Genomic DNA, 56672 nt, shown 5'->3' with positions numbered 1-56672 from the left:
TGGTTGCCGCGGTGGCTCCGATTTCGGTCCGTACCAGATGCAGGCAGGCATCGATTCCTGCGGCCGTTCCGGCGCTGGTGATGATGTGCCCGTCCTGCACGTAGAGGACGTTCTCGTCCACGGTGACCTCGGGGTACTGTTCGGCCAGGCGGTGGGAGTGCAGCCAGTGGGTGGTGGCCCGCCGGCCGTTGAGGAGTCCTGCTTCGGCAAGGGCGAAGGCGCCGCTGCAGACGGAAAGGATCCAGGCACCGCGCTGGTGGGCGGACCGAAGTGCACGATGCACCTCCTCCTGGCCGGGAGCGTCATCGCCGAAAGGCGGCATGATGATCAGGTCGGCCGTCTCGGTCACGCCGAGGTCCTCTTCCACGGAAATCGAGAAGCCGAGACTGCTGGGAACGAGCCCGGGGGACGGCGAACAAATCGAGAACTCGAAGGCCGGGATGCCTACTCCGCGGGCGGAACGATCCAGCCCGAAAATCTCACAGGCCACTCCGAACTCGAACGGAGTGACCCCCGGCAGGACGACGACGGCGACTTTCCTGAGCATGCAGACAGTATGGCAGTTTTGAGGCAGGAAGATAAGATCCCGCCACCCTAGAGTTGGAGCTTCTTCCGCGCGATGAACTGACGAATCCAGTCGAGGGTCTCCGGACGGTCGAGATGAAACCCGTGCCTGCCCTTGGGAACCCGAGCGAGCATGGAACCCGGAATGTATTGCTTCAGCGCGAGTGCGTTCCCGAGTGGAGTGACGACGTCGGCCGTGCCATGGAGGATGAGCGTCGGTGCCCGCACCGAGGAGAGGAGGTTCCGCGCGTCGTGCTCGCTGCTGGCGCGGAAGTGAAGGCGCTTGGCACGGCGTGGAGCGCGTGCGGTGAAGAAGGTGTGCACCGCCTCGCGATGCTGGGATGCCCAGTCTGGGTCGAAGAAGAGGGGCTCGAGCCGCGAAGGATCACCGCTGGTGAGCGCGGCTGTCGCTTCGCGATCGCGATTGGTGCCAAGGTAGCCGCCGGCCGAGGTGGCGGCGAGGATGAGCGCGCCCGTACGCTCCGGATAATCAATCGCCAGCCACTGGGCCACGCGGCCGCCCATCGAGTGCCCGTACACGTGCGCGCGCTTCGTGCCGGCCGCGTCGAGGACCGCCCGCGCATCGGCCGCGAAGCCCCTTGTGCTGTAGCTTTCGGCGGACCCTTCCTCGCTGCCGCCGATTCCGCGGTGGTCGAAACGGATCACCCGGAAGGTGGAGGCGAGATTCGGAACTATCGGATCCCAGCCGGCCAACCCGGTCACCTGGCCGGAAATCAGCAGGAGCGGATCTCCGGTGCCGTCCTCCCGCCAGGCCAGCCGGGCGCCGTCGTCGGCCTCGGCAAACTGCACGGCAACCTCAATCCGTGATGGTGGAGGGCGGGGTGCCGAGGTTTTCCAGCTCGTCCCAGAACGACGACGGCACTTCCGTTGCGCGCATGCACTCCAGTTGGGCTATCCGCTTGGTGGAAGAAATGCCGACGATGGTGGAATCGATCATCGGAGACCGCAGGGAGAAGTGGAGTGCGGCCGTTGGAAGGTCGATGCCGTGTTGGGCGCACAGCTTTTCGACGCGGGCCACCCAGGCGAGCAGTTCGGGCGAGGCATCCGTGTAGGCGTAGGTCGCCCCGCTTGCCGAACCCCGTGACAGTAGCCCTCCGCCGAAGGGCGCAGCGTTGAAGACGCCCATCCCACGATCCACTGCATCCTCGATCAACGGAACGGCGCTCCGGTCAACCAGGGTGAAGCGGTTGTGGGTCAGGAGGACGTCGAAGGCCCCGGTTGCAACGTACTTGCGCATCAGGCTCACGGTTCCGGCTGCGATCCCGATCGAGCCGACCAGTCCCTCATCCTTGAGTTGGAGCATTCCTTCAATCGCCCCGCCCTGTGCTGCCGCCTCTTCGAAGGTGACCGAGTAGGGATCGTGAAGGTGCAGCAGCTCGAGCCGGTCCACGCCGAGCCGGGCGCAGCTTTCCTCGAAGGACCGCCGCACGCGGTCCCGGTCGAATGCGTGGGTGTTCGGGTCCTCGTCGACCTTGGTGACGACGGTTCGGCCCGCCCCCACACCCCCGTCCGCGAGCGCCAGCCCCAGGACGGCCTCGCTCCTGCCCTTGGCGTAGTTATTCGACGTGTCGATGAGCGCATACGGTCCGTGCAGCATCACCTTTGCAAGTTCGACGGCGGCTGCCTCCCCCGCGTCACCGGGCCTGGTGCCTGCGCCCAGGAACGACGTGCCTAGCGTGATCGGGCTGGTGGACAGGCCGGTGGCCCCGAGCGTCCTGGTGTCGGTGAGCTCGTTGATGGGATTGGGCATTGATGGGCTCCCGCTCAGTTCGTTGGAGGTTTGCGGCTGCAGCGCTGATCTAACTGCAATGTACCGCCGGGCGTGCGCCAATGCGTGCCAGTCAACTACCTTCGGTTGGTGTTTCGGAGCTGATAGATGAGCGCTGCAGCGACGTCGATCAGGCGCACGTTGGTGTCCTGGGACAGCTGCCGGAGCAAACTGAAAGCTTCGTCCGCGCTGCACCCCCTGCTGAGCATCAGCATTCCCTTTGCCTGCTCGATCGTGGCACGGGACGAGAGCGCTTCACGGAGTTGGGCTACTTCCTGCGCAAGGTCCTTGTAATCGGCGATACCGTCGGCGAAAAGGTCGACCATCTGCCGGTGCCTTTCGGCCTCCGACGAATCTACCGCAACCTTGTTCATGACATCCCGGTAGTGCTCCATGACCGCCAACGCGTCGGCTCGAAGGACCGTCGCCTCCCGGATGCGCTGCCGGATACCGACTACCCGCCCTTCGTGCAGGATCGGGACGTTGTAGGGCACCCAGTGTCGCTGCTCGAACTTCCCCGACTTCTTGTTCACAAGGTCGTAGCGCTGGATGACCATATTGTGAGCGACGCCGGTCCGAAGAACCCTCTCGAAGGAGGCGCCGAGTCGAACTACTGCGTCGGCCTTGGGATCGTCCGGGTTCTCGGGAAACGCCGACAGTGCATGCACCGACACCAACGAGTCTTCTTCACGGCCGGTCAGGCGGGTGAAGGCGGGATTAACCGCTCGGATGGTCAAATCACGATCGATAAGGACGGTTGGCACCGTATCTGCCCGGAACGCTTCATCCCCGGCAAGCTTCGACGAGTCATCGGCGCCGTACGCAGTGAAACCACTCACTCCGAAACTGTATCGCGCTCCAAGCCATCCCCATCATCCAGGGACTCCGGCCCATCGGGAGTCCATCGCAGGAGGTCACCTGGCTGGCACTGCAGCACCTCACACAGCGCTTCGAGGGTTGTGAATCGTACGGCCTTGGCCCTTCCGTTCTTGAGCACCGCGAGGTTGGCCGGGGTGATTCCCACCCGCTCCGCGAGGACGCCCACGGGCATCTTCCGGCGCGCCAGCATGACGTCGATGTCAACGATGATCGGCATCAAATCACCTCGTCGAGTTCGGTGCGGAGGTGCTTGGCTTCGACGTCGCGGGCTACCGCCTGGGCAAGCAGCATCCGCAGCACCAGCACAATCAGCGCTACCCCGCCGATCATCAACGATGCACCGCAGATCAGCAGGATGATTCCCGGTGCGATCCCGCCCGGCGCCAGCAGTACGGCAAGCCCGAAGACGAGCACCGACGCGGCGGCAATCGCCCCAAAGATGATGTCGACATAGCGGAACGCGCCCTTCGAGAACACGGTGTTGTGCCGAACCATGGTCAGCAGCTTCCAGACGCACAGCGCGCTGACCTGAACCGTCACGATGCCGAAGACCACGATGGCGTTGAACGTAATCCGCAGTCCCGTGGGTGCGCCGGCTTCCTCAAGATCGGTGGAGATCAGCGGAACCATCCACAGTTGAACGAATAGCGACCCGGCAAGAACCATCGCAATTACCACCTGCAACGCGATGATGGTCAGCTTTCCCATCAGGACCCCTTCGATTGAGCAACAAGAGAAAGTTATCGGTATTCGATAGGTGCGTCAAGCGGCGCGGCGGTCGTCAGACGCAGAAGCGCCGGTGCTGTGCAGGAACGTGGGGACGTCTCCACGTTCCTGCACCTTCCCGGCGCTTCTGCGGTTGACGGGCGGGTTGTGACGGTGGGGCCGGGCCCGGCCAGCTCAGCAGGTAACCCATGGATCCGTTGCCTCACCGCAGAGCACGTGGCATTGAGGCAACGTCTTCGGCGCGAAGGCAACGGATCCGTCGCTCCGGGACGCTATCCCACTCGAACAACGAGGTCCGCACGGCTGCGGGTGGCTTCGATCAGGCGCGCGTTGGGCTCATCCACGGTCTCGACCCAGCTCGCCGCTGCTTCCGGTGACTTGCCGAACAGAATGTGCCGCTGGACCAGACGCTCAATGCGCAGGCGCTGCTCTTGCTCGCAGAACCAGGTCTCCGTGCACCGCTGACGCACCTCGCGCCAGCCCGGACGGTCCAGCAGCAGGTAGTTGCCCTCGGTGATCACAACCTGCACCGACGGGTACACCGGAATAACGCCGGCCAGCGGCTGCTCCAGCGTCCGCTCGAAGCCCGGCGCGTAAACCACCGCATTCCGCGGCTCGCTCAAGCGGCTCAGTAGTGCCGCATACCCATATGAGTCGAAGGTCTCGGGAGCACCCTTCCGGTCCAGCAGGCCCAGACGGTCCAGTTCGGCGTCGGCGAGGTGGAAGCCGTCCATCGGAACGTGCGCATACAGCTGCCGCTCCGGGTCCGCTTCATCCCCATTGAGCTCGCTCACGAGGCTCTCGGCGAGCGTGGTCTTGCCCGCTCCCGGCGCGCCCGTGATCCCGATAACGACGACGCTGTCCCCACCCATCGACGTGTGCACGCGGAGGTGCTCGATGCGGTCAGTAAGGTCAGCGAGGATCACCGTGCCATCCTGACACGCACCTGTCCGACGCCGCTCACGAAAAGCGTCCTGCACAAGCCAAGCGGGCGAACCCTCAGGCCCGCTCCAACTCCGCCCCGAAGGCGTATGCGGCGTTGCTCCAGACAATGAACAGCAGCGGTGCGGGCACCAGCGCAACACCGAGCACAGGCTGCACCAGCGCTGCCCCGGCAACGATCCCCAGCAGCACCAGGGCCGCGGCACTCAGATACCAGCGGCGAACCGAAATGAAGAGCGCGGCCTTGGCAAGGTCCCGCAGCCGCGCAGACGGCAACAGCACCGCGCCCGCCACCAGGTGAACCGCGCAGACCACGACCGCAACGATGCCGAGAACCGCGAGAGGGGCAAGCAGCACCCCTGCCGGCTGCCCTGCGACCAGCGCAAGGTCCACCCCCAGGACAAAAAGCACGACGACGGCGGCAAGCCCCGCGAGCGCAGCCCGCCGAAACGCCGCCCGGTAGCCGCGGAAGAACGCCGCGAACGGCCGATCGACGCTTTCCTCGCCCCGCAGGTCGGCGAAGGCTGCGAATGCTCCGCCCAGGGAAGGCAGCACCGTGACCGACAGAGCCAGGAAGAACGGCCAGGACGCCGCGGGCTCAACCACCGCGTAGAGGAAGAACACCAGGGGCGCGTTCGTGACTGCCAACGACACGTTGACGGCCAGGAACGTGTAGACGAAAGCGAAGATGCTGCTGAAGGTTTCGAACCCCAGGCCGGCCCCGCGCCGTCGTGCGGGTTGTCCCGACCGCGCCGGTCGCAGCAGCGAACTCACCCCTTCATTCCGCTCGTCGCAATCCCCTGGATGAAGTACCGCTGCCCCAGCAGGAAGATGATCAGGATCGGGATCACCGAGATGACTGATCCGGTCATGATCATGGCGTATTCGGCGTCGAACTGTCCCACGAAGGACCGCAGGCCCAACTGCACCGTCCAGAGCCGGTTGCTGGTCAGGTAGATGAACGGTCCCATGTAGTCGTTCCACGTGTTGACGAAAGTCAACAGCGCCAGGGACGCCAGTGCCGGTTTGGACAGGGGCAGGATCACCCGCGCCCAGATGCCGTACTCGCTGAGACCGTCGATGCGCGCGGCTTCGCAGAGTTCATCCGGAATGGTCATGTAGTACTGGCGCATCAGGAACACTCCGAAGGCGCCAAACGCCTGCAGCAGAATGAGGGACCAGAACGTATTGGTGAGCCCGAGGTTCTGCATCATGATGTACTGCGGCACCATGTAGGCCTGCCACGGTACGGCGATGGTCGCGATGTAGCCGAGGAACAGCGCGTCCCGACCGGGGAACCGCACCTTGGAGAACCCGTAGGCGGCAAGCGAGCCGGTGAGCACCTGGAGGAACGTGATGATGACAGCCAGGTACAGGGTGTTCTGGATGTAGCCCATCATCGGGATGCGGGACCAGATCTCCGTGTAGTTGCTCCAGATGAATTCCTCCGGGATCCACTGGATGGGAACCGTGAACACCTGGTTGTTCAGCTTCAACGAGGAGGAAACCATCCAGATGAACGGCACCATCAGCCCCGCCACCAGCACGGCCAGCAGCCCGTAGCAGAGCAGGTTCACCCGCCGGGAGGTGATCTCCTTCCGGGAACGGGAACGACGGCGGCCGCTCCCCTGCCGCTCCAGCGGCAAGGCTGGTGCCAGTGATGCTTCGGTCTTGAGGTCTTCTGTCACGTTGGTCATCAGCGTTCCTTCCGCTGCTGCAGTTTGAATTGCACCACCGTCACGGTCAGCACAATGAGGAAGAGCACCAGGGAGATCGCCGAGGAGTAGCCGAAGTTACCCTCCGTAATGCCCTCCTGGTAGATGAGCTGGGACAGCACCGTCGTTGACCGTCCGGGCCCGCCGTCCGTCATCACGACAATGAGGTCGAACACCTTGAAGCTCGAGACCGTGAGCATGACGAGTACAAAGAAGGTGGTTGGACGCAGACCCGGAACCGTGACGTTCCAGAACCGCTGCCAGGCGTTGGCGCCGTCCACCTCAGCGGCTTCGTACAGCTCGTTGGGGATGGCCTGCAGTCCGGCGAGGAACAGGATCATGTAATAACCCATGTCCCGCCAGACGCTGGTGATGATCACCGCGGGCATGGCCCAGTCGGAGCTGGACGTCCAGCCGGGCGGGTTGGCGATGCCGATGGCCTCCAGCAGCTGGTTGATGGGCCCCGTTGTCGGGTTGAAGAGCATGTTCCAGACAACGGCGACCGCCACCAACGAAGTGATGTACGGGAAGAAGATGGCCACCCGGAAGAAGCCGATGCCTTTGAGCTTCCGGTTCAGCAGCATTGCCAGCAGGAGGGCCAGCCCCAGGGTCAGCGGTACGTGCCCGATCGTGTACCCGACGGTGTTCATCAGCGCGATCCAGAACGTCTCGCTGCCGAACATCTCCTGGAAGTTCCGAAGGCCGATCCACTCGGGCGTGGAGAAGGAGTTCCACTCCATGAAGGCCAGCGCGAACGCGGCGAACACCGGGATCAGCGTGAAGGCGAGGAACCCGAGGAAGTTGGGAAGGATGAAGGTCCACCCGATCAGGGTGGTGCGCCGGGCCTGCTTACGGTTGCCCTGCGATCGCGGGCTCGTGCCCGTCCGGGAGGCCTTGGGCCGCTTGAGTGTCTGCGTAGTCATAGTGTGCCTTTTCCCGTAGGGGCGCCGCCGTGCCGACGGCGCCCCGAGCGGATCAGTTCAGTACTTCGCCCTGTACGCGCTTGGTCATGTCGGCGATGCCCTGCTCGATCGTCTTTTCGCCGACCATGATGAGCTCGTGCTCCTCGGCCAGGATCGCGTCGATGTCGCTGGTCACGTCGCTGATGGGCATCTCGAGCTTGGTTTCCTCGGGTGTGAAGGCTTCCTTCGAGAGGTCGTCAGCGGGCAGGCCCTCGAGCTGGAAGTAGGCCTCAGTGACGGTGTCGGTCTGCAGTGCGGGTACGACGCCGATCTCGGCGATCGCTGCTGCCCCGCCATCACCTGCCGCCCAGGCGAGGAACGCTTTCGCTTCCTCGCTGTGCTCGGCGTTCTTGTTGACGGCGAAGCCGGTGGGCGATCCGAACGTGGTGATGTCCTCGCCGTCGGAAATCTGCGGCATGGGCGCAAGTCCCCAGTTGAAGTCGACTTCCCCGGCCTCCTGCGCCGCGACCAGCGGAGCGATGTACCAGGTGCCCATGGGGACCATCGCGGCCTGCTGGGTCTCGAACATGGTGCGGTAGCCGGTCTGCTGGCTCATCGCGGTTGCCCAGTCCAGCGCCGCGCCTTCCTTCTGCAGGTCCACCACGGTCTGGTACTGGTCTGCGAGGAAGTCGTACTCGCCGCCGATCAGGTCGCCGCCGGTCTGGGCCGAGGCGATGGCCTGAACCACCGAGCGCCAGTAGTGGTGGTAGGCGCCGTAGACCTTGTTGCCGCCCTCGCCGCTGGCGAGGCTCTTTGCGGCCTCGGCGTATTCGTCCCAGGTCAGGTTCTCCGGGTACTCCACTCCGGCGGCGTCGAACAAATCCTTGTTGTAGTACAGCAGCCAGAAGTCCTGGCGGTAGGGAGCAGCGAAGTACTTGCCGTCCACCTCGTAGGCGTCGAGGTTCGCGGTGTTCTCGGTGTCGAGCTGGCCGACGACATCGCTGACGTCCTGCAGCTGCCCGCGGCTGGCGTAGCGCGCGTACTCCATGGGGCTCTTCATGGTCAGGACGTCAGTGGTGTCACCGCCGGCCAGCATGGTGGTGACCTTCTCGGCGTAGTCGTCGGCGAGGATGTCGATGTGCTGGATGTCGATGTCCGGATTCTCTTCCTCATACGCGTCGAAGAGAGCCTTGAACTCGGGAGTTCCCTCGTAGTTCCAGACCGAGACGGTGAGCGGCGTCTTGCCGTCCTCTCCGCCGCCTCCCTCCGCAGGACCGGCGGCGCCGCCGCATCCGGTGAGCGCCAGGACGGCGGTGGCAGCCACGGCAGCGGCTGCGAGTACATTTCGCTTCATTGCGGATCTCCTTGGTTGTACTCCCGGCCGCTGTCGGCGGGAGTGGTCGGTACTGGTTGAGTAACTGAGTTTGAAGATGGAGCTAGAGCTATTCGGGCAGAACGACAGTGGTTGTGTGGTGGCCCGGCCAGCAGACGGTAGCCGTGCCGGCGCCGAGCTCGACGTCGGGGCGGCGGTTCAGGGAGGCGGAATCACCAAGGCTGACGGCGGCGCCGTACCAGCTGCCCACCTCCGGCCTTTCGGTGGCCGCAGCAGGAATGACGGTCCGGTCGCCTAGCGGGGTGGCATCGAGGAGGACGCGGGGTTCGGCCCGCTCGAGTCCCACGAGGGGCTCGACGACGGAGGCCAGCTCACTGGAGTCCGGCAACGGCCAGCCGCCGATAGTGAGAGCGCCCAGCTGAACCTCTCCGGCCGCCGGCTCCCGGTCGACCCGGACAAGCCGCACTTCCCACGGCCCCGAGACAATGGACACGGTGGTGAGCGGGGCGCCCCGGCTGACGATCCCGCTGGCGCCGTAGCCGTGGTCGAATCCGTGGGGATCCGGTTCCACCCAGTGGGCTTGCGCCCGGGATGCCCCGGCGAGCGCACCGGCGTCGTCGGCTGTCACCTCCACGGCGAGGGTCTCGAAACCGGACCGGTGGCTGGGCCGGCCCTGGGCGTCGGCGAGCGTGACGGCCATGTCGCGCGGGTCGGTCTCCCCGTCGGAGCCCAGGATGGGCGAGGTGGCGGTGGAGTAGCCCAGCCGCGCATACAGCGGCGAGTCCGCCACTTCCGCGCCGGGCGAGGCATGGTCGGTGCCGTGGTTGATCACGCGCACGACGCCGTCGGCCCGAGTGCCGCTGGCCAGCCAACCGGGTGCCGCGGCAGTGAAGGTGAAGTCGTCTTCCTCGACGGGCAGCGGCTTTTCGACGGCGGTCCAGACCTCGTGATCGGCGGGCAACGCGAGGCCCAGCAGGCCCTTCGATGCCCAGTAGGGCGAGCCCGGACCGGAGTAGGACTGAGCCATCTGCCGCCACTCGTGGTGCCAGCCCAGGGTGAGCAGACCGTCGGCGTCGGGAGCGCCGCGGTCGGCGAAGTGGCGCACGATTCCGCTGGCGGCGCGACGCAGCAGGCCGGGGTCGACGGCGGTGCAGCCGGCGAGCGCGCCGCCCCAGAACGGTGCCGCGGCGGCGAAGCGGTAGATGAGGCTGCGGCCCTGAATGAGCGGTGAGCCGTCGGCTCCGACCAGGCGGACGGCGTCGAGCAGGAAGCGGTTCAGGTGGGCAGTGTCCCTTTCCTTGCGCGCGGGGCCGGGGCCGTCGTCGTGCCCGGCCATCCGCTGCCAGAGCACCGGGTAGAGGTGGAGGGCCCACCCGCAGTAGTGGTCGTAGGAGCGCTTGTCGCCGTCGCTGTACCAGCCGCCGTCGCGCTCGAAGGTGTCGTGGAGGGCGAGGTCCTCGTCAATGTTGGCCTGGCTGTAGTCGGCACCGACGGACTTCAGGAACTGCTGCACAACGATGCGGAACCACACCCAGTTGATGGGCGGGTAGTCGGCGTCGGTGGTGCGCGAGAACCAGTCGACAACCTGTTCCTGGACGGTGGCGTCCAACCGGTCCCAGATCCACGACCGGGTCATGTCAAGCACGAGCGCCAGCGCCGCGGCCTCGACCTTCGCCTGGCCGTGTTCGTCCGGTCGGATCCAGCGTTCCGGTGACTGCGGGTCCGAGCCGGAGCGCAGGCCCTCGGCGTACCACTCGGCGAGGTTCAGGGGGTCCCTGCCATGCTCGCCGGCCAGGCGGAATCCCGCGGTCATGAAGGTTCGCGCGAAGCCCTCGAGGCCGTCGATCGCACGCCCGTAGCCACCTTCCCGTCCGGGAGGGGTGATCCGCCCGTGATGAGGGCTTGCCCACTGGCGGACGCCGAGCAGCATCGAGTCGGCAAGGGCTGCGTGGTGCTCGCGGGTCCAGCCGGTGAAGGGCGAGAGCTCGCTGTCCAATGCCGGGAAGGAGCGGAGGGTCTGCTGGGTGTGCGGGCTCATGCGCTCAGCCCCAGGTCTTCAAGGAGGACGCGGGCAACCAGCGCTTCGCCGGACAGGTAGCGTTCGAGTTCGTCGAGGGCGGCGTCGGACATGCGGCGGGTTTCGGTTCCCAGTGATCCCGCGATGTGCGGGGTGATCACGACGTTCGGCAGGTCGTACAGCACGGAGTCGGCGGGCAATGGTTCCGGATCGGTCACATCGAGGATGGCCTGGATCCGGCCGGACCGGCATGCTTCCTCAAGAGCGCTCGTGTCCACCAGGGAGCCGCGGGCGGTGTTGATGAGGGTGGCGTGGTCTTTCATGGCTGCCAGCTGCGGTGCTCCGATCATGTGGCGCGTCGCGGGAAGTTCGGGGGCGTGGATGGTGACGACGTCGGCCACCGGCAGCATCTCGTCAAGGGGCACCAGGCGCCCGCCCGCTGCTGCGACATCCCGAGGATCGGCGTAGGGATCGACCACCAGGCACGTTGCGTCCTGGATACGTTCCATCAGCTTCACCACCCGCCGCCCTACCCGCGAGAAACCGATGACGCCGATGGTGCGGCCGATGTTCCCGAGGTCCCCGTGGTTGCCGATGTAGGACCAATCGGCGCGGAAGTTGCGGGCGTCGTTCGCGAGGAATTGGGCGCGTTTCCCAGCCAGGAGGATCGAGGCGAAGGTGAACTCCGCAACCGGCACAGCATTCACGTCCGCACAGTTGGTGACCAGGATGTTTCGGGCCCACAGTTCGTCACTGACAAAGTCGCGGATGGTGCCGGCGCAGTGGAAGACCGCCCGGAGCTTCGGCATCGCCGCCAGCCGCTCGGCGTTGAGCCGGGGAACGCCCCAGCTGGTGACGAGGACCTCGACGTTTGCGAGCCTTGTCGACAACTCAGGTGCGTCAAGCGAGTTCGTCCAGACCGGGTCGCCGAGGTTTACCAGCTGTCCGAGCCGCTCCAACCGCGAGGAGTCGAACTGGTCGGCGAAGGTCGTTGAGCCCATCACCACCAGTGCCTCGGGTTTGTTCGTCATGAGTTGTCCTCTCGGGAGCTCCCGGATATGCAGCGGATGCTTGTAACCGTGTGCCTTGCGTCACACCGGAAACCAGTACATACTCAGGTTCGATGTGAAGCAATCATTCTTCTCTCACTCGATCCGAAACGAACATGACTGAACAATTCGTCGCCGCTCCTCCGACCGGACCGCTTACCGCCGCCTGGCAGGACGGCGCGTCGCTGCCCTCGCTGCGCTGCAATCTCGACGGCGCCCGGAGCCGCCTTCAGAGCTTCTGGAAAGGTCTCCTCAAGCCGGGAAACACCGGTCCGCTACGGCTCCCGACAGCAGTGATCGAACGCGCTCACGCGGAACGCGGCACCCCGTGGCCCCAGCCGCTGGTCTCGCACTACGCGCGGTTCTTCCGCGACGGCAACCGGACGTCCTATGAAGGCCTCATCGGCGAGCGCCAGCGGAGGCTGACCCGGGCGGTCCTCCTGGCACTGCAGCAACCCGGGGACCAGGTGTGGCTCGATGAGGTGATCGACGGGACCTACCTGCTCTGCGAACAGAGTTCCTGGTGCTGGGCCGCCCATGACGACGTCTTCTTCCGCAAGGGACACGTGGTTCCGGACCCGTCGAATCCGTACCTGGATCTCGGTGCGGGTGAGGTGGTTGCCCAGCTTGCGTGGATCGACCTGCTCCTCGGAGCGCGCATCGATACACGCGCTCCCGGACTCCGATCGCGAATCCGTTCAGAAACGAACACACGCGCCTTCGTACCGTTCCTTACCCGGTTGGACTGGCACTGGCTGGGCCTGGACGGCGATGTCCACAACTGGAACCCCTGGATCCACTCCAACGTGCTGACGGCTGCTCTCCTCCTGGAAGACGAACCCGGCCGTCGGGCGGAGCTGACACTTCGGGTCATCGAGGGCCTGGACCGGTTCCTGTCCTCCCTCCCCTCCGACGGTGCGATCGATGAAGGGTTCGCGTACTGGTGGAACGGCGCGGGTAGGGCTCTCGAAGCCCTCGAACTGTTGGAGGTGGCGACTGCCGGTGAGCTGAACGGCGACCTTCCGCTGATCCGGGAACTGGTTGCGTTCCCACACCGGATGCACGTCGGCGGCTCCTTCTTCCTCAACGTTGCGGACGGCCCCGGCAGGGCCTCGGATACCCTGCCGTGGGAACTGGTCCACCGGTGGGCCCGGCGCGTGAACGACGACGACGCCACCCGGCACGCGCGGTGCATGATCGGATCCGAACCGGTGGTGGACGCCAGCCTGCTGCGTGCCCTGCACGCGGTCTCCTTCGATGACAGCACCGCCTTTGGTGCCCGCTCCACCGTTGAAGACGAAACACCCGTCTCGCCACCGCTCGTCCCGTTCACCTACCTCGAGTCCGTCCAGATTCTGGTTGCCCGCGAAACCGGCGGCAGCGCTTCCGGTCTGGTGCTCACTGCCAAGGGCGGCCACAACGCGGAGCACCACAACCACCTTGACGTCGGATCGGTGACCGTCGCAGTGGACGGCGTACCGCTGCTGGTAGACGCCGGCCAGCCCACCTACACGGCGCAAACCTTCGGGCCCGACCGGTACTCCATCCGCGCCATGCAGAGCGAGTGGCACTCTGTTCCCGCCCCGTGGGGGCTGGGACAGGGCGTCGGCAGGGAGTTTTCCGCCGTCGTCGTACAGCCGCCCACGCCGCAGCAATTGGTGATGGCGATGCAACTGGAGAAGGCCTACGGACTCCCGGACGGAGCGGAATGGCGCAGGGCCGCCGGTCTGCAGCCGGCATCCGGCGAGCGCGGAGCCGTCATCACGGTGAGAGACGAATGGCACCTTCCGGATGCCTCGGAAGACAACGACGACGGCGTGTACGTGCGTTATCTCCTCGCCGGAGGTGTCACGGTTCAGCGCGGAATGGCGACGGTGGCACCGGAGGGGATTCCCGGCGTCGTCAGTGGTCGCAGCGCACTGTTGAGCTGGGATCCGGCGGCAGCCGAAGCCGGGGTTGAGCACTGGGAACTCGACGATCCGCTGCTAGCGGAGGTGTGGGGCGGCCGGCTGACCCGCTTGACCTTCCGGACGGCGCCCGGGATGCGCCGCAAAGGCAGTTTCACCCTCGAAATAAAGGCGAATCATGTCCATCAATGATGCCCAGGGCGGGCGGTCCATGTTCTCCCTTCAGCGGCGCGAACGCCTCATGGACGAGTTGCGGGCGCACGGGTCGATCACCGTCCGCACCGTCGCCGCTGAACTCGGCGTGAGCGAGCTGACAATCCGGCGGGACGTGAACGTTCTAGCCGAACAGGGGCTTGTTTCCCGCGTCCACGGTGGTGCGGTGCTGCCCAGCTCACTGGAGCGAACCGCGTCCGACCAACTGAAGGGCACCCGTCCGCTCATCGGCATGGTGGTTCCCTCGCTGGACTACTACTGGCCGCAGGTGATCAGCGGCGCCCGGGCCGAAGCTGAAGCGCAGGGAAGCCGGCTGGTGGTGCGCGGTTCCAGCTACGACGCGGAAGACAACCGGCGCCAGGTCCAGGCGCTGCTGAAGATGGACGGACTCGGGGGCATCGTCATCGCGCCCGAAACAGGCGGCGAACCGGGACACGACCTGCTGCGCTGGCTCAACTCGCTGCCCCTGCCCGTGGTGCTGGCGGAGCGCCGCTCCCCCACGATGATCCCGGCGCACCGGCTTGAGTGGGTGGCCACCGACCATGCGTTTGGCGCCGGAATGGCCGTTAGGCACCTGTGGCAGGAGGGGCACCGGGTGATTGGCTGCCTGACCGATCCCGCCAGCCCCACCAGCCGGCACGTGCTGCGCGGCTGGCGGCAGGCCGTTGCGGCCCTCGGCATCCCTGCCGACGCCGTCCACGATGACACCGTCGGCCGCTTCGGAAACCCGCGCAGCGACCAGTTCGACAACATCATCGCCCGCTGCAGGGAAACGGGCACAACCGCGCTGCTGGTGCACGCGGACACCCAGGCCGTCGCGCTGGTGCAGCACTGCCTCGACCGGGGAATCTCGGTGCCCGGCGAACTGTCGGTGGTGGCATACGACGACGAGGTGGCCTACCTCGCCGAGCCCGCCATCTCCGCGGTGCGGCCGCCCAAACACTATGTGGGGCGGCTGGCGGTCCAGCTGCTGACCGGCCGGATTGCGGAGGGACGGCGGCGCCCGGTGCACCGGGTGGAACTCAACCCCGACCTGATCGTGCGGGAATCCTCACTCGGTGCACCGCAGCCGCTGCAGTCAGCCGCTTCTGACCAGACTCCGGTCCCCGCTCCCGCAGAGGTGAACCTTCCATGACAACCGCGCTGCTCCTGTCCGGCACCGGCCGGTACGCCGACCCATGGCATCCCTTCGAGGAGACTTCCGATGCAGTCGCAGGGCTCTTGAAGGCCCGAGGCCTTCAGGTCACCACCGCTGACGACGTCGACACCGCCCTTGCCGGGCTTCGGGACCCGGGCGCGTGGCCGGATCTCCTGGTCGTCAACGTCGGACTCCCCCGCGACGGCGGCACCTCGCCGGGAACCGCTGAAGCGAGCGCAGGTCTCGACGCCTGGCTCACGGGCGGGCGGCCCCTGCTCGGCCTGCACTCCAGCTCCACCAGCTTCGTGGAGTCCGAAGCGTGGGAAGCGGCGCTCGGCGGACGCTGGGTCCGTGGCGTCTCGATGCATCCGGAGTACGGGAAGGCCAACATCCTGCTGGAAGGCTCCTTTCCGGTGGGAGTTCCGGACTTCACGGTCGACGACGAACGGTACAGCTGGCTGCGAACTTCGCCCGACGTCGTCGTGCATGCACGCCACGAGCATGAGGGGCACCTGCATCCCCTCATGTGGTCGCTTCAGCGGCCGGTGAGGGCCGACGCCGGCTCCGGAGCCGGCGTCGCACGAAGTTTCTACGACGCGCTCGGCCACGACGCGGCGTCGTACTCATCACCGGAACACCGCGAACTCCTAGTGCGCGCAGTGGACTGGTTGCTAGCCTGAGGCCCCGCTCACCGTGCTCAGTTTGGGCTTTCCGCGAGCTCATCCGGGACCATAACAATTCGCCCGTCACTGCTCGACACGTGATCTGCTTCACACTACCGTTTGAGCATTAGTGGCGATGTGGACCTTCCACTTCTCCAACCTCGACGAGAATCGTCCACCGTCAGGTGGCTCCGTGTAGGAATGGCTCCATCGAGACTCCCGCCCCGGTGGAGCGCATTGATCGCGTTCCCCAGGTACAGCGAGAAGGAGTTTCGAATGAAGATCGGCATCCCCCAGCGCAGGCTCGCAGCATCGACAATGCTCGCAGCAATATCCGTGGCCACCCTGGCCGCTTGCTCCGGCGGAGGCGGTGAAGCGGACACTGAGGGACAGTCCATCACCGTTCAGACCAGCGATACCCTCCCCGACCGCCTGGCGGCATTCGAGGAGATCGTAGCGGCCTTCGAGAGCGAATCCGGCATCCAGGTCGAGGTTGTCGGCGTAGAGGAAGATCAGTTCAACCAGGTGCTTACGTCGGGAGCCGCCGCCGGCGAGCTGCCCGACGTCATCGGATCGATCGGGCTGACGCAGGTCCGCACACTCGGCGCCAATGACCTGGCTAACACCCAGGCTGTGCAGGAAGTGGTCGATGCACTCGGTGAAGACACCTTCTCTCCCCGGGCCCTTGAACTGAACCGCGATGGCGACGAACTCCTGGCCGTACCGAGCGAATCCTGGGCACAGCTCCTCTACTACCGTACGGATCTGTTCGAAGAGGCCGGGCTCGCAGCGCCGGAAACCTACGAGGACATGCTCGCGGCGGCGGAAGCACTCGATTCTCCGGACATTGCAGGCTTCGTAGGGGCCACCGCCCCCGGTGACGCCTTCACGCAGCAGACTATTGAGCACGTGGCCCTCGGAAACGGCTGTGAAATGGTCAGCGAGGAGGGCGAGATCCTCTTCGACAGCCCCGAGTGTGTCGCCGCCCTGGAGTTCTACGGCAACCTGATCGGAAACTACTCGGTATCAGGGGCCCAGGACGTGGACACGGTACGCGCGAACTACTTCGCCGGAGAAGCCGCCATGTTCATCTGGTCCACCTTCGTACTCGATGAGATGGCTGGGCTTCGCGACGACGCACTGCCCACCTGCCCGGAATGCGCCGACAACCCCGCGTTCCTCGCCGAGAACACCGGGGTTGTGCCCGCCATCCTCGGTCCCGACGGCGGTGAACCGGCGCAATTCGGCCAGATCACCAACTGGACCATCACAGCGGAAGCCAATGCCGAAGCATCCAAGCAGTTCGTCGAGTACATGATGAGCGACGGCTACGTCGACTACCTGGCTATTGCACCCGAAGGGAAGGTTCCTGTCCGCTTCGGCACCGCAGACAGCCCAACCGAATACTCCGACGCCTGGCAGACCCTCCCCGCGGGCGTTGACCGCAAGGAGCCGCTCGAGAACTTCTACTCCGGGGAGGTGCTCGAAGCCCTGCAGACCGGAGTGGACGACCTGCGCCTCTGGGGAATTCCACAGGGCCAGGGAGACCTCGCGGGTGCGGCGCTGGGCGAACTGCCCATCGCCGACGCCGTCGCCGAGGTAACCAGCGGCGGCGCAGACCCGGAGGCAGCAGCACGGCAGGCAGCCGAGACCCTGCAGTCCATCCAGGACTCGCTGCAGTGACAACCAGCATCCGCAGGGCCAACGGGGCTCCGACGCCTGGCGCGTCGGAGCCCCGCGCCACGAGGAAGCTCTCACCGATGGCCCGGGCCGAGCAACGTGCCGGCCTCTTCCTGATTTCGCCCACGCTGGTCATCGTCGTGGTTATGGTTGTCCTGCCGATCGTCTGGACGATCCTGCTCGCCTTCCAGCGGATTCGCCTGCTGAACCTTCGAACGGCCGGGATTTTCGGCAATTACACGATCTCCAACTTCGTCGAAGTGTTTTCATCCCCGGGCTTCCTCGAAGCGTTGATGACAACACTGGTCTACTCAGTCGCGGGCACAGGTCTGGCAATCCTGTTCGGACTGGTTGCGGCGCTGGCCCTGCGAAAGCCCTTCCGCGGACGGACGTTTGTCCGCGCCGCGACCTTGATCCCCTACGTCGCGCCGATCGTGGCCGTCACGTTTGTGTGGACCACAATGCTCAACCCCCAGTTCGGCATCATCAATGTTTGGGGAACACAATTCCTCGGTTGGGATGACGCCGTTCCGTTCCTGAGCGAGCGACAACGGGAAGTTTCGTTCCTCGGCCTGACCTTTCCAGTGCCCACCGCACTGCTGACCGTCATTGCCTTCGAAGCGTGGCGGTCCTTTCCTTTCGCATTCCTGTTCCTGACCGCCCGCTTGCAGGCGGTTCCGGCCAGCCTGGATGAAGCCGCCCGCGTTGATGGTGCTACTCCCACCCAACGGTTCCGGCACATCCTCCTGCCCCAACTGCTGCCGACCATTGCCGTACTGTCCGTCCTGCGCTTCATCTGGACGTTCAATAGCTTCGACGACATCTACCTCCTCACCGGAGGCGGGGCCGGTACCGAGGTGGTGGCCGTCCGCGTCTACAACTTTCTTACCGCGCGCGGGGACATCGGCGCTGCTTCCGCGCAGGCCCTCGTCCTGGCCGCGATTCTCGCCGTCCTAGTGGGGATCTACCTGAAGTTTTTCGCGAGGAAAGAGGAGGTGGGGTGATGGCAACCGAGGTTGAAGCGCAGCGCAGGGGCGCTCCGGCGTCGAGCAAGCGGCCGTGGTCGCGGGACAGGATCGAAACGCTGGTCCTCACGTGGCTGCGGTGGATCGTCATTGCGGTGATCCTGCTTGTGACCCTCTTTCCCTTCTACTACATGCTCATCCTGTCGGTCCGCCCGCTGTCGAGCCTCCTGCAGGATCCGGGCGTCATCTGGATTACCGCGGCGGAATTCAGCGCCGACACCTACACGTCAGTCCTGCGCTCGACCTCCGAAGGTGGGCAGGGCTTCCTGGTCTTCATGCGGAATAGTGCGCTGGTTGCCCTCGGGACGGTGCTCGTCACGCTGCTTCTGGCCATCCCCGGGTCCTACGCCATCAGCCGGTTGCAGTTCTTCGGACGACGAAAGATCGGCGCCCTCTTCCTGGCCGTCTACCTGTTTCCGAGCATCCTTCTGGCCATTCCGCTGTTCGTCTTCTTCACGCGGATCGGCCTCCGGGGTGAACTGGCCGGACTCCTTCTGGTCTATGTGGCGCAAGTGGTTCCCGTCAGCATCTACATGCTGCGCAACTACTTCGAAACCATACCCACAAGCCTGGAAGAAGCAGCAGCGATCGACGGCGCCGGCAGGCTCGCCATCATGCGCCGGGTCAGCCTGCCGCTGGCGATGCCCGCCATCATCTCGAACGCTCTCTACATCTTCATGATCGCCTGGAACGAGTTCCTGTTCGCCCTGCTCTTCCTCGTCGAGGCCCGTGAGAACTGGACGGTGTCGCTGGGGCTCTCCCAGCTGGCCGGAAGCATTGAGATTCCGACGACGGTGCTCATGGCCGGTTCCGTCATTCTGACCCTGCCGATCATCATCATTTTCTTTGCGGCTGAGCGGCTGCTGACCGAGGGGCTGACTGCGGGAGCCGAGAAGGGTTAGGTTCCCTCACCGCTCAAGCCACATGGAAGCTCATCGAGGTCCCACACCACCGGTCCCACCCCGTCACGCAGAAGCAGCGGGCCCTCGGGCCGGGCGAAGGACACCAGCACCACTCCGGGATAGTTCTCGATCAGGCGGCGGAGCATGGCGCGGCCATCGTCGTCGAGCTCGGCGTCGATCCGGTTGAGGGCCAGCAGCGCGGGCTCACCAAGCGCTGCGCGCGCCACCAGGAGCCGCGCCTTGTCCGATACCGACAAAGGCTCCCCGCCCCGCCGCAGCTCGGTGCGCTCGGCCTTCGGCAGGGATCCGATCGCGGCACCAAGACCGGCCTGGGCCAAGGCATGCTCCCCCTCAGCGGGGTCAAGGTCCGGCCGGCGATAGCGCACCGCACGCTCGATCGTCCCCCGTTCCAAGGCCATGCCCGCCACGGCATAGCCCACGCGCTCCCGCTGCGCCCGGAACGATGCTGACCCAAGCTCCACCCCGTCGACGAACACCTGCAGGGCACCCGGATCGCTCAGGCCGACAATCCGGCTGAAGAGCGCATCGACTCTGGCCGGGTCCGTTGAGCGGACCTCCACCACTTCGCCTGGCCGCGCCGTCAGCGGAAGCCCGACGACGACGTCGTCCCCACTTCCGGACGCGATCGAGACGACACCCGTCCCTTTGGGGGGCGCGCTCACGGGCGGCTGCCTCCGCACCGCACCCGCCGCCGTCGTTCCGGTTTCTGCGAGCGCCGGAGCCAGGATGCGGCGGGCCGCCCTGAAGTTCTGGCGGTACTCGACCGCGCGCCCCATGTCCGCTACCGGCGTGGCCAGCAGTCCGACGATCGTGAGCGCTCCCGCCACTGTTGCCGCGGGAAGCTGCTGCCAGAGACCTACAAGGCCGACAGCGGCGACCGTCAGCGCTCCGGCTGCCGCGGCGGCACCCCGGATCCAGCCGGCGACTTCCGCCCGGTGAACGGAAGCATCGACGACGGCGGACCCCGCCTTTTCGATGCGCCGCACCTCGCGCCGGCGCCCGCCTGCCACACGGACGGAGGGGGCGGCGGCGATCGTGTCGGCCAGGAGCGATGCCAGCCGGCCCCGCTTCCTGCGCACCACCCGCGCCCGGGCAAACGCAGTCCGGGCCATCAGCATCAGGGCACCGGTCAGGAGTAGGAGCGGAACCGCAGCGGCCGCCCCCAGGACCGGGTGCAGCACCATGAGCGCGCACACCGAACCGAGGATCAGCGGAATGCCGGACATCATCGGTGCAATGCCGAGCGCGATCCAGTTGCGCACACTCGTCAGGTCGTTCGTTGCGCGCGCGATGGTGATGCCGGGCGCCGGCGGGCGATCGGAGGCCAGCGCGGAGTCGAGCAGTCCCAAGCGGATCTGCTGGATGTAGCTCTGGCCAAGACGCTCGGCCAGCACCCGCTCGGCGGAGCGAAGGAAGCCGACGCCGGCCGCCGCGGCCACCAGCCCACCTCCAGCAAGTGCCACCCCCACCGGATGAACATCACCACCCAGCAGTACGGTCATCAGGACGGCAGTTCCACCGGCAAGGCAGGCAAGCCCCAGGCCCGCTGCAACCAGCAGCACCAGGACGCGCCCGCGGTCGCCGTCGAACAGGCGTGGAAGACCAACCCGTGCAGAACCCACCGAAGGCCCCTAGTCGTCCTGCCCGGCGAAGAGCCCGTGCGCGATGTCGGGCCGGGACAGGTCGCGTGTGTTGATCACCGGCACGTCCAAGACCGCACTGGCCTCGCGGGCAGCCAACGGGGAAGCGGTCACCAGGCCGGACACCGCTGCCACCTTCACGCCGTGCTGCTGCAGCACCTGGATTCCTGCGGTAGCTCCGAGCGCGTCAGCGGCTGAGAAGACCACCTCGTCGACCGAGGCGTGGAACACCGGATCCGAAAGCAGCCGCGCAGTCTCGGGCTGGAGGACGCCGTCGGCGATTTCGACCACCACCACATCGACGTCGGGACGGCTGAGCCTGCCGATCAGCCGGGTCAGGAGCGTGCGGATCGCGTCATAGTCCAGGCGGAAGGTTGTGGGGTAGCCGAAGTCGGTGAAGTCCAGAACGTGGGAGGCACCGGCGTCGGTGAAGAGCCGGGGATCGTTGCCCGAGCCCGTACCGGTGGCCTTGCCTGCGGCGACCGTCAGACCGGAACCGGCAAGACCGTTGACCAGGCAGCCGACGGTGGTGGATTTGCCCGAATTCATTGAGGTTCCAGGCACTGCGATCACCTTCGGCGACCCGGTGCCGCCCGACGGCGCGTCCTCGTTCGGCACGAGGTCCCGGAGGTTCAGTACCCTGTCGCGGGTGGACACGAGCCCAATCGGCTGGATAACGGTCGCGGGTTTCATCGCCGCGTGCTGCTCAAGGACGGCACCGGCAACACCCCCGGCAGCAACGAGGTTGCACTGACGCAGGTCCCCGGGCACCTCTGCCAGGAACTGGTCCGGCGCGTACCGGTTGCCGTAGGTCACCACGATCTCGTCGCCGACGAACATCGACTGGCGCCGGGAGTGCGGGCCCTCCAGCTTGGTATGTGAGCCGAGTTCAACGACCTCTGCGAGCACCAGGTCACCGACCGCCGGCACCCCCTGGCGCAGGAAGTAGCCGTTCGGCTCGGCCTCGACCGCCGCCGCGAAGTGCCGCGTTGTGTAGGCCTTCTTGGCCCGCTTCAGGCGTGCGGGATCGAGGGCGATAAGCCGTTCGGAGACCGTGCTGACATTAACTGCCGTGCTGACATTGAGTTCTGCTGCTTCAGTGATGAGACCCATGGGACATTCCTTTCGATTGATTGTTCCCGGGTTCCACACAACCAAGCAGGAAGGAGAAGCCCGTGAGAAGCAGATGAGGACTCTCTTAAGTTCTGTTCACCGGCCGTTCACCGACCGTGATTTCCGTCACCGATGCATTAACACTTCTTCAGCGCGCTGGTCGCTTTGTTACGACACATGTTGCAACGGACGGTCACAAAGTCGTTTAGTAGAAGCTCACCATCCCGAGCGGCCGAGAGACCTGGATCGTTGACGCCGCAGCAACCCTTACCTGCATCGCAGGGGAACGGGTGCTACTGCCAGGAGCGATGGAGTGATCTAAATGAGTACTGTCCTCAGCGCCCAGCAGCAGGCCGCCGCCAAAATCCAGTCCGGCGTCGCCACCAAGCAGGCACTGCCCTGGCCTTCTCCTCCCTGACCCGTTCCTTCGGCACGGGCAGCGGCGAACACGTTGTCCTACGCGACATCAACCTCGACGTGCGCGCAGGTGAGGTACTGGCGATTGTCGGCGCCAGCGGCTGCGGCAAGTCCACGTTGCTTCGCGCTGCTGCGGGTCTCGACGCCCCCACCAGCGGTGCCGTCCTCATCGACGGGACCGCGGTCAACGGCATCGACGACCGCTGCGCCGTCGCCTTTCAGGAACCCCGCCTGCTCCCCTGGCTTTCGCTGCGCGCCAACGTGGCAATCGGCCTCCCCAAGGGAACCGGCGCCGCCGAGGGCAAGGCAAAGGTCAGCGAACTCCTCGGGCTGGTGGAACTCTCCGACTTCTCCGAGCACCGGCCGCGCGAAGTCTCAGGCGGCATGGCGCAGCGGGCGTCGCTGGCCCGGGCGCTCGCCCGCAACCCCAAGGTGCTCCTGCTCGACGAGCCGTTCGGCGCCCTCGACGCCCTGACCCGCCTGAAGATGCAGGACCTCCTGCTGGACATCCACCGGGCACAGCCCACCACGGTCCTGCTCGTGACACACGATGTCGACGAAGCCCTCCAACTTGCCGACCGCATCATTGTGCTCGCCAAATCCAGCGATCCCACCCGCCCCGGCGCCTCCATCGCCGAAGTGCTCACGGTTCCCGGGGACCGCCCCCGCGACCGCAACTCCGCCGAGCTGGGCCGAATGCGCAGCTCGCTCCTCACCGAACTCGGTGTTCCCGGCCACTAGGCCGCTTCCGGCTTTCACAGCCACCCAAGAATTTCACCCCCGTTCCGCCGTCGTGCCCGTCCGCACGATGGCTGCCGCACCACCTAAAGGAAGAAATGAACAGCACACGCTTGTCCTTCACCCGCCGCGCCGTCCTCTCGGCAGCAGTTGCCGCCACCGGCACCCTTGCCCTCACCGGCTGCCTCGCAGGCGAGAACGCAGCCTCCACCACCGAGGCATCCGGCACCACGGCGACCGAGCTCAACATCGACTTCGCCACCTACAACCCGCTCAGCCTGGTCATCAAGGATCAGGGCTGGCTGGAAGCCGAGCTCGAGGACGAGGGCGTCACCGTCAACTGGGTTCAGTCCGCGGGCTCCAACAAGGCCAACGAGGCCCTCCGCGCCGGCGCCGTCGACGTCGGATCCACCGCAGGTTCCGCTGCGCTCCTCGCCCGTTCCAACGGCTCGCCGATCAAGACGATCGACATCTACTCCCAGCCCGAGTGGTCCGCGATGGTCACCGTCGAGGGCACCGGCATCGAGAGCCTTGAGGACCTGCGTGGCAAGTCCATCGCGGCGACCAAGGGCACCGACCCCTACTTCTTCCTGGTGCAGTCGCTCGAGTCGGCAGGCATCGACCCCTCCGAGGTCACCGTGCAGAACCTGCAGCACGCTGACGGCTGGGCCGCCCTGAACAACGGTTCGGTCGACGCCTGGGCGGGCCTGGACCCGATCATGGCTTCCGCCGAGCAGGAGGGCGCCGAGCTCTTCTTCCGCAACATCGACTTCAACACCTACGGTTTCCTCAACGCCAACGAGGAGTTCCTGGAGGAGAGCCCCGAGCTCGCCCAGACCGTGGTGAACGCCTACGAGAAGGCGCGCGCCTGGGCCAAGGAAAACCCGGAGGAGACCGCCCAGATCCTCGCCGAGGTCGCCGGCATCGACGTGGAACTGGCCAACGCCGTCATCATCGAGCGCACCAACCTCGACGTCGACCCCGCGCCGGGCGAGGCGCAGCGCAAGGTCCTCGAGAAGGTCGGCCCGTCCTTCGTCGAGACCGGCGATGTCTCCTCGCAGGACAAGATCGACGAGGCACTCGACTCCCTCTTCGATGACTCGTTCATCTCCAACGCCGACCCGGACGCAATCAAGGCCTCCTGATGACGCAGATGGGGAACCCCGGAAACACCGGCCAGAGCGTCTACGCCATCAGCAAGGAAGGCCTTGAAGCTACCGGGCACACGGTGACAACAGCGAACGACGACGGCGGCGCACCCGCCCAGCCCACGGAGGCCTCCGTCGGGCTGCTTGGCCGGCGGTCGGTGCGGCTGCTGCTCGGGCTGGTGGTTCCCGCGCTGATCGTGGTCGCGTGGCAGCTGAACTCCGTCGTCGGAGTGTTCAGTGCTGTGCAGCTGCCGCCGCCCGGCGACGTCGTGAATGCCGCGCGTGAGCTCATCGAGCGCGGCGAACTGGGGATCCACATCGCCATCTCCACCCAGCGCGTGCTCATCGGCTTCGCGCTGGGTGCCACGCTGGGCCTCGCGCTGGGCGCGCTGCTCGGCCTGTCCCGCCTGGCCGATGTCCTGCTGGCGCCGACCATCGGCGCACTGCGGGCTGTTCCGTCCCTGGCGTGGGTTCCGCTGCTCATCCTGTGGATGAAGATCGGCGAGGACTCGAAGGTGACGCTGATTCTCATCGGCGCGTTCTTCCCCGTGTTCACCACCCTGTACCTGGCGCTGCGGCACGTGGACCGGAACCTGATCGAGGCGGCTCGGGCCTTCGGCCTGAAGGGAATCCGGCTGCTGACCACGGTGCAGCTGCCCGCCGTCGTTCCCGCGATCTTCTCGGGACTTCGCCTGGCGCTTGCCCAGGCGTGGCTGTTCCTGGTGGCCGCGGAACTGATCGCGTCGTCGCTGGGACTTGGCTTCCTGCTCACGGACTCGACCAACAACGGCCGTACGGACAGGATCTTCCTGGCGATCATCCTGCTCGCGGTGATCGGCAAGACCACCGATGCGCTGCTGGGCGTGGCGGAGAAATGGGCGGTACGCCGGTGGACCTGAGCACCTCCACGTTGACGGCGCCCGATGCAGGAGCTGAAGGGCTGGAAACTGAAGCTGAACGCGTGGCCTTCTGGGAGGAGGCCGCGCGTCGGCTGCATTGGACCAGCGAGTGGCACACGGCCCACACGTTCGAGCCGGCACGCCCGGGCTCCGACGGCGAACTGTCCGTGCCCCGGATCGAGTGGTTCGCGGGCGGAACCCTGAACGCCGCCTACAACTGCGTGGACCGTCACGTCGAGGCGGGTCTCGGTGACAAGCCGGCGCTGTTCTTCGAGGGCGAGCCCGGCGACCGCCGCACCGTCACCTACCGCGAACTCCAGGACGAGGTCTCCCGCGCCGCGAACGCGCTGACCGCCCTGGGTATCGGCAAGGGCGACCCGGTGGTCATCTACCTCCCCGTGCTGGTGGAGACGGTGGTCATCACCCTGGCGTGCGCCCGGATCGGCGCGGTGCACTCCCTGGTGTTCGGCGGCTTCTCAGCCGAAGCACTGCGTTTCCGCGTCGAGGACACCGGCGCCAAGCTGCTCGTGACTACGGACGGACAATACCGCCGCGGGACGGCCGTACCGGTCAAGGAGAATGCCGACGCAGCCGTCGCCGGGGACAACGCCATCGAGCACGTGCTGGTGATTCGCCGGACGGGCAGCGACATCGCGTGGACCGAGGGTCGCGATGTGTGGTGGCACGACGCCGTCGGCTCCGCCTCGCCCGTCCACGAGGCGCAGGCGTTCGAGGCCGAGACGCCGCTGTTCATCATGTACACCTCGGGCACCACCGGAAAACCCAAGGGCCTGGTGCACACCACCGGCGGCTACCTGACCCAGGCCTCCTGGAGCTTCGAGTACCTGTTCAGCGACCCTGATCCGGCCGGCCGCGAGAGCGACGTCCACTGGTGCACCGCCGACCTCGCCTGGGTCACCGCCCACACCTACGAAATCTACGGACCGCTCTCCAACGGTGCCACGCAGGTGATCTTCGAGGGCACACCGAACACTCCCCACCCGGGCCGGCACTTCGAAATCATCGAACGCTACCGCGTGACCAGCTACTACACGGCGCCCACCCTGATCCGCTCGCTCATGGGCTGGTTCCCTGACGGGGTCCCCGAGTCCTACGACCGCTCCTCCATCAAGGTCCTCGGCACCGTGGGAGAAGCGACCAATCCTGAGGCCTGGCGCTGGTTCCGGGAAAACATCGGCTCCGGCACCGCCCCCATGGTGGACACCTGGTGGCAGTCCGAGACCGGCGCCACCGTGCTCAGCCCCCGTCCCACGGACGCGTCCTTCAAGCCCGGCTGCGCTTCCCGCGCTCTGCCCGGCGTGAGCACCCGCATCGTGAACGACGACGGCGAGACCGTCGCGCCCGGCGAGCAGGGCCTTATCGTGGTGGACCGCCACGGTCCCGCCATGGCGCGCACCGTCTGGGGGAATCCTCAGCGGTACCTGGACTCCTACTGGCGCAAGTTCGCGGACAAGGGCTGGTTCCTTGCCGGTGACGGCGCCAAGTACGACGACGACGGCCACACCTGGATCCTGGGCCGCGTGGACGACGTCATCAACGTCTCCGGCCACCGGCTCTCGACGATCGAGATCGAGTCAGCGCTCGTCTCGCACCCGCAGGTGGTGGAGGCCGGAGTCTGCCCGGTGGCAGACAAGGTGACCGGGCACGCGATCGCGGCCTTCGTCGTCGTCCGCGGTGAGGACCACCCGGAACTGGCACAGCAGTTGCGTGCCCACGTGGCCCGCGAGATCGGGCCGATTGCCAAGCCGGCCGCCGTCGTCGTTGTTCCGGACGTGCCCAAAACGCGCTCCGGCAAGATCATGCGGCGGCTGCTGACCCAGCTGTACGAGGGCACGCCCCTCGGGGACACCACCAGCCTGCAGAACGAGGCGTGCGTGCCGCGCATCGCCGAGGTGATCGCGGCCGGCAGGCGCGATACTTGAGAAGAACTGGAAACACCCACCAAGAAAGGCGGCTCCTTCATGGCTGACCGCACCTTCGGTTTCCGCACCCGTGCGCTGCACGCAGGCGGAACCCCGGACGCAACGCACGGCTCCCGCGCGGTGCCCATCTACCAGACCACGTCGTTCGTGTTCAAAGACACCAACGACGCCGCCAACCTCTTCGCACTGCAGAAGTACGGCAACATCTACTCCCGCATCGGCAACCCCACCGTGGCCGCTTTCGAGGAGCGCATCGCCTCCCTTGAAGGCGGCATCGGGGCGGTTGCGACGGCGTCGGGCATGAGCGCGGAGTTCATCACCTTCGCCGCGCTTTGCCAAGCCGGCGACCACATCGTGGCCGCCTCGCAGCTGTACGGCGGCACCGTCACGCAGCTGGACGTCACGCTGCGCCGGTTCGGCGTCGAGACCACCTTCGTTCCCGGCACCGACCCGGCCGACTACGCCGCAGCCATCCAGGAGAACACCAAGGCCGTATACGCGGAGGTCATCGCCAACCCGAGCGGCGAGATCACCGATATTGCCGGGCTGGCGAAGGTGGCGCACGACGCCGGCGTCCCCCTGGTCATCGACTCCACCCTCAGCACGCCCTACCTCGTGCGTCCGCTGGAGCACGGCGCGGACATCGTGATCCACTCCGCCACCAAGTTCATCGGCGGGCACGGCACCACCCTGGGCGGGGTCGTCGTCGAAAGTGGGCGGTTCAACTGGGGCAACGGCAAGTTCCCCACCATGACCGAGCCCGTCCCCTCCTACGGGAACATTCAGTGGTGGGCGAACTTCGGCGAGTACGGATTCCTGACCAAGCTGCGCACGGAGCAGCTGCGTGACATCGGGCCGTCGCTGTCGCCGTCGGCCGCGTTCCAGCTGCTGCAGGGCGTCGAAACGCTCGCCCAGCGCGTAGACGAGCACGTCGCCAACGCACAGGCAGTCGCCGAATGGCTTGAGAAGGATCCCCGCGTCGAGTACGTCAACTACGCGGGACTGCCTTCGCACATCCACCACGACCGGGCGAAGCAGTACCTGCCGCAGGGTCCCGGCTCCGTCTTCAGCTTCGGCGTTAAGGGCGGACGCGCGGCCGGCCAGACGTTCATCGAGTCGCTGCAGCTCGCGTCCCACCTGGCCAACGTGGGTGACGCGCGCACCCTCGTGATCCACCCGGGCTCCACCACGCACCAGCAGCTGACCGCCGAGCAGCTGGAGGCCGCCGGAATCCCTGAGGACCTTATCCGCATCTCCGTGGGACTCGAGGACCTCGACGACATCCTCTGGGACCTCGACCAGGCGCTGGACGCAGCGGTGGCTGGGTCGACGGACGGTGATCTGCCTCAGACCCCCGAGGACGACGCAACGACGGATACAACGCGTACCAGCCAGGTAGGAGTAGGCGCATGAGCACCTCGGAACGCACATGGGAAGGCCCGTCCGCGCCGGAGCGCCTGAACATCCTGCGCAATGCAAAGTCGATCGCGATTGTGGGCGCCTCGGACAAGCCGTCGCGGGCGTCGTACTTCGTGGCAACGTACCTGCAGTCGTCCTCGCCGTACCGCTTGTACTTCGTAAACCCGACGGCCAAGGAGATCCTCGGCCAGCCGGTCTACAAGTCTCTGGCCGATCTGCCCGAGCAGCCCGACATCGTGGACGTTTTCCGCAAGCACGATGACCTGCCCTCCGTTCTGGAGGAAGCTAAGGCTGCCGGCGCGAAGACGCTGTGGCTGCAGTTGGGCTCCTGGCATGAGGAGGTCGCTCGCGACGCTGAAGCTGCCGGCATGAACGTGGTGATGGACCGCTGCGTCAAGATCGAGCACGCCCGCTTCCACGGTGGACTGAACCTGGCTGGCTTCAACACCGGTGTCATCTCGTCGAAGCGCCAGGTGACGGTTTAGTCCGTCTTTGAGGTAGGCAGTCCCGGCTGGTTCAGCGGGACTGCCGGAGGGCCGGATCCGGTGTCGGAGCCGTAGTGCCAATGCCGCCGGGCACCGGTAGCTCCGGTGTATCGATGGGCAGCTCCGGCCGATTTCCCGTTCCCGGGTCGGGAACGGGAACTGGGAGTTCGGGCAGCTCCACGCGCGGTACTACCTTCTTCTCGGGCTTGCCGGCGTCCTGAGGCGTCGGCCGATCCTGAGTCGGCGACGGAAGCGCCCGCCCTGGTTCGGGGGCCGTCCGTTCCACCGGCACCTCAGTCGGCACCTCGGTCACGACCGGGCCTGTCGGCTGGGCGGGTGTTGGCACAGAGTCCGGGGTTACCTGAGCCGGCGCCGGGGCCGGCTTGGCCGGCTGGTCGTCGGAGGCCGGTTCAGGAGCGTCAGCAGGCGCAACCCATCGGAGCACCGATTCCACGGCAGACTCAACCGAATTGTCCGGTCCGAATGCCGCCACTCCCCCAATACCCGCCGCCATCGCCAGTACGACGGCGCCGCCCATCGCTGCGCCGCGGCTCGCCTTCCGTCCGCGCCGCAGAGGGATGACGTTGCTCTCGCCGGTCGTGCGGGAAGGAGTGGCCGAGATGTTATCGCCGGGGGCGCTGGAGGCCTGCCGCATCACCGCGGCAAGTTCCGGCGAGATGGGCGGGGCTTCCCTTCGGCCCACCGACGACAGGTCGGAAAGGGCTCGGGTCAGCTCTTCGGAGGGTGCGACGTCGGACTCGGCAAGCAGGTTCTGAACCGCTGCCCGGGAGGACGGATCATGCGCCATGGTTGCTCGAGTCCTTTTCCACGATGAGTTGCTTGAGTTTGATCAGGCCGCGGCGCTGGAGCTGTTTCACTGCGCCGGGCGATTTGCCGACCACCCGCGCCACGTCCTCCAGGGGCAGGTCTGCGATGATCCGTAGGGCCAATACTTCGCGCTGGTCCGCTTTCAGCGCCTGAAGTTGCTGCAGTGCCCTGTCGCCGGAAAGGCGGTCCAGCGCGGCGGTCTCGGCGGACGCCGTCGTCCGGTCGTCGGAAGACGGGTCGTATGAGTACATTGCGGGACGTCGTGAACGTTTGCGGGCCTCGTCCACGGAACGGGCGTGCGCCACGGAAAATGCGAACGTCCGAAGGCCCTGCTCGCCTCCGCTGATGGTGGAAAGCCTGCTGAAAACGGACAGGAAGACGTCCTGCGTCACGGCTTCGGGGTCATCAACCCCTCGCGCGGTAAGGTAGCCGAGAACCTTCGGCGAGAGCTCGGTGTAGATGCAATTCAGCGCGACAGTATCGCCCGCCTGGGCAGCGCCCAGCAGGTCTTCCGTCAGCGTTGAACTCACATACACCTCTCGATCGGGGGCGGGTGCGGCCTTGATGGGCCGCACCCAGACCCCGCAATCCTAGCGACGCCGGATCTAGCGGCGCGAACCCTCAATCTTGGCCTCGGCGGCAACCTCGACGCCGGCGCCGACAGCAACCTCGGGAAGGGTCACCTCGGCCGGTACAGCCGGAACTGCCGGTTCACCGTTTTCGCCGGGGACAGCAGGAACGGCGGGAACGGCCACATTCGAACCGCGAACCTCAGCGTTGGCGTTGGCATCGCCCTTCACCGCAGCGTTGACCGAAGCGTTGTCGGCACCGTTGGAGTTGGCAGCGGCTGCAGCATCGGCGGCGACGTCCTCGGCCACCTCTGCGTCAGCTGCACCCTTCACGGATACGTCCGCCGGAACAGCCGGGGTGGCGGGGACGGCCGGAACGGCAGGAACAGCCGGAACGTCTTCTTCGCCGGGAACGGGAACGGCGGGCACAGCAGGAACCGCAGGCACGGCAGCGTCTGCAGGTGCGACGACGGCCTTGACGTCAGCAGCGCCCTTACCGGTGCCCTCAACGGACGGAGCTGCGACGGCCACTCCGGCACCGCCGACGGCGATGACTGCAGCGAGAGCCGCAACCTTAGCGGGCAGGCTCAGGGCGTTGATACGTTCGTGCATCTTCATGGGACTCCTTGTGTTGCTTATTCCTTGTGTTGCTTGACTCCAAGCCGAAGTTGCGCCGTCCTGTGGGGAGGAGCGGCGCAACCTCACACTCCCGTAATCGACATCTACCCTGCCCGGGTTACGCACTTTCCGAAGAAATTCGGAACATGGCAGTAATTTATTGATAGTGGTCTTTTCTGCCACTGTTGGCAGGGGAAGGCGAGGAGGACCATCGAGGTATGGAAATCGTCGTCGTACTGGTTTTGCTGGCCGCCCTTATCGCGGCAGTCCTCCACGCCGTCACCGCAGACGGCCTGAGGCATCTTCCACCGGTGCAGTCCCACAGCGGATGGGGAAGCGCGGACCTGCCGAGCCGCTCCTACTCCAGTTTCGCTTCCGGCATCGCAACCGAAGGACGATAGGAATGGCACTCCTGATCATCCTCGGGATCACCGTCGCGGCCCTCGCGTACATCGGGCGCTCGTCCGTTCCGGCGGCCGAGCGCCGGCCGCTCTCCTCCTGGAGCTTGACCGATCTTGCACGCAGCGCCTGGCTCGGCCTCATCATCTGCGCTGTCTACACCCCGCTCGACCGAACCATGGAACCCTCGGCACGCCCCTGCCGCTGATTTGGGTCGCTTTATTACGCGTTGGTAACGCGCCGCGACCCGGATCCGTCCTGGTGCGGCTAGGTTAGGAGGGATTACTGGCGGGCGCTGCAGCGCCCGGAATCCCGGATGCCAACGGAGTGCCGATGAGTACCAGCCCGGTTCCACCCCATCACGTGTTCAAGCGCGCTTCCACGCCGTTGCCGGTCTCTTTCGTGAAGCTGCACGCCGAGGGCGTCCGCGATGTCACCCTCGACATCCAGGCCGGCGAAGTCCTCGCTTTCGTCGGCAGCGAGAACGACGGCGCTTCCCGCCTCCTGCGCACCGCTGCGGGAGTCGATCATCCCCGCTCCGGCTCGGTGCTGGTAGGCGGCGAACCCGTCCGGCACACCGATGACCGCTGCTCCTGGACTCCGCGGGACGCGGACCTGCAGCCTGCACACTCGTTGCAGGCAAACCTCGCGCTCGGACTGCGCAAAAGCTTCAGCGCGAGCGAGGCGAAGGCGAAGGTTGCAGAGCTGATGGACCTGGCGGGACTTCATCGCTTCGCGAAACTGCTTCCTGCCGAGGTAACCGCCGAAATCGCACGGCGGGCGGCCCTGGCACGAGCCATGGCGAGCGGTCCTGGCGTCATGCTGCTCGACCACCCTTTCGCCGCCGTCGAAGGTGCAGCCCGGACCGTACTGCACAACGTGCTCCAGACGCTGCACCGCGCCCTGCCGACCACTGTTCTGCTCGCGACCAACAGCATGGACGAGGCACTGCGCCTGGCCGACCGGGTAGCGGTGCTGGGCCGGTCGACAGTTGAGGACGCAACCGGCGCCCTGTCCGTCCTCGAGGTGCGCGAGGGGCAGCGGAAGGGACGCTGAGAATCCGAGTCACCCGCTGGTTCGCCTCACCCTGAGGGCGGCGGATCGCTTCGCACGGACTTTTCCCATCCGCTTAGAAGCAGAACGCCGCAGGTGAACCAGATTGCTCCTGCCGCTCCGAGCGGCGCGGCGATGAGCCCGGCAACCAACGGCATGACAACCTGCCCTGCCCGGTTGCCTGTCAGGCGCACCGCAAGCGCCGCGCCGCGCCAGCTTTCGGGTACGGACATCGATACCAGGGTCATTGTCAGCGGTTGTCCCAGCCCGAGGCAGAACCCGCCCAGGATGAGGAGTGGGACCACAGCCCAGACGTGAGTGATCACCAGGGGCGGAAGGATCAGCGCCAGACCCGAGCCGTACAGGCTGAGCAGCAACAAGGCCCGTGCGCTGTAGCGCAATGACAACCGGGGAAGGAAGACACGGGAGGAGATCGACGCCATCGCCCTGACGGCCAGCAATATCCCAACTTCCGCCGGCGACACTCCAGCCGCCTCACCTACCAGGGGAAGGAATGCGGTCAGGATGTCCAGCATCGCAAGGAGAGCGAGTGAGGCCAGCATGTGCGAGGCCACGCCCCGAACCCTCAAGACGCCGACCAACGTGGCCTTGCCGGCCGGAACGCCCGAGGTCTCGGCCGGTTCCTCTCCGGTCTCAGGCCCCAACTGTTCAACCTCAAGCCTGCCCCGCCCGGGTCCTGCGGCAGACCTGATGAGCATCATGGGGGCCGCGGCTAAGGCCAGCAGGGCTCCGACCCACAGCGCGATCGCAATGCCTGCGGAGCGGCCCTCAGCCGCCGAGCCGGTTTCCGTACCCAGCAGGAAACCGCCGATCAGCGGACCAATCAGCTGACCCGCGGAGTAAGCGGCAGTGAACCAGCCAAACCCGGTGTTCATCCGGTCGGCCGGCGCATAGCGGGCAACCGATGCTTGTCCGGCGATGGTGAAGACCAGATGGCCGAGCCCCAGCAGTGCGCTGGCAAGACCCACCAGCGGGATATTCGAGGCCACGGCCAGACCCACGCTTCCGAGCGCCAGCAAGCCCGCTCCTCCGGCAACCAGCCACCGAAGATCCAGTACACGGTCACTGATCCTGCCGAACCAGAGGGCGGTAGCAAGGGGGACCACAGCGTAGGCAGCGGTGATCAGACCGAGAACGGTCGGATCGGCCCCCAGGTCCAAAAGCTTGTAGGTGGTGACCGGTCGGACAACGTTCAAAGCCGTTTGCGTCAGAAGGGCGGCAACAACGAGCACGATGAGCCAGGACCAAACCGGCTTTCTTGTGTCGGTCAATCTGTCCTCCTAAGGCACGCTGGATCCCATTGTATACAGATGTACACAGGGGGTAGGAAACGCGGGTAGGCAGCCTGTGAAAGCCTTGGGCCGCCGATCGCACTCATTGTGGATTGCTTCGGCCTGCCTGATACTGGGAGGCACGTACCCTCACCGTCGAGGCGACCGGCGCTCATACCGAAGGCGCCCGGCAGCACGGGGTTCGAATTGGAATCCGCCCGCGTTGGGAGAACGTTCAATGCACAGCACATCGAACTGGCTCAGGTACACGGCGGTGGCCGCGCTTTTAAGTGCAGCCGCTCTCGGCACTGCGCCGCCTGCGAATGCCAAGTCTGACGATCGCGAGCGCGACCAGGTATCTGCTCTTCGGGACTCCGGGCGGAACGACGGCGACCGGGGCGGCGACAACTCCGGACGAGGCTCCGGAGAGACCGACGAACCGGATCCCGGTCCGCCGACGGACCCCGGCCCTCAGCCGAATCCCGTCCCGGAACCCGAACCCCTGCCCGATCCCGAGCCGGAGCCGGAACCGCCCGCCCAGCCTGCACCGCCCGCGAAGGCACCCCCCGCCAAAGCACCTACGCAGCCGGAGGCAGAGGAACCGGCGCCTGCGCCGAAACCAGCACCCAAACCCGCACCGGCACCGGCACCGGCACCGGCACCGGCACCGGAAGCTCCCGCCGTTCCGCCGGCCGCCCAGCTCCCTGCACCACCGCCTGCGGGCGCGGCGGGCACCGCCGTCTGGCTGCCCCCGGCCGTCATCACGCCTGAGGTGCTACCGGAGCAGCAGCCAGCCGAGGAAGAAGATGAAGAGGGCTGGCTCGAGTCGAAGTCGCGGGAATCAACCACGGCAATGCCGCCGTTCGCGTGGGCGCCCATGTACGTGCCACCGGCACCGGATGAGGCAGGAAACGCCGACGCCGCTCCCGCTAACGCAGCAGGCAGCGAACCGGAGCGGTCAGTGTCAGCGAATCCGCTCGTCATCGGAGGAACGGCCGGATTCTTGTCCCTCATTGCGGCCGCGGTACTCCTCGTGAGGCGGCACCTTCGAGCCCGCTGAGAAGCACCACGCTGAGCATCCTCGTCACGGGAAGCTAGCGGCCCAGGACCTCCGCAGTGAACGGATTGTCGAACACTCCGTCCGGATCCATCCGCTTCACCAGCAGGCGGAAATCCTCGAGCCTGGGGTACAGCCGGTCAAGATCGTGAGCGCCCAGCGTGAACAGCTTGCCCCAGTGGGGGCGTGCCGCGAACGGTTCCAGGGCTGCCTCCAGCGTGGGAAGGAACGCCTCGACGGCGGGCTGGTCCTGAACCCAGGTGAAGTGCAGACCCACGGCGTCGGTTCCGTAACTGGAACTGAGCCACAGCTCGTCCGCAGCCACCGTGCGGATCTCATTGACCTGGAGCAGCGGAGCGATCTCGGCGCTGAGTTCCCGCACGGCCAGGATCGCGTCGACCGCATGCTGCCGCGGCACAAGGTATTCGGACTGGAGCTCCACGCCATTGCTCGGCGTGAAATCGAGCTTGAAGTGAGGAAGTCGGTTGTACCAGGGCCCTGCCGCTCCCAGTTGCGGCGTGCAGCCGATCGCCGGCAGCCCGGGCAGCGGATGCCTCTCTTCCGTCGCACGGACGGCGCCGAAGAGGGTGTGGGCCAGGGGCACGTCGCGATCGGGGCGGCGTTTGACCCACACCGAGTCGGCGGCGTCGGGATTGCGCCAGGTAGTGAACACGCTGACGCTGTACGCTGCGCCGGTGACGCCGTCGAAATTGGTGGTGAGGGCATCTAGTGGGAGCTGCTCGAAGACGGTCTGCTCCACCTCGAAGGCCGGCTCGATCTCCAGCTCCAGGCTGGTGACAACACCGAGTGCGCCCAGGTTGATGACCGCACCGGCGAGGTCCGGGTTTCCGGCATCGAACGCGATCAGGTCACCGCTGCCGGTCACCAGCTCAAGCCCGACGACGGCGGCAGCCAGGCTGCGGTTCCGGTTGCCCGAGCCGTGGGTCCCGGTGGCGACAGCGCCGCCCACCGAGATGTGGGGCAGGGAAGCGAGGTTGGCGAGGGCGAAACCGGCCCTCTCGAGCTCACGCGCGAGTTCCCCGTAGCGGATACCCGCGCCGACGGTGACGGTGGAGCGGTCGCGATTGATCGTGACGGGACCGGTCAGCGCCGCCGTCGAAAGCAGCTCCGAGGTTCCGTCGGCGATGGTGTTGAAGGAGTGGCGTGAGCCGAGCGCGCGGATGGAGGACGCAGTGGCAACCATGCGGCGAACCTCCTCGACCGAGGAGGGCTCGTGCAGGACAGTTGCTCCGTAGGCGAGGTTCCCCGCCCAGTTGGTGCCGACGTCGTTCGCCAAGATGTTCTCCTACGTCCGTGTTCTTCGCTCGTTGAAAGAGCAGGACACGCCCCTAATGAACGGGCAAAAGGGGCGTGTCCTGCCAAATGAAGGGTGTTTCTACTTCAGTGCGGTGGATGCCTTGCGCTTGTTGAAGACGTCGAAAGCGACCGCGAGCAGCAGGACCATGCCCTTGATGAACTGCTGGTAGTCGGTTCCGACACCCATCAATGACATGCCGTTGTTGAGCACGCCCATAATCAGGCCTCCGGTGATCGCACCGACGACGGTACCCACACCGCCGGTCACCGCCGCGCCGCCGATGAAGGCAGCGGCGATGGCGTCCAGCTCGAACAGGTTGCCCGCACCCGGGCCTGCCGAGTTGAGGCGTCCGGTGAAGACAAGGCCGGCAAGCGCAGCAAGTACACCCATGTTCACGAAGAGCATGAAGTCGATGCGCTTGGTATTGACGCCTGAGAGCTGGGCCGCCTGCAGGTTGCCGCCTCGGGCGTAGATGTGGCGGCCGAAGACCGCGCGGTTCATTACGAGGCTGTATACCACTACCAGGATGCCGAGCAGCACGAGGACGATCGGTGTACCGCTGCGGGAGCTGGCCAGCAGGTAGGTCAGGCCAAGGATGACCACGAGGCCGAAGGCGAGCTTCGTGAAGAACCACGAGGACGGTTCGGTCTCAAGGTTCAGGCGGGCGCGGGTACGGCGGCCGCGGAGCTGGCTGACGACAAGCAGTGCCGCAGCGATGATGCCCAGGCCCACCGTGGTCCAGTCGAGGATATTCGTCTCGGCCGGGAACAGGCCCGGGAACAGGAAGCCGCCGCCAAGCTGGCGGTACTCGGTGGGGAAGCCGCTGATCCGCTGGTTCTCCAGGGTGATTTGGGTGAGTCCGCGGAAGATGAGCATGCCGGCCAGCGTCACGATGAACGCAGGGATTCCTACGTACGCAACCCAGAAGCCCTGCCACGCACCTACGAGCGCACCGATCAGGAGGGATGCAATGATGGCAAGCCACCATGGGAGACCCCAGTCCTGGATCATCACGCCCGACATGGCACCCACGAAGGCGGCGACCGATCCGACGGACAGGTCGATATGGCCGGCAATAATGATCATCACCATGCCGATGGCCAGGAGCAGGATGTAGCTGTTCTGGACGATGATGTTGGAGACGTTGTCCGGCTGCAGCAATGCGCCGCGGGTGAGGACCTGGAAAAGGCCGACGATCACCAGGAGCGCAACGAAGATACCGATCTGGCGAAGCCTGCTGGTGAAGAAGGCCAAGCCGTGTGGAGCGTTGGCAGGCGCCGGCGCCGGAGGGGCGTCCTTGACGGTAGTTGCCATGGGATCAGTCCTTTTCCTTGGTCATGTGTTGCATGAGGTATTCGGGGGTGGCATCGGCGATCGGAACCTCCGCTGTGATGACGCCTTCTGCCAGGGTGTAGATGCGGTCGCAGATGCCGAGTAGTTCCGGAAGTTCGGAGGAGATGACGATGATCGCCTTCCCCTCGTCTGCGAGGCGGTTGATGATCGTATAGATCTCGTACTTGGCTCCGACGTCGATACCGCGCGTGGGCTCATCGAGGATGAGCACATCCGGGTCGGCGAACATCCACTTGGACAGCACGACCTTCTGCTGGTTGCCGCCGGAGAGTTTGCCGGTCACGGCTGCGACCGAGGGGGCCTTGATGTTCATGGACTTGCGGTAGTCGTTGGCGACGATGGTTTCACGAGCCCCATCCACCCATCCCCGGGTTGCCAGCTTGTTGAGCGCCGCGCCGGAGATGTTCCGCTTGATGTCGTCGAGCAGGTTCAGGCCGTAGCGTTTCCGGTCTTCAGTGGCGTAGGCGATGCCATGGCGGATGGCCTCCCCCACGTTCCGAACCTGGATCTGCTTGCCGTTTTTGTACAGGGAACCGCTGATATTGGACCCGTAGCTCTGTCCGAAGACGCTCATCGCCAGTTCCGTGCGGCCGGCCCCCATCAGTCCGGCGATGCCGACGATCTCACCGGCACGTACCGACAGGTGTGCCTTATCGATGACAACCCGGGCATGCTCCTGCGGGTGGTGGACTGTCCAGTCCTCAACCCGGAAGATCTCGTCACCGATGGACGGGGTGCGCTCCGGATACCGGTGTTCCATGTCGCGGCCCACCATGCCCTTGATGATCCGCTCCTCGGTCACCGAACCGTCATGCAGACTCAGGGTCTCGATGGTGCGGCCGTCGCGGATGATGGTCACCGAATCGGCGATCGCGCGGATTTCGTTGAGCTTGTGGCTGATGATGATGCAGGAGATGCCCTGCTCACGGAGGTCGCTCACCAAGCCGAGCAGGTGGGCGGAGTCCTCGTCGTTCAGCGCTGCCGTCGGCTCGTCGAGGATGAGCAGCTTGACGTCCTTGGAGAGCGCCTTTGCGATCTCGACCAGCTGCTGCTTTCCGACACCGATCTCGCCCGCCCGAACCGTCGGGTTCAGCTTGAGACCAACCCGGCGCAGCAGCTCCGAGGCCATCGTGTTGGTTTCGTTCCAGTCGATGAGGCCGCTCTTCGCGCGCTCATTGCCGAGGAAGATGTTCTCGGCGACGGACAGGAACGGGGAGAGTGCCAGTTCCTGGTGGATGATCACCACTCCGTGGTGCTCGCTGTCCTTGATGTCCTTGAACTCGACGGTCTTGCCCTCGAGGACAATATCCCCTTCGTAGGTTCCGTGGGGGTAGACGCCGGACAGCACCTTCATCAGGGTGGATTTGCCGGCGCCGTTTTCTCCGCAGATCGCATGCACTTCACCGCGTGCCACCTCAAGAGATACGTCCTGGAGCGCCTTCACACCCGGGAAGGTCTTGGTAATGCCGCGCATCTCGAGGATGTGCTCTGTCATGATGCTTCCTTACATCGTGCGTGAAACTGCTGCGGCCGGCGGCACGGGCCACCGGCCGCAGCACTGAGGGAAGGTCCTACTGAACTTCTTCGGCGGTGTAGTAACCGCTGTCAATGAGGACTTCCTCGTAGTTGTCCACCGTCACGATCTCGGATTCGAGCAGGTACGACGGGACGATCTTCTCGCCGTTGTCGTACGTCTCGGTGTCGTTAACCTCGGGCTCCTCGCCCTTCATCAGGGAGTCGACCATGAGGACCGCGCGCTCGCCCAGCTCACGGACGTCCTTGAAGATCGTGGAGTACTGCTCGCCTGCCACGATCGACTGGACGGAACCAACCTCGGCGTCCTGGCCTGTAACGACGGGCAGGTCGTCCTTGGAGTAGCCGCCGGAGGTTAGCGCCGAGATGATGCCGATCGAGAGGCCGTCGTACGGGGACAGCACACCCTCGAGTGTCTCTCCGCCACCGACAGTGAGGAGGTCCTCCATGCGGTCCTGCGCGGTGTCAGGGAGCCAGCGCAGGATGGCTGCCTGCTCGAAGTCGGTCTGGCCGCTCGGGACGCGCAGGACGCCGCTGTCCAGGTAGGGCTGCAGCGTCTGCATTGCGCCATCCCAGAAGAAGGTTGCGTTGTTGTCATCTGGGCTGCCGGCAAACAGCTCGACGTCGAACGGACCTTCCTCGCCGGTCTCCTCGCCGTTCTCGTCGAGGACACCGAGGCCGATCAGCAGCGAGGTGGCCTGCTGCACGCCGACCTCGAAGTTGTCGAACGTCGTGTAGTAGTCGACCGTCTCGGATCCGTTGATCAGGCGGTCGTAGGCGATGACCGGGATGTCCTGGCTCTCCGCCGTGTCCAGCACGCTGGTGAGGGTGGTGCCGTCGATGGAGGCAATGACCAGCGCCTTCGCACCGCCGTTGATCATGTTCTCGATCTGGGACACCTGGGTGGGGATGTCATCGTTCGCGAACTGGAGGTCAACTTCGTAGCCGAGCTCCTCGAGCTTGGTCTTGATGTTCTCGCCGTCGGCAATCCAGCGTTCCGACTGCTGCGTCGGCATGGCCACGCCGATCCGGGCTCCTTCATTGGCCCCTTCGCCGCCACCTTCAGCGCCACCGCCGCCGCGGTTACCGCCGCAGGCGGTGAGCGACAGTGCCAGTGCGCTGGCTGCAGCGACTCCGACGAGCATGTTCTTCTTCATGTCTTTCCTTCCCTTGCCGGGCATCAGCGCCCGGAAGTTCTCTGTACCCGGTGGAACGGACGGTTTCCTCCGGATTGGTATCCCCGTGTGATCGGTCACAATCGGTCACACCATGCGCAACAGTAAGCCTTTGGCCTTCTCTTGCGGAATGCCCTTCGGGGATCGTTATCTGCCTGTGACTAGAGCTTCTGAGCCAGCCGATAGTAGGCAGCATTCCAGCGGAGCTCCCGCTGGAACTCGCGCAGCGTCGTCGTGCTGTCGATGCGCAGCAGTTCGGTGCCGGCGATGTCGGCGAAGTCCTCGAAGACATCAAGTCCGACGGCGGTGCTCATCACCGTGTGATGGGCGGCTCCCGCACTCAGCCAGGCGGCGGCCGACGTTGCAAGGTCCGGCTCCGGCTTCCAGACCGCGCGGGCAACCGGCAGGTTGGGCAGCGGAGCATCCGGCAAAACGACCTCCACTGCGTTGGCGGTCAGGCGGAAGCGGTCGCGCATGTCGGACATGGCAACGACGACGGCGTCTCCCGGGTCCGTGTCGAACACCAGGCGGACGGGGTCCTCCTTGCCGCCGATGCCCAGCGGGTGCACCTCGAGGGTGGGCTTCGAGGTGGTGAGGGTGGGACAGATCTCCAGCATGTGCGCACCGAGGATTTTTTCCTCCCCCGGCACCAGATGGTAGGTGTAGTCCTCCATGAGCGAGGCGCCGCCCGGCAGGCCTGCGCCCATGACCTTGGCGGCGCGGACCAGCACAGCGGTCTTCCAATCGCCCTCGGCGCCGAAGCCGTACCCGGCGGCCATGAGCCGCTGCACGGCCAGACCGGGAAGCTGGCGCAGCCCGCCCAGGTCCTCGAACGTCGTCGTGAAGGCTCCGAAGGAACCGCCCTCCAGGAAGGACTTCAGCGCGAGTTCCTGCCGCGCGCCGTAGCGGAGCGATTCGTGGCGGTCACCGCCGCGCCGCAGTTCGGGAACGACGTCGTAGGTTGCCTCGTACTCCTCGACCAGGGCATCGATGTCCGCGTCGGACTGCGCGTCCACCACCTCGACGAGCTCGTTCACGCCCCAGGTGTTGATGGAGACGCCGAAGCGCAGTTCAGCTTCGGTCTTGTCACCCTCGGTGACCGCGACGTTGCGCATGTTGTCACCGAAGCGGGCGACCTTGAGCTCATGCACGGCCGCCCAACCGGCAGCCGCACGCGACCAGGTGGCGATCTGGTCGGTAACCGCCGGGTTGGAAACGTGCCCGACGACGGTCTTCCGCGCCACCGAGAGCCGCGTCTGGATGTAGCCGAACTCGCGGTCGCCGTGGGCGGCCTGGTTCAGGTTCATGAAATCGAAGTCAATGTCCGCCCAGGGCAGCTCGACGTTGATCTGCGTGTGCAGGTGCAGCAGCGGCTTGCGCAGCGTGTCCAGACCCGCGATCCACATCTTGGCGGGGCTGAAGGTGTGCATCCAGGCGATGACGCCGATCGTGTTGTCGCTGGCGTTGGCTTCAAGCGCCATGCGGCGGATGGAGTTCGAGTCCTTCAGCGTGGGCTTCCAGACCACCTTCACGGGCACGCCCGCGGCGTCGATCATCTTTACGATCTGCTGCGACTGCTCCGCCACCTGGCGGAGGGTCTCATCACCATAAAGGTCCTGGCTGCCGGTGAGGAACCAGATTTCGTAGTTGTCGAGGGATGTCTGCAGGGATGTCACTGTGCGGCTCCGGTTCCAGCGGGCGTGTGCTGCCCGTATACGTTCTGATAGCGGTCAAAGAGGGATTCGATGTGGCGCTGTTCGATCGGCAGCGGCTCGCCCAGCTGGCGGGTGATGTGGATGGTCCGGGCAACGTCTTCGAGCATGACGGCGGCCTTCACCGCGTCCCGGGCGTCCTTGCCGATGGTGAAGGGGCCGTGGTTCTGCATGAGCACTGCCCGGGAGCGGTGGCCGCTCAGGGTTTCCACGATGCCCCGCCCGATCGAGTCATCACCGATGATGGCGAACGGGCCCACCGGGATTTCACCGCCGAACTCGTCGGCCATGGCGGTGATAACGCAGGGAATGGCTTCACCGCGCGCCGCCCAGGCCGTGGCATAGGTGGAATGGGTGTGCACCACTCCCCCAACGCGCGGCATGTTGCGGTAGACATAGGCGTGCGCGGCGGTGTCGCTGGACGGGGAGCGCTCTGAACCGGGCGTGCCCTCGATGACGTTGCCGTCGAGGTCGCACAGGATCTGGTTTTCGGGAGTCAGTTCGTCGTAGTCCACGCCGCTGGGCTTGATGACAAACAGGTCCATGCCGGGCACCCGGCCGGAGACATTGCCTCCCGTCCAGACAACAAGGTTGTAGCGGACAAGCTCACCGTGAAGCCTGGCGACATCTGTGCGCACTGCATTGATGGCATCCAGTTCGCGATCCGAGAAGTCGCTGAAGCTGCTCATGCATCGACCATCGCTTTCGAGTAGGGGCCCTGCGGCACCCGAATCGGCGACGCTGCAGGATGTGACCGTTCACATAATATGACGAACACGACATTCCGTGTCAAGGCCCGCCAACGGCGGATGGTCAGCCCTGCAGGGTGAGGCTCATGAAGGTGCTGTGTGGATCGGCAGAATAGCTTCCGAAAGGCGGGCACTCGACGAAACCGTTGCGGAGATAAAGATTCCTCGCCGGCGCAAAGTAGTCCTCGGTTCCTGTCTCGAGCAGCAGCCGGGCATAGCCGCGGCCTTCAGCCTCGCCGATGATGTGTCCGAGGAGGAGGCTGCCCACGCCGCGCCGGCGGGCCGCCGTCGTCGTACGCATCGACTTGATCTCCCCCTCGCCGGAGGCCATTTCCTTCAGCGCGCCGCAGCCAAGGAGCCGACCGCCTTCGCGTGCCGTCCAGAAGGTTATGCCCGGCGCGCTGAGCGCAGAGTGATCAAGGGCGTGGACGCTTTCGGCAGGCGAGGTGGCGAACATGTCGGCGAGGTGTTCGTCGAGAAGTGCGCGGACATCCGGGCGCGTGGTGTCGTCAGCAGAAATCTGGATCATGCTTGCTGTCTCGGCCTGGCGGAACGGCGGACGATCAGTTCGGGCACCACAGTGCGGGGAGCGTTTTGGGCAGGCACGCCGAGCTGCGTGAGGAGGTGGGCAACGCAGCGTCTGCCCAGCTCCGTGAAGTCCTGCCGAACCGTGGTCAGGGGCGGCGCGAAATGGGCGGCATCGGGGACGTCATCGAAACCCACCACGCTCACATCCTCGGGAACGCTCAACCCATGCTCCCGGCAGGCGTGCATCAGGCCGAGGGCCATCTGGTCATTGGAGGAGAACACCGCGCTGGGAGGGTTCGCCGCAAAGAGCTCCTGGCCGATCCGGAAGCCGCTGTCGGAGGTCCAGTCCCCCGTTAGGATCCGCGTGGAATCAAGTCCCCAGGCAGCCATTTCCGTGCGGAAGCCCCGTATCCTTTCACGCGACTCCACCCAGCCATCAGGGCCGGCCACATGCGCGATGTCGCGGTGCCCAAGCTCGGCAAGGTAGCGGGTTGCGAGCCGCGCTCCGGCAACCTGGTCAACTGACAGCCCGTGGTCATCCGCCGGGGAGGTTGAATGGACCGTGACCATTGGCAGGCTGATGGAGAAGTGCTCGAGCTGGCGCAGCGTTGTCTCCTGCGGCGCGAGGATGATCAGGCCCTCGACCGGATGGTTCACCAGCCGGTCCAGCGCCTCCTTGAACGCTGCTTCCTCAAGCGACGCCAGGGTGGCAGTATCCACGAGGTACCCGGCGCTGGCTGCCGCACTCTCGATAGCTGCCTGCGTGGACGCCGGGCCGAAGTAGGATCCGTTGGTCACCAGCACCCCGATGATCCCGGAGCGGCTGGTAACCAGGGACCGCGCCGCCCTGTTGGGCCGGAACTGAAGGGTCTCCATTGCATCAAGCACCCGTTGGCGCGTGCTCTCACGCAGGCTGGGGTGGCCGTTGATGACCCGCGACACGGTCTGGTGCGAGACGCCCGCTGCCTTCGCCACGTCACGGATATTTGCAGCTCGGCTGCGCGGGGCGGGCTGCAGCGCAGAAGACGACGCCGGCTCCTTGTTCACGGTCACATGGATACCGTACTCGATGGCGTAGAGCTATCGGCAGTACGGGTACCGTTCATGTCAACGGCCCGGCGGCGAGCGAACAAGTGCAGCACCGGTCAGCACCGGCGCACTGGAGCGCTAGCTCCGGACGAGCACCAGTTCTTCCAGCGGCAGGCGCGTGCGGGGCGCATTCTCCCGCTCAGCCAGGGCTTCGGGAAGCCGGTCCGCGGGAGCAAGGGTTCCAACGGCAGTGACGATCAGCGGTTTCAGGTTCTCCGCAAGGTCGAAGGCAGCGGTGATCCTCTCCCACTCCACGCCGGCCATCTGGTGGGTGGAGAGGCCCTCTGCTTCCGCCTGCACACCGAGCTGGGCCATGGCCTGGCCGAGGTCGTACTCGGCATAGGGACGCTTGTCACCCTCCACCGATGACGTCTCCGCGATTCCCACGATCAGCGCCGACGCGTTGTGCGCCCACGCTGCATTGAAGCCCACGAGCGCCGAGACAATCGTGTCGAACACGTGGGTTCCGCGACGGGCGACGATGAAGCGCCGCGGCTGGTTGTTGTTCGCCGACGGCGCCCAGCGTGCGGCTTCCAAAAGCGCGTCGAGCTGCTGGTCGGAAACAGTTGCCTCGGCATCGAAGGACCGAGGGCTCCAGCGACGGGCCAGTTCATCGATGATAGGGACGACGGTTTCGGCAACGCGCGATTCCAGGACAGACGAGCTCACAGACATTGGTGCGCTCCCTTTCACTTACGGGGTGTGGATTCCGGACGGCGCACCTTTGGGCCTCGCCGGACATAACAAGGCCACCTGCCCCAACATTCCCGCCATGCCGGACGGCCACGCGGACGCCGGCTGAGGCATTCAGGAGGGATAAGCTGGACGGCGGACACGGGCAATGAGGGAATTGAGGTGCCTTTTGGACGGGGTGCTGAAGGGTTTCTTCGTTGTCGGCGCGGTGATGCTGGTTGGCTACATTCTGGGCCGAAGCAATGCCCTTGGCCCAAACGGAACCAAAGTGCTCTCGACGCTCTCCTTCATGGTTGGCCTGCCGAGTCTCATGTTCTCTCTTCTGGTGACCACGTCCGTGAGCGAGACGCTGAGTACCACCGGTCTGATCGCGGCGCTGACCGCCACCGCGTGCATGCTGGTTTACGCCGTTGTCGGTGCGATCTGCGGGTGGGGACGGGAAGCGATCATCGGCGCACTGACCACTGGGATCGTCAACTCAACCAACCTCGGGGTCCCACTGTCCCTCTACATCCTCGGCAGCGCCACTTACGTCGTGCCGATCATGCTCTTCCAACTAGCCCTCATCACGCCGATCGCGCTGACGCTGCTTGACCTGACCGAAACCGGCCGGCGCAACCTCTCGATCCGCGGCATCGTCGCAACGCCTTTTCGCAACCCGGTCACGGTCGCTGCCCTCCTCGGCGTGTGCCTGAGCGCATTGAACGTGCAGGTTCCGGATCTGATACTGGCTCCGATATCGCTGCTCGCGGAGGTGACCGTCCCGCTCATGCTCATTATTTTCGGGATGTCCCTGAACGGGCTGCGGATACGGGCACAACGCAAGGAATGGGCGCCAACAACGCTGGCGGTCCTGCTCAAGTCCGCCTTCCAGCCGGCACTGGCCTGGATCCTTGCGGCATTCGTCTTCGGGCTCTCCGAGTTCGAGACGTTCGTGGTGACGGCCTGCGCCATCCTTCCCACCGGGCAGAACGTTGTCCTCTACGCCATCCGCTACCGGCTGGCCGAACGCGTTGCCCAAACAACTGCGGTGATGACAACGGTGCTGGCAATCCCGCTGCTGGTGGGCGCCGCGCTGGTGATGGGATGAGGCATTCCACCGGGGTCACTCCCCGGCGGTGGGTGCCGCCCGGTGGTCGACGGCGGCAGTCGCCGAGTCGATTCTCTCGACCGCCTCATCCAGCTCCCCCACCGTCGCCCACAGGCCGGGATGCTGTTTCCGGACCTCCTCTAGGCTCAGGCCCGAGGACCGCAACGTAGCCAGATCGAAACTCACGTTGGTCCTTGCGCCGGTCACCGCTGCCCTCAGCGCGCCGAATGCGACCACGACGTCGGCAATCAACGCCGGGTTTCCATGCTGCGCGAGCCAGGACAGGTCTTCAATCGCGTCCACCGCGTGGCGTCCGAGATCCGCCGACGAGCGTGCGGCACCGACGGACGCCTCGGCAATCGCCCGATCCCGTTCCTCGCCCTTCTCCAGGCGGAAGGCTGCGCCGAATGCGCTTGACGCCGCGGCGTCGTCGTCGGCCAGCCGCAGCGCTTTTTCGCGAAGCTGCCGCGAGCCGGTAAGGATGTCATCAAGGCGATCACGTGCCGAACCGTCCGCTTCGGAGTATCCGGCCACCATGCTGGTCAGCGATGCGGCAATCGCAAGCATCACTCCCGCTCCCGCGCCCCCTCCCGGCGATCCGACGGACTCCGCCAGAGCGCGGGTCCACTCCTCCACAGTCGACTGCTGCGTGGTTACTTCTGCTCCGTCAGTCATGAGGCAAGTCTGTCCTATGCCGGTGAGCTGGTGGTGATGCAGGCTGGTGGAGGCGGCGCAAAAATCGTATGCGGACGATGATTGTCCGCATACGGTCCTATGGTGGGCGGCATGGCTATGGCACGCTTTCCCACCACCCCGGGGCAGCAGGTGCCCCAGCAGACGCACCTGGACGTCGTCGTTGACAACCTGGATGCTGCGGGGGAGACGTTCCGGGTTTTTCTGGATCCCGCCGGGCACCCCTCCTGCCTCTGCCTGAAGTGAGCCCTGCCCGAAGTGACCCCTGCCTGAAGTGCGGAGCTAGCCGAGCAGCAGTGCCACCAGCAGTGAGGCCGGCAGCGCCAGGAGTGAACTGATCAGGATGACGTCCCGGACCAGCGTCACCTTCAACCCGAACTGGGCTGAAAAGAGGAACACATTCTGCGCGGTCGGCAGGGCGGCCATCACCACTACTCCGAGCAGGGCCGGCCCTTCCACCCGGAAGACGTAGTGGGCAACCGCCCATGCAATAACCGGCATGACTGCCAGTTTGATCACGCTTCCCAGTACGACGTCGGCACGCAGGCTGCGTTGCCCCAACGGCTTCTGGCCGCGCAGGCTCATGCCGAAGGCGACCAGCAGCAGGGGTATGGATGCCTGCCCAAGCATCTCTAGCGGCGTCCAGACTATGTCGGGAAGGGTGAGCGAGGTTGCGGAGAGAATTGCCCCGGCCGCGGTACCGGTTGTAACCGGATTGGCGATGGACCGCAGCACGGTTTTGGCGAGCGACGGCGAGGCTCCGCTGGAAGCCGCTGCTTCCGGCGTCGTGCTCTTCCTGCCGTACCAGGCGAAGATGGTGAGGAAAACCGGCGCGATAACGAGCAGTTGCGCAAGCAGTACCGACACTACGGGCGCAGAGGTGCCCACGGCGTAGAGGGCAATCGGGATGCCGATGTTGCCTGCGTTGCAGTAGCAGGAGGCCATCGCTCCCACCGCCGTCTGGGCGCCCTGCCGTTTAAGAGCATATCGGCTCAGAAGCGCGTAGATCGCGCTGGTTATGGCGGCCACAACCAGCGCGATCGGCGTATAAACGGTGAGGACTTCGGCGAGTTCCGTCTCGGCAAGCAGGATGAACATCAGCGCCGGGTTGGTGATGTAGAAAATCACCGGCGTGAGGCCTTCCTGCATGGCCCTGGTACGGGTGGGGAGGAGGATCGAGGCGACAAATCCGACGCCTATCAGCGACAGCACAATGCCGAAGCCGAGGAGAACCCCCTCCACTTACCCTCCAGTCTGTTGGAACCCGCCTTCGTTACCTCCGGGATGCAGTTCCCGCGAACCCTGACGTCCTAACGGACCAGGCAGGGCCGCTTCGGATCGAACTCCCACCCGGGAATCAGGTACTGCATGGACGCTGCGTCATCGCGTGAACCAAGTCCGTGTTCGAGGTACAGCTGGTGCGCCTCTTCCAGACGGGTGCGGTCCAGTTCGATGCCGAGCCCCGGTGCATCGGGGACGCGGATCTCGCCGTTCTTGATCTGCAGCGGATCCTGGGTGAGCCCCTGGCCATCCTGCCAGATCCAGTGGGTGTCCAGCGCCGTGATCTCACCCGGTGCGGCTGCGCCCACGTGCGTGAACATGGCCAGCGAGATATCGAAGTGGTTGTTCGAGTGCGATCCCCAGGTGAGCCCGAACTCGTGGCACAGCTGCGCTACGCGGACGGAGCCGGCCATGGTCCAGAAATGCGGATCCGCAAGCGGGATGTCGACGGCGTTGGTACGGACGGCGTGGGCCATCTCGCGCCAGTCCGTCGCGATCATGTTCGTTGCGGTCTGCAGCCCGGTTGCGCGGCGGAACTCAGAGACGACCTCCCGGCCGGAGAACTTGCCCTCGGCACCGCAGGGGTCCTCGGCGTAGGCAACCACGCCGCGCATCCGCTTGCCCAGACGGATTGCGTCCTTCAGGAGCCATCCGCCGTTGGGATCAAGGGTGATGCGTGCCTCCGGGAAGCGTTCCTTGAGCGCGGTTACCGCGTCCACTTCGAGGTCGCCGGCCTGGACGCCGCCCTTCAGCTTGAAGTCAGCGAATCCATACCGGGCCTGTGCAGCCTCCGCAAGGCGGACCACGGCCTCAGGGGTCATGGCCTCCTCGCGGCGCACGCGCTCCCAGTTGTCGGCGCCATTGGATTCGCGCAGGTACGGCAGGTCGGTGCTGTCCGGGTTGCCGATGTAGAAGAGGTACCCGAGCATCGGTACCGCATCGCGCTGCTGTCCGTCGCCGAGCAGTTCAGCGACAGGAACGCCGAGGAACTGGCCGTGCAGGTCAAGCAGGGCCGATTCGATAGCTGTGACAGCGTGCACGGTTGTGCGCAGGTCGAAGGTCTGCAGGCCGCGCCCGCCGGCGTCGCGGTCGGCGAACTTCGCTGCCACCTGGCGCAGCAGGCTTCGGAACTGCGCGACCGGCTTGCCGGCGAGCAGGGAGCCTGCCTCCTCGATCGTGGAGCGGATGGCTTCGCCGCCCGGGACTTCGCCGAGTCCGGTCCGGCCGTCCGAGTCCGTGATGATCGCGATGTTGCGGGTGAAGAAGGGTCCGTGCGCACCCGAAAGGTTGAGCAGCATCGAGTCGTGCCCGGCTACGGGCACAACCTCGACTGCCGCAATGGTTGGCTGGGTGCTCATGCGTCCTCTCCAGTTGCCTCGACGGTGCCTTCACCCTCGGGGTCGTTAGTAGCCAGTACAACCGTGCCGTCGATCCGCCGGTTCAGCTTCCACGGGTTCCCGTCCTTGACGGGAGCGGGACGCAGGGCGTCGGGGATGTTCTGGTACGCGACAGGGCGCAGGAAACGCTCAATCGCGAGGGTGCCGACAGAGGTGATACGGGTGTCCGAGGTGGCCGGGAACGGACCACCGTGAACCATGGCGTGACCGACCTCGACGCCGGTGGGCCAGCCGTTGGCCAGGATACGGCCTACCTTGCGCTCCAAAACGGGCAGTACTCCCGCAGCCGTTTCATAGTCCGCTTCAGTCAGGTGCAGGGTTGCGGTCAGCTGGCCCTCCAGGCGCTTGGCTGCAGCAACCAGTTCCTCGGTGGAGGAGTAGCGCACCACGAGGGATGCCGCGCCGAAAATTTCCTCGTGCAGAACGGGGTTGTTCAGGAAGGTTTCGGCCTGCGTGCCGAAGACCACCGGGGCCGGTGCGTTCTCGGTGCTGCCGTCGGTGCCGCGCGCAACAAGTTCAACGCCGCCCTGAGAACCGAGGGCCTCGACACCTGCATTCCAAGAGTCAGCGATGCCGCGGGTCAGCATGGTCTGCCCAGGTGACGGAGCCAGCGCAGTGTTGACCGCCTTGAGGAAGTTGTCACCCGCTTCCCCGGTTGGTACGAAAACCAGCCCAGGGGAGGTGCAAAGCTGACCGCTGGAACCGGTTACGGAGGCGATGTAGGCCTTCGCGAGTTCATCGAGGTCGGACGTCTGGAGCGCGCCCTCGAAGAAGATCACCGGGTTGATGGAGCTCATCTCGGCGTATACGGGGATCGGCTGCGGGCGGGCCGCGGCCGTAGCCATGAGGGCTGTGCCGCCGCCGCGGGAGCCGGTGAAACCAACGGCCTGGATCGCGGGGTCAGCCACCAGGGCCTGACCGATGCTGGCACCGGGGCCGTAGATGAGGGAGAACACGCCCGGGTGAAGACCGGCGTCCTGGACTGCTTCCGTGATGGCGCGGCCGACGATCTCGCTGGTGCCCGGGTGGGCGTTGTGGGCCTTGAAGACCACCGGGCAGCCTGCGGCAAGGGCCGATGCGGTGTCGCCTCCGGCAGTGGAGAAGGCCAGCGGGAAGTTGCTCGCACCGAAGACGGCAACCGGTCCCAAGGGAACCTTGCGCTGGCGGATGTCCGCACGGGGAAGCGGCTTGCGCTCCGGGATAGCGGGGTCGATGCGGACCCCGCGGTGGTCACCCTGGCGCACAACTGTGGCGAACAGTCGCAGCTGCCCGGTGGTGCGAGCCAGCTCGCCGCGCATACGCGGCTCAGGCAGGCCGGTCTCGGTCATTGCACGCTGGACGATCTCGTCGCCGGCGGCTTCCATACGCTCGGCGATGGATTCCAGGAAGGCCGCGTGGGTCTCCGGGTCGAGGGTGCTGAAGGAGTCGAAGGCTTCCTCCGCCGCGGCGGTAGCCTCCTTCAGCTGAGCCTCATCGATGAGCGAGTAGGCAGGCTCAAGCACCTCGTTGGTGGAGGGATCGAACCCGTTGACGGTCCTGCCGTTTCCGACGGTTGTCTGGCCGGCGATGATGGAATGGCCCTGAAGCGTTGCGTTCTGGGTAGGCATTAATGCTCCTTGCAGATCGGTTGCCGGTTGTGTTGTTCAGGCGTTGGTGAGTGCAGCAGGCGCCGGGCGGACACCCGCCGCGTCGATGAGCGCGCTCAGGTCGGCGAGATCAGCCTCGGTGAGGTCCTGCAGCGGCGGACGGACGCTTCCGACGTCGCGACCAACAACCTTGAGGCCACCCTTGACGATCGAGACGCCGTAGCCCTTCACGCGGTCGCGGATTTCGAGGTAGGGCAGCACGAAGCGCTGGAGCTTCTCGGTTACTGCTGCGTGGTCCTGCTTGCGAACGTCCTTGTAGAACTCGAGGGCGAACTCAGGAACGAAGTTGTACAACGCCGAGGAGTAGGTGCTCATTCCCAGCTGCAGCAGCGGGAGAGCGAAGGTCTCGGCGGTGGGCAGGCCACCCAGGTAGAACAGGCGGTCGCCGTTCTTTGCGTAGACCTTGGTGAGGTGCTCGATGTCACCGATCGCGTCCTTGAAACCAATGAAGTTCGGGTGGCGCTCTGCAAGGCGGGCGACAGTCTCGGCCGAGTAGATCGCGTTGCCGCGGTTGTAGACGATGACGCCGATGGAGGTGGCGGAGCAAACGGCGCTGACGTGGGCGAACAGACCGTCCTGGTCGCATTCGGTCAGGTACGGGGGAAGCAGGAGGAGCCCTTCGGCGCCTGCTTCCTCGGCGTCCTGCGCGTTCTGGACGGCCTGTGCCATGGAGCCGCCGGCGGAGGCGAGCACGGGCACCTTGTTACCGACTTCGTTGACGGCGGTGCGGATTACGCCTGCAGCTTCAGCAGGGGTAAGGCTGAACCCTTCACCCGTGCCGCCGGCTGCGAAAAGACCGGCGACGTCGAAGCTTGCCTGCCAGGCCAGGTGCTTGCGGTAAGCTTCCTCGTCCACCTTCAGGTTCGAGTCGAATGCGGTTACCGGGAAGGACAGGAGTCCGTCCTTGAGCTTCTGGGCGAGTTCTTGGGGTGCATACTGAGCCACGTTGCATCTTCCTTTGGCAAGCCGCCGCAAGGGCGGGTAGTGGTGCTTGTTTGGTGGAGTCCTTCAAGAGTAGGAAGCTTATCGATGCCTGTCTAAGCCCTCTTTTGTATGGATTGATACTCGTCCGGCATAGCCCCTATGCCCACCCCGAGCGGATGACCCCCAGCAGCCTGCCGAGTGCCGGGTTCCGCATCTCGCGGCTCCAGATTGCGTACAACTCGACGACATCCGATTCCACGTCGGCCAACCGGAGGTAGGACACGCCTGCCATGCCCAGCAGCTTCGCGGACTCAGGCACGAACGCCACTCCCCTGCCGGCGGCGACGAGGGCCACCATAGTCAGAATCTGGCTCACGGTGTGAACGACGTTTGCGTGTTCGATAGGAACCGTCCGAACCACCAGGTCATAGAAGTACCTCGCCTGGATCGGCGAATGCATGATCAACGGAATGTTCTTCAGGTCGGCGACTACCGGCGCACGGTTGAGGCCATCCAGCACATGCCCTATTGGGACGGCAAGCAGGAGATCCTCGGTGAACAGCAGATGGGACTCGAACAGGTCCTCATCGAAAGCCGGGCGCGCGAGCCCGAGATCAAGATCGCCGTCGGAAATAGCCGCCAGCTGATCGCCGGTCACGAGCTCCTGAAGCTCCACGTCGACGTCGGGCAGTTCAGCCGCGATCTCCGCCAGCAGCGGGCCCAGGAGGCTGAACCCGGACGCGGCCGTAAACCCGACCCGCAGCTGGCCGGACTTGCCCGCAGCGATACGCTGCGCGGTCTTGGGCGCGCGCTCCGCAGCGACAATCAGCTTCCGCGCCTCGGCCAGGAACGCCCGGCCGGCCGGCGTCAGCGACACCTTCCGGTTGTCGCGCTCGAGAAGTTCGACGCCGACACTCCGCTCCAGCTTCTGGATCTGCCTGCTCAGCGGTGGCTGCGTCATATTGAGCCGCTCTGCGGCGCGACCGAAGTGCAGTTCCTCGGCGACCGCTATGAAACTTTTGGCCTGATCGAGCGTGAACATGATGCGCCCCAAGTATCAATCGGTGCTTTTTGCGGTCTTGAGACGCATCATATCGCCCCTTCCTTGAGGGGCCGCCAAAAGTGCTAGCTGATAGGCGTAACGAGAGTGGAATCGCGGAGGTAGCTGCGCAGATTATGCAGCGTGAGTGCGGCCATGTCCGCTCGGGTCTCGCGGGTTCCGCTTCCTACGTGCGGAAGCAGCACCACGTTGTCCAGTGCCATCAGCTCGGCGGGCACGTGTGGCTCGTTCGCGAACACGTCCAGGCCCGCCCCTGCCAGGCGTCCCTCCTGAAGGGCCGCGATGAGTTCAGGCTCGTCCACCACGCTGCCGCGGGCGATGTTAACCAGGTATCCGTCAGGGCCGAGCTTCTCGAGAACATCAGCGTTGACCAGCCCCGCCGATTCCGGGCCGCCTGCCGCTGCAATAACAAGTACCTCGACGGCGGAAGCGAGTTCCGCCGGCGACGACTGGTACGTGTAGGGCGAGCCCTCGACCGGGCGGCGGTTGTGATAGTGGATCTCGCAGCCGAACCCCTCAAGGCGTGCAGCGATCGCCTTGCCGATCCGCCCCAACCCGAGGATGCCGACCTTTCGGCCCGACGCACGGACGGTCAACGGGAAGGATGGGATCCGCGCCCACTCCCCGCGCCGTACAAAACGGTCTGCCGCACTGGTTCCGCGAAGAACGTCCAGGTAGAGGGCCAGGGCGGTGTCCGCCACGCAGTCGGTGAGGACGTCGGGAGTGTTGCTAATAGCGATGCCGCGCTCGTTCGCCTGGGCGACGTCGGTTGCGTCGTAACCGACACCGAAGTTGACTATGACTTCGAGGTTCGGCAGTTGTCGCATCAGTTCGGTATCCACGCCTACCCGACCGGAGCAGACCGCGATGCGTACCCCGTCGGCGTGCTGCTCGAGGAAGTCCTCGCGTTCCGCACCTTCGGGCAGGCGCAGCGCGCCGAATTCATCGGCGAGCGCTGCAGCGACGGCAGGATTGACGGGACCGACCTGCAGGATCTGCTGGCCGTTCGCCTTTGAACGGTTTTCGGAGTGCTCAGCTGTGTCGATACTCATGGAGCGACAGTAGAAAAGCCCACCATTTCGGTCCAACACGGAATTAGCATGGATCGATACCTCTGAGGCATGGATCACAAAGTTCCGCGAAACGGCGCGGAACTTCTTCGGGAACCGCATCGTTCCGCTTGATTCCGGGCTTCTTCACACTTGTTTCGCCTCTTGACTCGCCGTGATGACAATCACAAAGTTGGGTCACAGCCGGCATTTATCCCAGTTTCACCGGCTTTCATCACTGGCTCCTTCGGAGGAAACAATGACGTTTGAACCCACTTCCGGGTCATCGGAAAAGACGGGCTCGGCCAAGCGCCGTCTGGCCCTAGCCCTGACATCCGCGGCGGTCGGCAGCACCATGCTGCTGAGCGGCTGTGCGGTGGCCAACTCGGAGAATGCCGAAGGCAGCACCGCCGAGGCTTCGGACACCCTGCGGGTGGTCCTTCAGCAGGAGCCGCCGACGCTGGAGCCCTGCGAGTCCAACCTGACCAGCACCGGCGTGATCGACCGCTCCACCATCACCGAGCCCCTCGTCGAGCGCAATCCTTCAACCGGTGAACTGGAGCCCAAGCTCGCCACCGAGTGGAGCTCCGAGGACGACACCACCTGGACCTTCAAGCTGCGCGAAGGCGTAACCTTCCATGATGGCAGCGACTTCACGGCTGAAGACGCCGCGCACACCATTGAGCGCGCGGTCAACTCCCAGCTTGGCTGCAACGTGGAAGGCTACGTCTTTGGCGACGACGACCTCACCGTCGAGGTCGTCGATGACACTACACTCAGCGTGACCGCTGTCGGGCCGGACCCCATCCTGCCTCTGCGGTTGTCGTTCCTCGAGGTTGTCCCCAGCGAGACCTCCGACACCGAGAAGGTCCGGGAACCGATCGGCACGGGGCCGTACAAGCTCGATGAGTGGCAGGCCGGCCAAAAGATCACCGTGTCCGCCTACGACGGCTACTGGGGTGAGGCGCCCGCCTTCCCGAAGGCCGAGTATCAGTGGCGTGCAGAGGGCACCGTGCGCGCTGCAATGGTCACCTCGGGCGAGGCCGACATCGCGATGGGCCTCAGCCCTGAAGACAACATCGGCGACCTTGGCGTCCCCTACCCCAACAACGAGACCGTCGCGCTGCGCATGCACACGGACAAGCCTCCGTTCAATGACATCCGCGTCCGTCAGGCCGTGAACTACGCGATTGACAAGGAAGGCATCGTGGCGAGCCTGTACGGCGGACGCGAGAAGGTTGCCGCGCAGCTGGTACCCGAAGGCATCGTCGGCCACAATGCAGGACTCGAAGGTTGGCCGTTCGACCTCGAGCAGGCCAAGTCCCTGGTTGCCGAAGCGCAGGCCGACGGCGTCGACACCAGCGCCCCCATCAGCCTGATCGTGCGCAATGCACAGTTCCCAAAGATTCAGGAACTGGGCCAGGTGCTCCAGGAGCAGCTGAAGCAGGCCGGCCTGAACGTCGAGCTCAAGATGCTCGAGACCAGCCAGCACCTGCAGTACCAGGTACGCCCCTTCGTTGAAGACGAAGGCGCCATCCTGCACATGACGCAGCACGGCAACCAGGCCGGTGACGCGGCGTTCACGGTGGACCAGTACATGCTCACCGACGGCGCTCAGAGCGCCTTCGGCACGCCTGAGCTGGACGCCATGATCCAGGAAGCCAATGCGGCAACCGGAGACGAACGCCAGAGCGCGTTCGAGGAAATTTTCGCCTACCAGAACGAAGAGGTTGTCCAGTTCGCCCACATCATGCACCAGACCGGCATGATCGGAAAGGCCGAGACCATCGACTACGAGCCGAACTCGTCCACCGGTGACGAGCTGCGCCTGGCCGAGATCAAGCCCGCGCAGTAGCGGTCAACCAACGGAGTGGAATAGGAGGGGGAAGCCATGCTGACCTATCTGCGGAAACGTATCGTTTCCAGCGCATTGCCGCTGGTTGTAGTTGTGATCGGAGTCTTCGCGCTGGCAAGGATGACCGGTAACCCGGCCAGCCTGTATCTGCCGTTGAACGCCACCGAGCAGATGCGCGAGGACTTCGCAACGCGAAACGGCCTGGACCAGCCTCTGCTGGTGCAGATGGCCGACTACTTCGGCGGCGTGCTGCAGCTGGATTTCGGCACCTCTCTCCGGACGGGAGAGTCCGCGGCGGCAATGGCGCTGCGGGCTTTCCCGGCCACCCTTCAGCTGGCTCTCACCACAATGATTTTGGCCATCGTCCTGGCGGTCATTGTGGGAAGCTGGGCGGCCCTGAAGCCCAACGGGATCGCGGACCGGATCGCCAGCTTCGTGTCGATGG

54 protein-coding genes, 1 pseudogene and 1 riboswitch (2 of these 56 running past the window's edge) are annotated in these 56672 nt (G+C 65.5%); of the genes and pseudogenes, 20 read left to right on the top strand and 35 right to left on the bottom strand.

Annotation, left to right across the window (positions count from 1 at the left end; translation table 11 throughout):
• From GC088_RS01440 to GC088_RS01380, 13 genes are all read right to left on the bottom strand, one after another.
• On the bottom strand, positions 1-547 hold the 5' portion of the coding sequence (locus GC088_RS01440; RefSeq protein ID WP_323960147.1) for a GlxA family transcriptional regulator. It extends 419 nt beyond the left edge of the window; 547 of the gene's 966 nt are visible here — the first part of the coding sequence; it begins with the start codon at positions 545-547; its stop codon lies off the left edge, out of view.
• 47 nt (positions 548-594) lie between these two features.
• Positions 595-1374, bottom strand: coding sequence for an alpha/beta fold hydrolase (locus tag GC088_RS01435; RefSeq protein WP_323960146.1), 780 nt, complete (start codon positions 1372-1374; stop codon positions 595-597).
• A 7-nt stretch (positions 1375-1381) separates the two neighbouring features.
• Positions 1382-2335: an aldo/keto reductase gene (locus tag GC088_RS01430; RefSeq protein ID WP_323960145.1), complete on the bottom strand. Its 954-nt coding sequence runs from the start codon at positions 2333-2335 to the stop codon at positions 1382-1384.
• 95 nt (positions 2336-2430) lie between these two features.
• Complete coding sequence (locus GC088_RS01425) at positions 2431-3192, bottom strand: ANTAR domain-containing protein (RefSeq protein WP_323960144.1); 762 nt, start codon at positions 3190-3192, stop codon at positions 2431-2433.
• Positions 3189-3449, bottom strand: a complete 261-nt coding sequence (locus GC088_RS01420) for a helix-turn-helix domain-containing protein (protein ID WP_323960143.1) — start codon at positions 3447-3449, stop codon at positions 3189-3191. The genes GC088_RS01425 and GC088_RS01420 overlap by 4 nt, the downstream gene beginning before the upstream one ends.
• A complete protein-coding gene (locus GC088_RS01415; RefSeq protein WP_323960142.1) occupies positions 3449-3940 on the bottom strand; it encodes a DUF2975 domain-containing protein in 492 nt (163 codons plus the stop codon). The genes GC088_RS01420 and GC088_RS01415 overlap by 1 nt, the downstream gene beginning before the upstream one ends.
• 290 nt (positions 3941-4230) lie before the next feature.
• On the bottom strand, positions 4231-4884 hold the full coding sequence (locus tag GC088_RS01410; protein WP_323960141.1) for a nucleoside/nucleotide kinase family protein: 654 nt from the start codon (positions 4882-4884) through the stop codon (positions 4231-4233).
• A gap of 73 nt (positions 4885-4957) precedes the next feature.
• The gene (locus tag GC088_RS01405; protein ID WP_323960140.1) at positions 4958-5674 is read right to left on the bottom strand and encodes a DUF624 domain-containing protein; all 717 of its coding nucleotides are present in this window, start codon (positions 5672-5674) and stop codon (positions 4958-4960) included.
• Positions 5671-6597 carry a carbohydrate ABC transporter permease gene (locus tag GC088_RS01400; RefSeq protein ID WP_323960139.1) on the bottom strand — a complete coding sequence of 309 codons (927 nt, stop codon included), beginning with the start codon at positions 6595-6597 and terminating at the stop codon, positions 5671-5673. Before GC088_RS01400 ends, GC088_RS01405 begins: the two co-directional genes overlap by 4 nt.
• Positions 6597-7538 carry a carbohydrate ABC transporter permease gene (locus GC088_RS01395; RefSeq protein WP_323960138.1) on the bottom strand — a complete coding sequence of 314 codons (942 nt, stop codon included), beginning with the start codon at positions 7536-7538 and terminating at the stop codon, positions 6597-6599. Before GC088_RS01395 ends, GC088_RS01400 begins: the two co-directional genes overlap by 1 nt.
• Positions 7539-7590: 52 nt before the next feature.
• Positions 7591-8871, bottom strand: a complete 1281-nt coding sequence (locus GC088_RS01390; protein WP_323960137.1) for an ABC transporter substrate-binding protein — start codon at positions 8869-8871, stop codon at positions 7591-7593.
• A gap of 88 nt (positions 8872-8959) precedes the next feature.
• On the bottom strand, positions 8960-10888 hold the full coding sequence (locus GC088_RS01385) for a DUF2264 domain-containing protein (protein ID WP_323960136.1): 1929 nt from the start codon (positions 10886-10888) through the stop codon (positions 8960-8962).
• A complete protein-coding gene (locus tag GC088_RS01380; RefSeq protein ID WP_323960135.1) occupies positions 10885-11898 on the bottom strand; it encodes a hydroxyacid dehydrogenase in 1014 nt (337 codons plus the stop codon). The genes GC088_RS01385 and GC088_RS01380 overlap by 4 nt, the downstream gene beginning before the upstream one ends.
• Before the next feature lie 134 nt (positions 11899-12032).
• On the opposite strand from GC088_RS01380, the gene GC088_RS01375 reads away from it, so the two are divergent.
• The 6 genes from GC088_RS01375 (at position 12033) to GC088_RS01350 (ending at position 19443) form a co-directional block, all read left to right on the top strand.
• A complete protein-coding gene (locus GC088_RS01375; RefSeq protein WP_323960134.1) occupies positions 12033-14015 on the top strand; it encodes a heparinase II/III family protein in 1983 nt (660 codons plus the stop codon).
• Complete coding sequence (locus GC088_RS01370) at positions 14002-15171, top strand: LacI family DNA-binding transcriptional regulator (RefSeq protein WP_323960133.1); 1170 nt, start codon at positions 14002-14004, stop codon at positions 15169-15171. Before GC088_RS01375 ends, GC088_RS01370 begins: the two co-directional genes overlap by 14 nt.
• Positions 15168-15854 (top strand): ThuA domain-containing protein, encoded by a 687-nt coding sequence (locus GC088_RS01365; protein ID WP_323960132.1) that lies wholly within the window; start codon positions 15168-15170, stop codon positions 15852-15854. The genes GC088_RS01370 and GC088_RS01365 overlap by 4 nt, the downstream gene beginning before the upstream one ends.
• 258 nt (positions 15855-16112) lie before the next feature.
• Positions 16113-17519, top strand: a complete 1407-nt coding sequence (locus GC088_RS01360) for an ABC transporter substrate-binding protein (protein WP_323960131.1) — start codon at positions 16113-16115, stop codon at positions 17517-17519.
• Complete coding sequence (locus GC088_RS01355) at positions 17516-18520, top strand: carbohydrate ABC transporter permease (protein WP_323960130.1); 1005 nt, start codon at positions 17516-17518, stop codon at positions 18518-18520. The genes GC088_RS01360 and GC088_RS01355 overlap by 4 nt, the downstream gene beginning before the upstream one ends.
• Entirely contained in the window at positions 18520-19443 is a 924-nt protein-coding gene (locus GC088_RS01350; RefSeq protein ID WP_323960129.1) for a carbohydrate ABC transporter permease, read from the top strand. Before GC088_RS01355 ends, GC088_RS01350 begins: the two co-directional genes overlap by 1 nt.
• Here GC088_RS01350 and GC088_RS01345 read toward each other — a convergent pair.
• Together GC088_RS01345 and GC088_RS01340 are read right to left on the bottom strand one after the other, a co-directional pair.
• Positions 19440-21086 (bottom strand): ABC transporter transmembrane domain-containing protein, encoded by a 1647-nt coding sequence (locus GC088_RS01345; RefSeq protein WP_323960128.1) that lies wholly within the window; start codon positions 21084-21086, stop codon positions 19440-19442. The genes GC088_RS01350 and GC088_RS01345 overlap by 4 nt on opposite strands.
• A 9-nt stretch (positions 21087-21095) precedes the next feature.
• The gene (locus GC088_RS01340; RefSeq protein ID WP_323960127.1) at positions 21096-22217 is read right to left on the bottom strand and encodes a DUF1611 domain-containing protein; all 1122 of its coding nucleotides are present in this window, start codon (positions 22215-22217) and stop codon (positions 21096-21098) included.
• Between the two features lie 216 nt (positions 22218-22433).
• Positions 22434-22532: riboswitch (SAM riboswitch) on the top strand.
• Positions 22533-22616: 84 nt separating this feature from the next.
• On the opposite strand from GC088_RS01340, the gene GC088_RS01335 reads away from it, so the two are divergent.
• The 6 genes from GC088_RS01335 to GC088_RS01310 all read left to right on the top strand — a co-directional run bounded on the left by GC088_RS01335 (position 22617) and on the right by GC088_RS01310 (position 29266).
• Positions 22617-23375: an ABC transporter ATP-binding protein gene (locus GC088_RS01335; protein ID WP_323962141.1), complete on the top strand. Its 759-nt coding sequence runs from the start codon at positions 22617-22619 to the stop codon at positions 23373-23375.
• A gap of 95 nt (positions 23376-23470) precedes the next feature.
• Positions 23471-24517, top strand: a complete 1047-nt coding sequence (locus GC088_RS01330) for an aliphatic sulfonate ABC transporter substrate-binding protein (protein WP_323960126.1) — start codon at positions 23471-23473, stop codon at positions 24515-24517.
• Positions 24517-25419 (top strand): ABC transporter permease, encoded by a 903-nt coding sequence (locus GC088_RS01325; RefSeq protein ID WP_323960125.1) that lies wholly within the window; start codon positions 24517-24519, stop codon positions 25417-25419. Before GC088_RS01330 ends, GC088_RS01325 begins: the two co-directional genes overlap by 1 nt.
• Complete coding sequence (gene acs / locus GC088_RS01320) at positions 25395-27362, top strand: acetate--CoA ligase (protein ID WP_323960124.1); 1968 nt, start codon at positions 25395-25397, stop codon at positions 27360-27362. Before GC088_RS01325 ends, acs begins: the two co-directional genes overlap by 25 nt.
• Positions 27363-27401: 39 nt before the next feature.
• Positions 27402-28775 carry an O-acetylhomoserine aminocarboxypropyltransferase/cysteine synthase family protein gene (locus tag GC088_RS01315; RefSeq protein ID WP_323960123.1) on the top strand — a complete coding sequence of 458 codons (1374 nt, stop codon included), beginning with the start codon at positions 27402-27404 and terminating at the stop codon, positions 28773-28775.
• Positions 28772-29266 (top strand): CoA-binding protein, encoded by a 495-nt coding sequence (locus tag GC088_RS01310; RefSeq protein ID WP_323960122.1) that lies wholly within the window; start codon positions 28772-28774, stop codon positions 29264-29266. Before GC088_RS01315 ends, GC088_RS01310 begins: the two co-directional genes overlap by 4 nt.
• 31 nt (positions 29267-29297) lie before the next feature.
• On the opposite strand, the gene GC088_RS01305 is transcribed toward GC088_RS01310, so the two are convergent.
• The 3 genes from GC088_RS01305 to GC088_RS01295 all read right to left on the bottom strand — a co-directional run bounded on the left by GC088_RS01305 (position 29298) and on the right by GC088_RS01295 (position 31281).
• Positions 29298-30074, bottom strand: coding sequence for a hypothetical protein (locus GC088_RS01305; RefSeq protein WP_323960121.1), 777 nt, complete (start codon positions 30072-30074; stop codon positions 29298-29300).
• Positions 30064-30624 (bottom strand): RNA polymerase sigma factor, encoded by a 561-nt coding sequence (locus GC088_RS01300; protein WP_323960120.1) that lies wholly within the window; start codon positions 30622-30624, stop codon positions 30064-30066. Before GC088_RS01300 ends, GC088_RS01305 begins: the two co-directional genes overlap by 11 nt.
• A gap of 75 nt (positions 30625-30699) precedes the next feature.
• The gene (locus GC088_RS01295; protein ID WP_323960119.1) at positions 30700-31281 is read right to left on the bottom strand and encodes a hypothetical protein; all 582 of its coding nucleotides are present in this window, start codon (positions 31279-31281) and stop codon (positions 30700-30702) included.
• Between the two features lie 218 nt (positions 31282-31499).
• On the opposite strand from GC088_RS01295, the gene GC088_RS01290 reads away from it, so the two are divergent.
• The 3 genes from GC088_RS01290 to GC088_RS01280 all read left to right on the top strand — a co-directional run bounded on the left by GC088_RS01290 (position 31500) and on the right by GC088_RS01280 (position 32736).
• Positions 31500-31682, top strand: a complete 183-nt coding sequence (locus GC088_RS01290; protein WP_323960118.1) for a hypothetical protein — start codon at positions 31500-31502, stop codon at positions 31680-31682.
• Positions 31683-31684: 2 nt separating this feature from the next.
• Complete coding sequence (locus tag GC088_RS01285; RefSeq protein ID WP_323960117.1) at positions 31685-31888, top strand: hypothetical protein; 204 nt, start codon at positions 31685-31687, stop codon at positions 31886-31888.
• 125 nt (positions 31889-32013) lie between these two features.
• Entirely contained in the window at positions 32014-32736 is a 723-nt protein-coding gene (locus GC088_RS01280) for an ATP-binding cassette domain-containing protein (protein WP_323960116.1), read from the top strand.
• A gap of 26 nt (positions 32737-32762) precedes the next feature.
• On the opposite strand, the gene GC088_RS01275 is transcribed toward GC088_RS01280, so the two are convergent.
• On the bottom strand, positions 32763-34025 hold the full coding sequence (locus GC088_RS01275; RefSeq protein ID WP_323960115.1) for an MFS transporter: 1263 nt from the start codon (positions 34023-34025) through the stop codon (positions 32763-32765).
• A 238-nt stretch (positions 34026-34263) separates the two neighbouring features.
• On the opposite strand from GC088_RS01275, the gene GC088_RS01270 reads away from it, so the two are divergent.
• On the top strand, positions 34264-35085 hold the full coding sequence (locus tag GC088_RS01270; RefSeq protein WP_323960114.1) for a hypothetical protein: 822 nt from the start codon (positions 34264-34266) through the stop codon (positions 35083-35085).
• A gap of 34 nt (positions 35086-35119) precedes the next feature.
• Here GC088_RS01270 and GC088_RS01265 read toward each other — a convergent pair whose 3' ends face one another.
• From GC088_RS01265 to GC088_RS01225, 9 genes are all read right to left on the bottom strand, one after another.
• Entirely contained in the window at positions 35120-36379 is a 1260-nt protein-coding gene (locus GC088_RS01265) for an FAD-binding protein (RefSeq protein ID WP_323960113.1), read from the bottom strand.
• A 99-nt stretch (positions 36380-36478) separates the two neighbouring features.
• Positions 36479-37714, bottom strand: coding sequence for a multiple monosaccharide ABC transporter permease (gene mmsB, locus GC088_RS01260; protein ID WP_323960112.1), 1236 nt, complete (start codon positions 37712-37714; stop codon positions 36479-36481).
• Positions 37715-37718: 4 nt separating this feature from the next.
• Positions 37719-39248 carry a multiple monosaccharide ABC transporter ATP-binding protein gene (mmsA, locus tag GC088_RS01255; protein ID WP_323960111.1) on the bottom strand — a complete coding sequence of 510 codons (1530 nt, stop codon included), beginning with the start codon at positions 39246-39248 and terminating at the stop codon, positions 37719-37721.
• Positions 39249-39324: 76 nt separating this feature from the next.
• On the bottom strand, positions 39325-40443 hold the full coding sequence (gene chvE / locus GC088_RS01250; protein ID WP_323960110.1) for a multiple monosaccharide ABC transporter substrate-binding protein: 1119 nt from the start codon (positions 40441-40443) through the stop codon (positions 39325-39327).
• A 179-nt stretch (positions 40444-40622) separates the two neighbouring features.
• Positions 40623-42137, bottom strand: coding sequence for an L-arabinose isomerase (gene araA / locus GC088_RS01245; RefSeq protein WP_323960109.1), 1515 nt, complete (start codon positions 42135-42137; stop codon positions 40623-40625).
• Entirely contained in the window at positions 42134-42862 is a 729-nt protein-coding gene (locus GC088_RS01240) for an L-ribulose-5-phosphate 4-epimerase (RefSeq protein WP_323960108.1), read from the bottom strand. The genes araA and GC088_RS01240 overlap by 4 nt, the downstream gene beginning before the upstream one ends.
• Before the next feature lie 124 nt (positions 42863-42986).
• Entirely contained in the window at positions 42987-43451 is a 465-nt protein-coding gene (locus GC088_RS01235; protein WP_323960107.1) for a GNAT family N-acetyltransferase, read from the bottom strand.
• Positions 43448-44503: a LacI family DNA-binding transcriptional regulator gene (locus tag GC088_RS01230; RefSeq protein WP_323960106.1), complete on the bottom strand. Its 1056-nt coding sequence runs from the start codon at positions 44501-44503 to the stop codon at positions 43448-43450. The genes GC088_RS01235 and GC088_RS01230 overlap by 4 nt, the downstream gene beginning before the upstream one ends.
• A 114-nt stretch (positions 44504-44617) precedes the next feature.
• Entirely contained in the window at positions 44618-45214 is a 597-nt protein-coding gene (locus tag GC088_RS01225) for a nitroreductase family protein (protein WP_323960105.1), read from the bottom strand.
• A gap of 166 nt (positions 45215-45380) precedes the next feature.
• Here GC088_RS01225 and GC088_RS01220 point away from each other — a divergent pair, with 166 nt between their 5' ends.
• Entirely contained in the window at positions 45381-46322 is a 942-nt protein-coding gene (locus GC088_RS01220; protein WP_323960104.1) for an AEC family transporter, read from the top strand.
• 15 nt (positions 46323-46337) lie between these two features.
• Here GC088_RS01220 and GC088_RS01215 read toward each other — a convergent pair whose 3' ends face one another.
• Positions 46338-46997 (bottom strand): cyclodeaminase/cyclohydrolase family protein, encoded by a 660-nt coding sequence (locus tag GC088_RS01215; protein ID WP_323960103.1) that lies wholly within the window; start codon positions 46995-46997, stop codon positions 46338-46340.
• Positions 46998-47126: 129 nt separating this feature from the next.
• On the opposite strand from GC088_RS01215, the pseudogene GC088_RS01210 reads away from it, so the two are divergent.
• Positions 47127-47261, top strand: a pseudogene (locus GC088_RS01210) (VOC family protein); the annotation flags it as partial.
• A 36-nt stretch (positions 47262-47297) separates the two neighbouring features.
• On the opposite strand, the gene GC088_RS01205 reads toward GC088_RS01210, so the two are convergent.
• The 6 genes from GC088_RS01205 to GC088_RS01180 all read right to left on the bottom strand — a co-directional run bounded on the left by GC088_RS01205 (position 47298) and on the right by GC088_RS01180 (position 54375).
• Complete coding sequence (locus GC088_RS01205) at positions 47298-48257, bottom strand: AEC family transporter (protein ID WP_323960102.1); 960 nt, start codon at positions 48255-48257, stop codon at positions 47298-47300.
• 68 nt (positions 48258-48325) lie between these two features.
• Positions 48326-49654, bottom strand: a complete 1329-nt coding sequence (locus GC088_RS01200) for an enolase C-terminal domain-like protein (protein WP_323960101.1) — start codon at positions 49652-49654, stop codon at positions 48326-48328.
• Positions 49651-51300: an aldehyde dehydrogenase (NADP(+)) gene (locus GC088_RS01195; protein ID WP_323960100.1), complete on the bottom strand. Its 1650-nt coding sequence runs from the start codon at positions 51298-51300 to the stop codon at positions 49651-49653. Before GC088_RS01195 ends, GC088_RS01200 begins: the two co-directional genes overlap by 4 nt.
• Positions 51301-51336: 36 nt before the next feature.
• Positions 51337-52284: a 5-dehydro-4-deoxyglucarate dehydratase gene (gene kdgD / locus GC088_RS01190; RefSeq protein WP_323960099.1), complete on the bottom strand. Its 948-nt coding sequence runs from the start codon at positions 52282-52284 to the stop codon at positions 51337-51339.
• A 136-nt stretch (positions 52285-52420) separates the two neighbouring features.
• On the bottom strand, positions 52421-53305 hold the full coding sequence (locus GC088_RS01185; protein ID WP_323960098.1) for a LysR family transcriptional regulator: 885 nt from the start codon (positions 53303-53305) through the stop codon (positions 52421-52423).
• Positions 53306-53388: 83 nt separating this feature from the next.
• A complete protein-coding gene (locus tag GC088_RS01180) occupies positions 53389-54375 on the bottom strand; it encodes a 2-hydroxyacid dehydrogenase (RefSeq protein WP_323960097.1) in 987 nt (328 codons plus the stop codon).
• A gap of 256 nt (positions 54376-54631) precedes the next feature.
• Here GC088_RS01180 and GC088_RS01175 point away from each other — a divergent pair, with 256 nt between their 5' ends.
• Positions 54632-56227 carry an ABC transporter substrate-binding protein gene (locus GC088_RS01175; protein WP_323960096.1) on the top strand — a complete coding sequence of 532 codons (1596 nt, stop codon included), beginning with the start codon at positions 54632-54634 and terminating at the stop codon, positions 56225-56227.
• 36 nt (positions 56228-56263) lie between these two features.
• A protein-coding gene (locus tag GC088_RS01170; protein WP_323960095.1) for an ABC transporter permease crosses the window boundary here: on the top strand, positions 56264-56672 show its 5' portion. It continues 590 nt past the right edge of the window; the window shows 409 of its 999 coding nt (coding positions 1-409); its start codon is at positions 56264-56266; its stop codon lies off the right edge, out of view.

This window comes from Arthrobacter sp. JZ12, from assembly GCF_035189165.1.
Taxonomy (GTDB): Bacteria; Actinomycetota; Actinomycetes; order Actinomycetales; family Micrococcaceae; genus Arthrobacter_D.
This window is presented reverse-complemented; position numbering and strand designations above follow the sequence as displayed.

Excerpts from the sequence above, each read along its gene's own strand:
- GC088_RS01430 (WP_323960145.1), bottom strand. The coding sequence starts at position 2,335 with ATGCCCAATCCCATCAACGAGCTCACCGACACCAGGACGCTCGGGGCC.
- GC088_RS01420 (WP_323960143.1), bottom strand. The coding sequence starts at position 3,449 with ATGCCGATCATCGTTGACATCGACGTCATGCTGGCGCGCCGGAAGATG.
- GC088_RS01415 (WP_323960142.1), bottom strand. The coding sequence starts at position 3,940 with ATGGGAAAGCTGACCATCATCGCGTTGCAGGTGGTAATTGCGATGGTT.
- GC088_RS01400 (WP_323960139.1), bottom strand. The coding sequence starts at position 6,597 with ATGACCAACGTGACAGAAGACCTCAAGACCGAAGCATCACTGGCACCA.
- GC088_RS01395 (WP_323960138.1), bottom strand. The coding sequence starts at position 7,538 with ATGACTACGCAGACACTCAAGCGGCCCAAGGCCTCCCGGACGGGCACG.
- GC088_RS01390 (WP_323960137.1), bottom strand. The coding sequence starts at position 8,871 with ATGAAGCGAAATGTACTCGCAGCCGCTGCCGTGGCTGCCACCGCCGTC.
- GC088_RS01385 (WP_323960136.1), bottom strand. The coding sequence starts at position 10,888 with ATGAGCCCGCACACCCAGCAGACCCTCCGCTCCTTCCCGGCATTGGAC.
- GC088_RS01380 (WP_323960135.1), bottom strand. The coding sequence starts at position 11,898 with ATGACGAACAAACCCGAGGCACTGGTGGTGATGGGCTCAACGACCTTC.
- GC088_RS01375 (WP_323960134.1), top strand. The coding sequence starts at position 12,033 with ATGACTGAACAATTCGTCGCCGCTCCTCCGACCGGACCGCTTACCGCC.
- GC088_RS01370 (WP_323960133.1), top strand. The coding sequence starts at position 14,002 with ATGTCCATCAATGATGCCCAGGGCGGGCGGTCCATGTTCTCCCTTCAG.
- GC088_RS01365 (WP_323960132.1), top strand. The coding sequence starts at position 15,168 with ATGACAACCGCGCTGCTCCTGTCCGGCACCGGCCGGTACGCCGACCCA.
- GC088_RS01360 (WP_323960131.1), top strand. The coding sequence starts at position 16,113 with ATGAAGATCGGCATCCCCCAGCGCAGGCTCGCAGCATCGACAATGCTC.
- GC088_RS01350 (WP_323960129.1), top strand. The coding sequence starts at position 18,520 with ATGGCAACCGAGGTTGAAGCGCAGCGCAGGGGCGCTCCGGCGTCGAGC.
- GC088_RS01340 (WP_323960127.1), bottom strand. The coding sequence starts at position 22,217 with ATGGGTCTCATCACTGAAGCAGCAGAACTCAATGTCAGCACGGCAGTT.
- GC088_RS01330 (WP_323960126.1), top strand. The coding sequence starts at position 23,471 with ATGAACAGCACACGCTTGTCCTTCACCCGCCGCGCCGTCCTCTCGGCA.
- GC088_RS01325 (WP_323960125.1), top strand. The coding sequence starts at position 24,517 with ATGACGCAGATGGGGAACCCCGGAAACACCGGCCAGAGCGTCTACGCC.
- acs (WP_323960124.1), top strand. The coding sequence starts at position 25,395 with ATGGGCGGTACGCCGGTGGACCTGAGCACCTCCACGTTGACGGCGCCC.
- GC088_RS01315 (WP_323960123.1), top strand. The coding sequence starts at position 27,402 with ATGGCTGACCGCACCTTCGGTTTCCGCACCCGTGCGCTGCACGCAGGC.
- GC088_RS01310 (WP_323960122.1), top strand. The coding sequence starts at position 28,772 with ATGAGCACCTCGGAACGCACATGGGAAGGCCCGTCCGCGCCGGAGCGC.
- GC088_RS01305 (WP_323960121.1), bottom strand. The coding sequence starts at position 30,074 with ATGGCGCATGATCCGTCCTCCCGGGCAGCGGTTCAGAACCTGCTTGCC.
- GC088_RS01295 (WP_323960119.1), bottom strand. The coding sequence starts at position 31,281 with ATGAAGATGCACGAACGTATCAACGCCCTGAGCCTGCCCGCTAAGGTT.
- GC088_RS01290 (WP_323960118.1), top strand. The coding sequence starts at position 31,500 with ATGGAAATCGTCGTCGTACTGGTTTTGCTGGCCGCCCTTATCGCGGCA.
- GC088_RS01285 (WP_323960117.1), top strand. The coding sequence starts at position 31,685 with ATGGCACTCCTGATCATCCTCGGGATCACCGTCGCGGCCCTCGCGTAC.
- GC088_RS01280 (WP_323960116.1), top strand. The coding sequence starts at position 32,014 with ATGAGTACCAGCCCGGTTCCACCCCATCACGTGTTCAAGCGCGCTTCC.
- GC088_RS01270 (WP_323960114.1), top strand. The coding sequence starts at position 34,264 with ATGCACAGCACATCGAACTGGCTCAGGTACACGGCGGTGGCCGCGCTT.
- mmsB (WP_323960112.1), bottom strand. The coding sequence starts at position 37,714 with ATGGCAACTACCGTCAAGGACGCCCCTCCGGCGCCGGCGCCTGCCAAC.
- mmsA (WP_323960111.1), bottom strand. The coding sequence starts at position 39,248 with ATGACAGAGCACATCCTCGAGATGCGCGGCATTACCAAGACCTTCCCG.
- chvE (WP_323960110.1), bottom strand. The coding sequence starts at position 40,443 with ATGAAGAAGAACATGCTCGTCGGAGTCGCTGCAGCCAGCGCACTGGCA.
- GC088_RS01240 (WP_323960108.1), bottom strand. The coding sequence starts at position 42,862 with ATGAGCAGCTTCAGCGACTTCTCGGATCGCGAACTGGATGCCATCAAT.
- GC088_RS01235 (WP_323960107.1), bottom strand. The coding sequence starts at position 43,451 with ATGATCCAGATTTCTGCTGACGACACCACGCGCCCGGATGTCCGCGCA.
- GC088_RS01225 (WP_323960105.1), bottom strand. The coding sequence starts at position 45,214 with ATGTCTGTGAGCTCGTCTGTCCTGGAATCGCGCGTTGCCGAAACCGTC.
- GC088_RS01220 (WP_323960104.1), top strand. The coding sequence starts at position 45,381 with ATGAGGGAATTGAGGTGCCTTTTGGACGGGGTGCTGAAGGGTTTCTTC.
- GC088_RS01215 (WP_323960103.1), bottom strand. The coding sequence starts at position 46,997 with ATGACTGACGGAGCAGAAGTAACCACGCAGCAGTCGACTGTGGAGGAG.
- GC088_RS01200 (WP_323960101.1), bottom strand. The coding sequence starts at position 49,654 with ATGAGCACCCAGCCAACCATTGCGGCAGTCGAGGTTGTGCCCGTAGCC.
- GC088_RS01195 (WP_323960100.1), bottom strand. The coding sequence starts at position 51,300 with ATGCCTACCCAGAACGCAACGCTTCAGGGCCATTCCATCATCGCCGGC.
- GC088_RS01185 (WP_323960098.1), bottom strand. The coding sequence starts at position 53,305 with ATGTTCACGCTCGATCAGGCCAAAAGTTTCATAGCGGTCGCCGAGGAA.
- GC088_RS01180 (WP_323960097.1), bottom strand. The coding sequence starts at position 54,375 with ATGAGTATCGACACAGCTGAGCACTCCGAAAACCGTTCAAAGGCGAAC.
- GC088_RS01175 (WP_323960096.1), top strand. The coding sequence starts at position 54,632 with ATGACGTTTGAACCCACTTCCGGGTCATCGGAAAAGACGGGCTCGGCC.